The 55411-nt window shown below is 74.8% G+C and carries 51 protein-coding genes and 2 pseudogenes (2 of these 53 only partly in view); 24 read left to right on the forward strand and 29 right to left on the reverse strand.

All coding sequences use genetic code 11. The features are described 5' to 3' along the window. Together ACFXAE_RS13535 and ACFXAE_RS13540 are read left to right on the forward strand one after the other, a co-directional pair. Positions 1–432, forward strand: partial view of a phytoene/squalene synthase family protein gene (locus ACFXAE_RS13535; protein WP_384712763.1) — the 3' end only. Its footprint begins 570 nt before the window's first position; 432 of the gene's 1002 nt are visible here — the last part of the coding sequence; its start codon lies off the left edge, out of view; the stop codon is at positions 430–432. Further along, positions 429–1442 carry a DUF5914 domain-containing protein gene (locus ACFXAE_RS13540; RefSeq protein ID WP_384712765.1) on the forward strand — a complete coding sequence of 338 codons (1014 nt, stop codon included), beginning with the start codon at positions 429–431 and terminating at the stop codon, positions 1440–1442. Before ACFXAE_RS13535 ends, ACFXAE_RS13540 begins: the two co-directional genes overlap by 4 nt. A gap of 13 nt (positions 1443–1455) precedes the next feature. Here the strand turns inward: ACFXAE_RS13540 and ACFXAE_RS13545 are convergent, their stop codons facing one another. From ACFXAE_RS13545 to ACFXAE_RS13575, 7 genes are all read right to left on the reverse strand, one after another. Further along, positions 1456–2331, reverse strand: a complete 876-nt coding sequence (locus tag ACFXAE_RS13545; protein ID WP_384712768.1) for an SDR family oxidoreductase — start codon at positions 2329–2331, stop codon at positions 1456–1458. Next, positions 2328–2801 (reverse strand): hypothetical protein, encoded by a 474-nt coding sequence (locus ACFXAE_RS13550; protein ID WP_384712771.1) that lies wholly within the window; start codon positions 2799–2801, stop codon positions 2328–2330. The genes ACFXAE_RS13545 and ACFXAE_RS13550 overlap by 4 nt, the downstream gene beginning before the upstream one ends. A gap of 45 nt (positions 2802–2846) precedes the next feature. Then, a complete protein-coding gene (locus tag ACFXAE_RS13555; protein ID WP_384712774.1) occupies positions 2847–4493 on the reverse strand; it encodes a phytoene desaturase family protein in 1647 nt (548 codons plus the stop codon). Continuing rightward, positions 4486–4992, reverse strand: coding sequence for an SRPBCC family protein (locus ACFXAE_RS13560; RefSeq protein ID WP_384712776.1), 507 nt, complete (start codon positions 4990–4992; stop codon positions 4486–4488). Before ACFXAE_RS13560 ends, ACFXAE_RS13555 begins: the two co-directional genes overlap by 8 nt. A gap of 308 nt (positions 4993–5300) precedes the next feature. After that, positions 5301–6176 (reverse strand): oxygenase MpaB family protein, encoded by an 876-nt coding sequence (locus ACFXAE_RS13565; RefSeq protein ID WP_384712779.1) that lies wholly within the window; start codon positions 6174–6176, stop codon positions 5301–5303. A 78-nt stretch (positions 6177–6254) separates the two neighbouring features. Further along, complete coding sequence (locus tag ACFXAE_RS13570) at positions 6255–6521, reverse strand: hypothetical protein (protein ID WP_384712782.1); 267 nt, start codon at positions 6519–6521, stop codon at positions 6255–6257. Between the two features lie 34 nt (positions 6522–6555). Next, positions 6556–7350, reverse strand: coding sequence for a restriction endonuclease (locus ACFXAE_RS13575; protein WP_384712785.1), 795 nt, complete (start codon positions 7348–7350; stop codon positions 6556–6558). Positions 7351–7544: 194 nt separating this feature from the next. Here ACFXAE_RS13575 and ACFXAE_RS13580 point away from each other — a divergent pair, with 194 nt between their 5' ends. Beyond that, entirely contained in the window at positions 7545–8210 is a 666-nt protein-coding gene (locus ACFXAE_RS13580) for a GAF and ANTAR domain-containing protein (RefSeq protein ID WP_384712955.1), read from the forward strand. Positions 8211–8228: 18 nt separating this feature from the next. Here ACFXAE_RS13580 and ACFXAE_RS13585 read toward each other — a convergent pair whose 3' ends face one another. Next, complete coding sequence (locus ACFXAE_RS13585; protein WP_384712788.1) at positions 8229–8810, reverse strand: hypothetical protein; 582 nt, start codon at positions 8808–8810, stop codon at positions 8229–8231. 153 nt (positions 8811–8963) lie between these two features. On the opposite strand from ACFXAE_RS13585, the gene ACFXAE_RS13590 reads away from it, so the two are divergent. Further along, the gene (locus tag ACFXAE_RS13590; RefSeq protein ID WP_384712791.1) at positions 8964–11558 is read left to right on the forward strand and encodes a SpoIIE family protein phosphatase; all 2595 of its coding nucleotides are present in this window, start codon (positions 8964–8966) and stop codon (positions 11556–11558) included. A gap of 27 nt (positions 11559–11585) precedes the next feature. Here the strand turns inward: ACFXAE_RS13590 and ACFXAE_RS13595 are convergent, their stop codons facing one another. Together ACFXAE_RS13595 and ACFXAE_RS13600 are read right to left on the reverse strand one after the other, a co-directional pair. Beyond that, entirely contained in the window at positions 11586–13715 is a 2130-nt protein-coding gene (locus ACFXAE_RS13595) for a SpoIIE family protein phosphatase (RefSeq protein WP_384712794.1), read from the reverse strand. Positions 13716–13892: 177 nt separating this feature from the next. Beyond that, on the reverse strand, positions 13893–14081 hold the full coding sequence (locus ACFXAE_RS13600) for a hypothetical protein (protein WP_384712797.1): 189 nt from the start codon (positions 14079–14081) through the stop codon (positions 13893–13895). A 286-nt stretch (positions 14082–14367) separates the two neighbouring features. On the opposite strand from ACFXAE_RS13600, the gene ACFXAE_RS13605 reads away from it, so the two are divergent. Then, positions 14368–14568: a hypothetical protein gene (locus ACFXAE_RS13605; protein ID WP_384712800.1), complete on the forward strand. Its 201-nt coding sequence runs from the start codon at positions 14368–14370 to the stop codon at positions 14566–14568. Between the two features lie 98 nt (positions 14569–14666). Then, complete coding sequence (locus ACFXAE_RS13610) at positions 14667–15635, forward strand: DMT family transporter (protein WP_384712803.1); 969 nt, start codon at positions 14667–14669, stop codon at positions 15633–15635. A gap of 105 nt (positions 15636–15740) precedes the next feature. On the opposite strand, the gene ACFXAE_RS13615 is transcribed toward ACFXAE_RS13610, so the two are convergent. The 3 genes from ACFXAE_RS13615 to ACFXAE_RS13625 all read right to left on the reverse strand — a co-directional run bounded on the left by ACFXAE_RS13615 (position 15741) and on the right by ACFXAE_RS13625 (position 19506). Then, a complete protein-coding gene (locus tag ACFXAE_RS13615; protein WP_384712958.1) occupies positions 15741–17738 on the reverse strand; it encodes a DUF1996 domain-containing protein in 1998 nt (665 codons plus the stop codon). 279 nt (positions 17739–18017) lie between these two features. Then, positions 18018–18668, reverse strand: coding sequence for a lytic polysaccharide monooxygenase (locus ACFXAE_RS13620; protein ID WP_384712806.1), 651 nt, complete (start codon positions 18666–18668; stop codon positions 18018–18020). Between the two features lie 205 nt (positions 18669–18873). Continuing rightward, positions 18874–19506 (reverse strand): GNAT family N-acetyltransferase, encoded by a 633-nt coding sequence (locus tag ACFXAE_RS13625; protein ID WP_384712809.1) that lies wholly within the window; start codon positions 19504–19506, stop codon positions 18874–18876. 104 nt (positions 19507–19610) lie between these two features. Here ACFXAE_RS13625 and ACFXAE_RS13630 point away from each other — a divergent pair, with 104 nt between their 5' ends. After that, a complete protein-coding gene (locus ACFXAE_RS13630) occupies positions 19611–20693 on the forward strand; it encodes a YihY/virulence factor BrkB family protein (protein ID WP_384712812.1) in 1083 nt (360 codons plus the stop codon). An 18-nt stretch (positions 20694–20711) separates the two neighbouring features. On the opposite strand, the gene ACFXAE_RS13635 is transcribed toward ACFXAE_RS13630, so the two are convergent. After that, positions 20712–21164 carry a flavodoxin family protein gene (locus ACFXAE_RS13635; RefSeq protein ID WP_384712815.1) on the reverse strand — a complete coding sequence of 151 codons (453 nt, stop codon included), beginning with the start codon at positions 21162–21164 and terminating at the stop codon, positions 20712–20714. A 119-nt stretch (positions 21165–21283) separates the two neighbouring features. Between ACFXAE_RS13635 and ACFXAE_RS13640 the strand changes: the two genes are divergently transcribed. Both ACFXAE_RS13640 and ACFXAE_RS13645 read left to right on the forward strand, forming a co-directional pair. Further along, positions 21284–21925 carry a class I SAM-dependent methyltransferase gene (locus tag ACFXAE_RS13640; protein WP_384712818.1) on the forward strand — a complete coding sequence of 214 codons (642 nt, stop codon included), beginning with the start codon at positions 21284–21286 and terminating at the stop codon, positions 21923–21925. Between the two features lie 98 nt (positions 21926–22023). Beyond that, a complete protein-coding gene (locus ACFXAE_RS13645; RefSeq protein ID WP_384712821.1) occupies positions 22024–22473 on the forward strand; it encodes an SRPBCC family protein in 450 nt (149 codons plus the stop codon). 109 nt (positions 22474–22582) lie between these two features. Here the strand turns inward: ACFXAE_RS13645 and ACFXAE_RS13650 are convergent, their stop codons facing one another. From ACFXAE_RS13650 to ACFXAE_RS13680, 7 genes and pseudogenes are all read right to left on the reverse strand, one after another. Then, positions 22583–22933 (reverse strand): ArsR/SmtB family transcription factor, encoded by a 351-nt coding sequence (locus tag ACFXAE_RS13650; RefSeq protein WP_384712824.1) that lies wholly within the window; start codon positions 22931–22933, stop codon positions 22583–22585. 149 nt (positions 22934–23082) lie between these two features. Then, positions 23083–23507 (reverse strand): annotated as a pseudogene (locus tag ACFXAE_RS13655) (ATP-binding protein). Beyond that, positions 23504–23725 (reverse strand): annotated as a pseudogene (locus tag ACFXAE_RS13660) (sodium-independent anion transporter); the annotation flags it as partial. The pseudogenes ACFXAE_RS13655 and ACFXAE_RS13660, both read right to left, overlap by 4 nt. 4 nt (positions 23726–23729) lie before the next feature. Beyond that, entirely contained in the window at positions 23730–24326 is a 597-nt protein-coding gene (locus ACFXAE_RS13665) for a hypothetical protein (protein ID WP_384712828.1), read from the reverse strand. Positions 24327–24432: 106 nt separating this feature from the next. Further along, a complete protein-coding gene (locus ACFXAE_RS13670; protein ID WP_384712831.1) occupies positions 24433–25506 on the reverse strand; it encodes a zinc-binding dehydrogenase in 1074 nt (357 codons plus the stop codon). 152 nt (positions 25507–25658) lie between these two features. Continuing rightward, positions 25659–29987: an HAD-IC family P-type ATPase gene (locus tag ACFXAE_RS13675; RefSeq protein WP_384712834.1), complete on the reverse strand. Its 4329-nt coding sequence runs from the start codon at positions 29985–29987 to the stop codon at positions 25659–25661. 24 nt (positions 29988–30011) lie between these two features. Beyond that, positions 30012–30614 (reverse strand): hypothetical protein, encoded by a 603-nt coding sequence (locus ACFXAE_RS13680; RefSeq protein ID WP_384712837.1) that lies wholly within the window; start codon positions 30612–30614, stop codon positions 30012–30014. Between the two features lie 239 nt (positions 30615–30853). On the opposite strand from ACFXAE_RS13680, the gene ACFXAE_RS13685 reads away from it, so the two are divergent. From ACFXAE_RS13685 to ACFXAE_RS13705, 5 genes are all read left to right on the forward strand, one after another. After that, positions 30854–31543 (forward strand): nucleotidyltransferase family protein, encoded by a 690-nt coding sequence (locus ACFXAE_RS13685; protein WP_384712840.1) that lies wholly within the window; start codon positions 30854–30856, stop codon positions 31541–31543. 21 nt (positions 31544–31564) lie between these two features. Continuing rightward, entirely contained in the window at positions 31565–31852 is a 288-nt protein-coding gene (locus ACFXAE_RS13690; protein ID WP_384712843.1) for a BON domain-containing protein, read from the forward strand. Next, positions 31849–32610: a metallophosphoesterase gene (locus ACFXAE_RS13695; protein WP_384712846.1), complete on the forward strand. Its 762-nt coding sequence runs from the start codon at positions 31849–31851 to the stop codon at positions 32608–32610. The genes ACFXAE_RS13690 and ACFXAE_RS13695 overlap by 4 nt, the downstream gene beginning before the upstream one ends. A gap of 255 nt (positions 32611–32865) precedes the next feature. Next, positions 32866–34530, forward strand: coding sequence for an alkaline phosphatase D family protein (locus ACFXAE_RS13700; protein WP_384712961.1), 1665 nt, complete (start codon positions 32866–32868; stop codon positions 34528–34530). 182 nt (positions 34531–34712) lie between these two features. Next, complete coding sequence (locus ACFXAE_RS13705; RefSeq protein ID WP_384712849.1) at positions 34713–36083, forward strand: alpha-lytic protease prodomain-containing protein; 1371 nt, start codon at positions 34713–34715, stop codon at positions 36081–36083. A 293-nt stretch (positions 36084–36376) separates the two neighbouring features. Here the strand turns inward: ACFXAE_RS13705 and ACFXAE_RS13710 are convergent, their stop codons facing one another. Continuing rightward, a complete protein-coding gene (locus tag ACFXAE_RS13710) occupies positions 36377–37630 on the reverse strand; it encodes a cytochrome P450 (RefSeq protein ID WP_384712852.1) in 1254 nt (417 codons plus the stop codon). 172 nt (positions 37631–37802) lie between these two features. Here ACFXAE_RS13710 and ACFXAE_RS13715 point away from each other — a divergent pair, with 172 nt between their 5' ends. The 7 genes from ACFXAE_RS13715 (at position 37803) to rfaE2 (ending at position 45946) form a co-directional block, all read left to right on the forward strand. Continuing rightward, positions 37803–38312, forward strand: a complete 510-nt coding sequence (locus tag ACFXAE_RS13715; protein WP_384712855.1) for a hypothetical protein — start codon at positions 37803–37805, stop codon at positions 38310–38312. A gap of 237 nt (positions 38313–38549) precedes the next feature. Continuing rightward, positions 38550–39512 (forward strand): NAD-dependent epimerase/dehydratase family protein, encoded by a 963-nt coding sequence (locus ACFXAE_RS13720; RefSeq protein ID WP_384712858.1) that lies wholly within the window; start codon positions 38550–38552, stop codon positions 39510–39512. Positions 39513–39588: 76 nt separating this feature from the next. Continuing rightward, complete coding sequence (locus ACFXAE_RS13725) at positions 39589–41262, forward strand: carbamoyltransferase (RefSeq protein ID WP_384712861.1); 1674 nt, start codon at positions 39589–39591, stop codon at positions 41260–41262. Next, positions 41259–42323, forward strand: coding sequence for a glycosyltransferase family 2 protein (locus tag ACFXAE_RS13730; RefSeq protein ID WP_384712864.1), 1065 nt, complete (start codon positions 41259–41261; stop codon positions 42321–42323). Before ACFXAE_RS13725 ends, ACFXAE_RS13730 begins: the two co-directional genes overlap by 4 nt. A 262-nt stretch (positions 42324–42585) precedes the next feature. After that, positions 42586–43833, forward strand: coding sequence for a glycosyltransferase (locus ACFXAE_RS13735; protein WP_384712867.1), 1248 nt, complete (start codon positions 42586–42588; stop codon positions 43831–43833). A gap of 74 nt (positions 43834–43907) precedes the next feature. Then, positions 43908–44534 carry an SIS domain-containing protein gene (locus ACFXAE_RS13740; RefSeq protein ID WP_384712870.1) on the forward strand — a complete coding sequence of 209 codons (627 nt, stop codon included), beginning with the start codon at positions 43908–43910 and terminating at the stop codon, positions 44532–44534. Continuing rightward, positions 44531–45946, forward strand: a complete 1416-nt coding sequence (rfaE2, locus tag ACFXAE_RS13745) for a D-glycero-beta-D-manno-heptose 1-phosphate adenylyltransferase (RefSeq protein WP_384712873.1) — start codon at positions 44531–44533, stop codon at positions 45944–45946. The genes ACFXAE_RS13740 and rfaE2 overlap by 4 nt, the downstream gene beginning before the upstream one ends. A 124-nt stretch (positions 45947–46070) precedes the next feature. Here rfaE2 and ACFXAE_RS13750 read toward each other — a convergent pair whose 3' ends face one another. From ACFXAE_RS13750 to ACFXAE_RS13765, 4 genes are all read right to left on the reverse strand, one after another. Next, positions 46071–47288 carry an MFS transporter gene (locus ACFXAE_RS13750; RefSeq protein ID WP_384712964.1) on the reverse strand — a complete coding sequence of 406 codons (1218 nt, stop codon included), beginning with the start codon at positions 47286–47288 and terminating at the stop codon, positions 46071–46073. A gap of 383 nt (positions 47289–47671) precedes the next feature. After that, the gene (locus tag ACFXAE_RS13755; RefSeq protein WP_384712876.1) at positions 47672–48235 is read right to left on the reverse strand and encodes a hemerythrin domain-containing protein; all 564 of its coding nucleotides are present in this window, start codon (positions 48233–48235) and stop codon (positions 47672–47674) included. A gap of 90 nt (positions 48236–48325) precedes the next feature. After that, positions 48326–48859, reverse strand: a complete 534-nt coding sequence (locus ACFXAE_RS13760; protein WP_384712879.1) for a DoxX family protein — start codon at positions 48857–48859, stop codon at positions 48326–48328. Positions 48860–48931: 72 nt separating this feature from the next. Further along, positions 48932–49255, reverse strand: coding sequence for a hypothetical protein (locus ACFXAE_RS13765; RefSeq protein ID WP_361744937.1), 324 nt, complete (start codon positions 49253–49255; stop codon positions 48932–48934). A gap of 155 nt (positions 49256–49410) precedes the next feature. Between ACFXAE_RS13765 and ACFXAE_RS13770 the strand changes: the two genes are divergently transcribed. After that, positions 49411–50292 (forward strand): fructosamine kinase family protein, encoded by an 882-nt coding sequence (locus tag ACFXAE_RS13770; protein WP_384712882.1) that lies wholly within the window; start codon positions 49411–49413, stop codon positions 50290–50292. A 1-nt stretch (position 50293) separates the two neighbouring features. On the opposite strand, the gene ACFXAE_RS13775 is transcribed toward ACFXAE_RS13770, so the two are convergent. The 3 genes from ACFXAE_RS13775 to ACFXAE_RS13785 all read right to left on the reverse strand — a co-directional run bounded on the left by ACFXAE_RS13775 (position 50294) and on the right by ACFXAE_RS13785 (position 54094). Beyond that, positions 50294–51952 carry a catalase gene (locus tag ACFXAE_RS13775; protein ID WP_384712885.1) on the reverse strand — a complete coding sequence of 553 codons (1659 nt, stop codon included), beginning with the start codon at positions 51950–51952 and terminating at the stop codon, positions 50294–50296. 205 nt (positions 51953–52157) lie between these two features. Beyond that, positions 52158–52394 carry a hypothetical protein gene (locus tag ACFXAE_RS13780; RefSeq protein WP_030869562.1) on the reverse strand — a complete coding sequence of 79 codons (237 nt, stop codon included), beginning with the start codon at positions 52392–52394 and terminating at the stop codon, positions 52158–52160. A 209-nt stretch (positions 52395–52603) separates the two neighbouring features. Beyond that, positions 52604–54094 carry a helix-turn-helix domain-containing protein gene (locus ACFXAE_RS13785; RefSeq protein ID WP_384712888.1) on the reverse strand — a complete coding sequence of 497 codons (1491 nt, stop codon included), beginning with the start codon at positions 54092–54094 and terminating at the stop codon, positions 52604–52606. A 148-nt stretch (positions 54095–54242) separates the two neighbouring features. Here ACFXAE_RS13785 and ACFXAE_RS13790 point away from each other — a divergent pair, with 148 nt between their 5' ends. Both ACFXAE_RS13790 and ACFXAE_RS13795 read left to right on the forward strand, forming a co-directional pair. Continuing rightward, complete coding sequence (locus ACFXAE_RS13790; protein WP_384712891.1) at positions 54243–54863, forward strand: L-threonylcarbamoyladenylate synthase; 621 nt, start codon at positions 54243–54245, stop codon at positions 54861–54863. A 78-nt stretch (positions 54864–54941) separates the two neighbouring features. Beyond that, positions 54942–55411: the 5' portion of a dienelactone hydrolase family protein gene (locus ACFXAE_RS13795; protein ID WP_384712894.1), read on the forward strand. It continues 286 nt past the right edge of the window; only the first 470 of its 756 coding nucleotides appear in the window; its start codon is at positions 54942–54944; the stop codon falls past the right edge of the window.

The raw sequence follows: 55411 nt of genomic DNA on the forward strand, positions 1-55411 counted from the left end.
CTCGACCGGGGGCGGGTGTACCTGCCCGCGGACCTGCTCGCCGCGCACGGCGCCCACCGGGCGCTGCTGCGGTGGAGCCGGGACACCGGGCGCCGCGACCGGCGGGTCACCGCCGCGCTGAGGGAGTTCGGGGCGCTGACGCGGGGCGTGTACCGGGAGGCGGCACCGGGGCTCGCGATGCTGGAACCGGTGTCCCGGCCGTGCGTCCGGGCGGCGTTCGTGCTGTACGGCGGGATCCTGGACGCGGTGGCGCGGGACGGCTGGTCGGTGCTGCACCGGCGGGCGGTGGTCCCCCGGCGGCGGCGTGCCGTGGTCGCCGCCGACGGGCTCGCCCGGGTGGCCGCCGCCCGGCTGCGGGCCCGCGCGGGCGGCCGGCGCCCGGACGTCCGTCCGCTCGTCCCGTGCCCGCCGGTTCCCGGGGAGGTCGCATGAGCACCGGATCCGGCAGCGGGCGCCGGCGTCTGCCGCTGTCCCTGCGCCGGCACCCGGTGCCGTGGGAGCGGCAGCGCCCCACCTGGCGCGAGGCCCGGCCCGCCGTCATCGCCGGGGCGCTGAAGCGGGCGCAGGCGCGTCCGTCCGGCAACTGGTACGTCGTCGGCGCCTCCCGCGAGGCGGGCGGTGACCGTCCGCTGGCCCGGACCGTGGCGGGGCAGGAGGTGGTGCTGTGGCGGGACGCGGCCGGCCGGCCGGTCGCCGGACCCGGGATCTGCCCGCATCTGGGCGCTCCGCTGCGGGACAGTCCGGTGCGCTGCGGCACGCTGGTGTGCCACTGGCACGGACTCGCCCTGGACGGCGGGTCCTTCGCGGGCTGGGAGCCGTTCCCTGCGTACGACGACGGCGTCCTGCTGTGGGTCCGGCTGGACGCGGTGGGCGGCGAGGCGCCGCTGGACGCGCCGGTGCTGCCGCGGCGGCCGTCCCCGGCGCGCGCCCTGACCGCCGTGTACACCGGCGTGGGGCTCTGCGAGCCCGAGGACGTCGTGGCCAACCGTCTGGACCCCTGGCACGGGGCCTGGTTCCACCCCTACTCGTTCGTCGACCTGACCGTGGCCGGCGCACCGGACGGCTCGGACGGGGGCGAGGACGGCTTCACCGTGGACGTGTCCTTCAAGGTGGCGGGACGGCTGGTGGTGCCGGTGCGGGCGGTGTTCACCGCGCCCGAGCCGCGCACGGTCGTCATGCACATCACCGAGGGCGAGGGGGCGGGGTCCGTGGTGGAGACGCACGCCACCCCCCTGGGGCCCGACGGCAGCGGGCGGCCCCGTACGGCGGTCGTCGAGGCGGTGGTGGCGGCGTCCGACCGTCCGGGGTTCGCCCTGGCGCGCGGTGCGGCGCCGCTGCTGCGTCCGCTCGTACGGGCCGCCGCCGGACGGCTGTGGCGCGACGACCTGGCCTACGCGGAGCGCCGCTGGTCGCTGCGTTCCACGGGGCGTTTCCCGGGCTGAGCGGCCGGCCCGGTCAGGGACGCGTCCGGGCCCGGTCGGCCTCGCCGCCGGCGCCGAGGAGCCCGGTGTGCCGCAGCGGGTCCTCGGCCTCCAGCCGGGCCAGTTCCCGGCGGGCCACCCGCAGCACGACCGGGGGCAGCGCGGCACGCGCCGCCTGTGCCAGACGCAGCCAACGGGGCACGTAGACGGCCGTGCTGCGGTGTTCCACCGCGGCCGCGAGCCGGGCGGCGACCTGGTCGGCCGGGTACAGGCGCCGGGCCGGCGGCGGCATGTGGCCGCGCAGCTCCCGCAGCACGGGATGGCGGTCCGCGTCGCGGATCATGTCCGTGTCGGTCCAGTTCACGTAGCCGATGCCGACGGCGACACCGTGGTGCGCCACTTCGGCGCGCAGGGAGTGGGCGAAGGCCTCCACACCCGCCTTGGAGGCGCAGTAGGCGCTCATCATCGGGGCGGCGCCGATCGAGGCCAGCGAGGCGACCTGGAGGTAGTAGCCCTGCGTCGCCAGCAGATCCGGCAGGAAGGCACGGGCCGTGGCCGCGCTGCCCGTCAGGTTGACGTCGATCACGCGGCGCCACAGGGCCGGGTCCGAGGTGACGAACGGGCCGCCCTCCGCGACACCGGCGTTGGCCACCACGGCGGAGGGGGTGCCGAGGCGTGGCCCGACCTGTTCCGCGGCCCGCTCCAGGGCTGCCTCGTCGGTGATGTCGAGCTCGCACACCCAGGTCCGCGTGGGCAGGCTCTCCGCCACCGCTTCCAGCCCGGCCCTCTCATGGCCGAGCAGCGCGATCCGGGCGCCGCGCCCGGCGAGATCACGGGCCAGGGCCGCGCCGATCCCGCGTGCGGCGCCCGTGACCACGACGGTACGGTCACGCAGCGGGCCGCCGCTCATCGTCCGCCCCCTTCGCGGGGCGGCGGGCCGGTGTCGGGGCGGGCGGTGTGGTCGGGGTGGCCGGCGGTCCGGCGGGCCTCCTTCATCTCGGCCTCGTAGAGGTGGTCCCGGCCCTCGGCCAGTTCCTCGACGGCGGCCTGTCCGATCTCCTTGAACGGGCGGTAGTACGTGGCGTCGTAGGCCTCGACGATCTGGAACGTCCAGTGCCCGGGGATCACGTTGCGGCCCAGCACCTGGGTCCGCACCGTGTCCGCCCAGTCCGGGAGACCGGCCTTGCGCAGCAGTTCGACCGTCCGGTCGAGTTCGAGGTCGGCGGTGCCGGTGAGCTGGTGGAAGCTGTAGAGGTGGCCGCGGGCCCGCTCGGTCGTCTCCAGCGCCTTCGAGAGCGAGCCGAGCGCCTCCACCGTCTCGTCGCTCACGCCTTCGGGACGCCGGTGGGCGAGGTCGGGGCCCTCGTCGTGTCGGGTCATCGTCCCGCCTCCTTCGGTCGTGGTCGATGGGGTCGTGCGCACCGGTCAGCCACCGCCGTTCCCTCCCCTGTCGGGCTGCCGGCGGCCGGTGCGGTCGCGGCGGGCCAGCAGCCGCTGCGCCCCGGTCAGTCCCGGCGCGAAGGACCGGCGCAGCGCGGCGCGTGCGGCGTTGGCACCCGGCGCGCCGTGCACGCCGCCGCCCGGGTGGGCGCCGGCGGACGCCAGGTACAGGCCCTTGACGTGCGTCTCGGGGCGCCCGGTGCCGGGGACCGGGCGGAAGAACAGCTGCTGGTGCATGGCCGTGGTGCCGCCGTTGATGGCGCCGCCGTGCAGGTTCCGGTCGAGGGACTGGAGGGCGGGCGGGGCGAGGACGCGCCGGGCCCGGATCCTGTCCCGGAAGCCGGGCGCGAAGCGTTCCACCTGGCGCTCCACGCGGTCGGCCATGAGTTCCTGCTCCTTGGCGTCCCAGGCACCGGTGAGCGCGTCCTCGCCCGCGTCGCCGGTGACGTCGTGGGGCACGTGGGTGTAGGCCCACGCGGACTCGGTGCCCTGCGGGGAGCGGGACGGGTCGGCGGTCGTCATCTGGCCGAACAGGCAGAAGGGGCGGTCCGGGACGCTGCCGGTGGCGAGCTGGGCGGCGAAGCGGGTGAGTTCGTCGATGCCGTCCGCGAGGTGGACGGTGCCGGCGCCCGCGGCCTGCTCGCAGCTCCAGGGCACCGGGCCGTCCAGCGCCCAGTCGACCTTGAAGGTGGCGAAGTCCCACTGGAAACGCCGCAGGTCGGACAGCAGCTGGGCGGGAACGTCCTCGGGGCCGAGGAGTTCGCGGTACAGGGCGGGCACGGCGACGTCCGCGAGGACGGCGCGGCCGGCCGCGAACGTCTCGCCGTCGGCCGTGCGCACCCCCGCCGCCCGGCCGTCGCGTACAAGGATCCGGTCGACGCGCCTGCCGCAGCGCAGTACCCCGCCGAGCGTCTCCAGGCGGCGTGCCAGGGCCTCGGTGAGGGCTCCGGCGCCGCCGGCCGGCACGGGGAAGCCGTACGTCTGTCCGAGCATCGACATCAGCCAGCCGAAGCCGCCGCTGCCCGCGGCCTCCGGTGCCAGGTCGGCGTGGAGGGCGTTCCCGGCCAGCAGCAGTCCTCCGCCCTCGCCCCGGAACTCCTCCTCCGCCATACGGCGCACCGGCAGGACCAGGGTGCGCGCCATGCGCAGCCCGCCCGTGCCGCGCAGCCTGACGGCCAGCCGGATCCCGGAACGGACGGGCGGGAAGGGAGTGAACAGGGCGTCCAGGAGATCCGGCCGGAGGTCCTCCCACATGTCGTGCAGGCGGCGCCAGGCGGCCCCGTCGCCCGGCGCGAAGGCCTCCAGCGAGTCGGCGGTGACGTCGACACGACGGTCGAGAACCGCGCACCGGCCGTCGCTCAGGGGATGCGCGACCACGTGCGGGGCATGGCTCCAGCGCAGCCCGTGACGCTCCAGGCGCAGCCCGGCGACGACCGGGGAGGCGGCGGCGAGGGGGTAGAAGGAGCTGCAGAGATCGCTGACGAACTCGGGGTGGGCGCCCCGGTCGTGGCGGACGGCGCCGCCGGGCTCCGGCTGCTCCTCCAGCACCTCGACGCTCCAGCCGGCGTCGGCGAGCAGGTTGGCCGCGACCAGCCCGTTGGGGCCGGCCCCGATCACCACGGCGTCAGGCACGGGCGCCTCCCTCGTCGGGGGCCGGTGACACCACCTGGCCGAGGGACCGGTGCCGCTCCGCCTCGGCCGCGTCGGTCTCGCAGATCTTCGCCAGCCTGGCGAGCATCGTGCGGTGACGGATCTGGATCAGGGCCTCCACGGCCACGTTGTGCACCGTGCCGCCGGCCCCCCGCAGAGGGTGCTCGTCCACGATGACCAGGCAGTGGTCGCCCCAGGGCCGCAGCTCGATGGCGATGCGGGCCGTGCCGAGGGGGCCGGCCTTGGCCTCCAGCTCCAGCGCCTCGCCCGGCACACGGCGCCGGACGACGGTCTCGTTGGTCAGGCTCAGGGGTCCGAACCTCACCTCGTAGCCGATCGCCGAGCCGACCTGCGGCCAGTGTCCGCGCACCGGTTTCGACGAGGAGGTGCCCACCACCCAGTCCGCGTACCGGGTGCCGTCCTCCAGGACGGCCCAGACGGACTGCGGGCTCGTGCTGATCAGATGATGGCGAACCGCCACTTCGGCCTCCCGTGTCCGTACGTGACGTCAGTCAGCACTGAGTGCCCCTTCTGACCGGGGTCAACCGGCGGGCCTGCGCCGGTGCGGAGGTGGGGGTCCGCGCAGCCCGGCGCCGTACGGGGTGCGCCGCGTCGGTGTGGGCCGGGGGTGGACCGCGCGGCCCGGCGCTTGCGGGCACCTCCCCCGCTCCCGGCTTCGCTCGAGCGGGGGAACCCCCTGAACGGGAGGCGCCCCCACCGCCCTGGGGCACATCCCGGGCCTTGAGGCACGGGGGGAGGTACGACTGCCCGCGGTGAACGCACTCGGTGTCAGGCCGTCGTGTCGCGGGTGGGGGCCAGGGCCCAGCGGATGACCGCGGTGACGGCGGTGCCCAGGGGGCGTACGCAGACGCCCTCGGCCGGGGGTATGCGGGGCAGCCACAGGGCGCGGGAGGCCCAGCCGGGCAGCAGGGACACGGCGTTGGCCGCGAGGACGCCGTACGGCAGCCGGGCGAGCAGCGGGACGGGCGGGTTGAGCAGCAGGAAGCGGGCGGTGGAGCGGGCCTCGGGGGTGGTGCGCAGCTCGCCGCGGTAGGCGGCCAGCCGCTCGGCGAGTCCGGCGCGGTCGACCGGCGGGTCGGGCACGCCGAGCGCGGTGGCGACGCGCGCCATGTCGGCGACGTATCCGTCGCAGCCCTCGTCGTCCAGCGGACGGGCGCCGTAACGCTGGTGGGCGCGCAGGAACATGTCGACCTCGGCGATGTGCACCCAGCACAGCAGACGGGGGTCGGACGCCCGGTACTCCTTGCCGTCGGCGGTGGTGCCGCGCACCGTCTCGTGGACGGCCCGCACCCGGTCGACGGCCCGCTGGGCGCTGTCGGCGGTGCCGTACGTGGTGACGGCGAGGAAGGTGCTGGTCCGCTGCAGGCGCCCCCAGGGATCGCCGCGGAACCCGGAGTGTCCGGCGACGGCGGCCATGGCCAGCGGGTGGAGCGACTGCAGCAGCAGGGCCGACAGTCCGCCGATGAACATCGACGCGTCCCCGTGCACCCTCCTGACCGGCCGGTCGGGGCCGTACCAGCGCGGGCCGGGCGTGCCGTGGATGCGTGCGCTGTTGTCCGGGCCGTCCGGTCCGGCGACCCGGGAGAAGATCGCCCGGCCGACCCGGTCGCGCAGCATCGAGCCGCCTTCCGTCAGCACTCCCATGGCTCGCTCCACTTCCTCGCGCGCCCCGACGGCCCGTCGGCGTCCACGGTCACACCTGCCCGGTACCCGGCCGGACGGCTAGGGAACGTCACCCCGCCAGTCGTACACCCGGGCGCCGGTGCCGCGAGGCACGTACACCGCGCGGCCGCCCGCGCCGTAGCGGCCCATCTCGGTGGGCAGGCCGACGCCGTGCCTCAGTTCCGTCTCGCCTCGGCCGGTGACGTCCAGCAGCAGTCCGTCCAGCGGGCCCCCGGCCAGCTCCACGTACGCCCGTCCCTCGCGCGGGCCCGGATCGTCGTGGTCCGCCCCGTAGACCCTGCCGCGCATGAACTCCAGTTCGTCCATACCGGCAGGGTGGCATCCGGCACTGACAACCGGCCTACTCCTCGCCCGCGCCCGCCGCCCAGGGTTCCGGCACCCGTCCCTCGCTCCAGGCGAGCAGGGCGTCGCGGTTCACGCACACGATGCCGCACTGCTCGGCGTACTCGACGGCCGGCGCGGTGAAGTCGCTGGTGGTGACCACGAGGGCGACGTCCGCCCCGTGGACGGTGAAGCAGGTGCCGCCGAAGCGCTGGAGGTCCTGCGAGCCCACCTTGTTGTCGTCGCCGTAGCGCTTGCACTGGACGACGAGGCGGCGGCCGTCGGGGGTCAGGGCCGTCACGTCGGCGCCCAGGTCCCCCGCTCCCCCGACGACCTCCACCCGCGCGCAGCCGTCCCGCACGCACAGGTCGGCTATCGCCGCCTCGAACTCCTCGGGGGTCAGGGCGTCGTGGTCGATGCCCGGGGCGACGGGCACGACGGCCGTGGGGAGGACGTCGTCGCAGGGCCCGGCCGGTGCGGGGATCACGGGCGGGAACGGGGACGGGACGGGGTCGTCCAGGGCGTCGAGCGCCGTCGACGTGGCCTGTTCCAGGGCCTCGCCCGCCCGGCGGGCGATCCTCGCCGCGGACGGCCGCCGCCGTCTGCGTCCGTGGGCCAGCAGGACCGCGACGGCCACACACAGCAGGACGACGACCCACACCGGGCGCCGCTGCACGACTGGGGCCAGCGCGCGCACCGCGAAGCCGGCGACGATCAGGGCCGTGGCGAGCAGGCCGAAGAACATGGCCGTCGCCCGCAGGTCGAAGCGCCGCCCGCGGGGCAGCGGACGCGTACGGCTCCGGTGCGTGGTCACCCTGGTGGTTCCTCTCTCGCGGCCGGCAGGACGTGCACCCGGGGCCCGGAGGGCTCCCGAAGATCACTTACGCCGTCTGCCCCGGATCGGGCCGTTCACCGGCGTGCCGCACATCGGTGCGGGGTAGAGGCGGTGTGTGCTGACTGCGGCAACCCGGGAGGCGGACGGTGGACTGGCGGAACTTCGCGCGGCAGATGGCTTCCATGGCGCGTGACCTCCTGGCCGAGCACACCCTCGACTCGACCCTGGAGCAGATCACGCACAAGGCGGTGGAACTCGTCGACGGCTGCGACGCCTCCGGGATCCTCGTCCTGCGGGGGGACCGGGTGAGTTCGCTGGCGCCGACCGCGCAGTTCGTGGCCGACAGCGACCACCTCCAGGGGCGCCTGCGCGAAGGGCCCTGCTTCGACGCGGCCCGGCCCGACCGGGCCGAGCGCGTCTTCCGCATCCCCGACTTCACCGCGGACCCCGAACGCTGGACGTCCTTCGTGCCGCGCTGCCGGGAGCTCGGGGTGGGCAGCATGATGGGCTTCCTGCTGTACACGCGGGAGGAGGAGCTGGGAGCCCTCAACATGTACTCCCACAAGCCGGGCATGTTCACCGAGGACAGCGAGACGGCCGGCTGGCTGCTGGCCTCCCACGCGGCGGTCGCCTTCTCCACCGCCAAGTCCGACGCCCAGCTGCAGGACGCCATCGCCACGCGGCATCTGATCGGCGAGGCGATGGGCATCCTGATGGGCCGCCACCACGTGACGGAGGACCAGGCCTTCGACCTCCTGCGCACCCGGTCCCAGCGCACCAACACCAAACTGCGCGAGGTGGCGCGCCAGGTCTGCGAGACGGGCGCCCTGGAGCGGTGACCGCCCGGCGGCAGGCGCTCAGCGGCCGGCGGTCCAGGTGTGGGCGACGTCGATCACGAGGTGGCCGTCGAGCCGCAGCACCCGGAACGGCAGCCGCGCCCGCACGCCGAGCCCGATCCGGGTCTCGCCCTCGAAACTGCCCGCGAACCGCGCGTCCCTGAACGTCCGGTGCCCGGTGAGGTCCACGCCCGGCAGGGGGCGTCCGGCGCGCGCGGGATAGGTGGGCTCGCCGGTCTCGGGGGCGTACGAGGGCGCGGCCACCCGCACCTCGAGGACGGCGCCGCCGGAGACGGGAATGTGCCGGCCCGATCCGTCCTGGTGGAGGCGGTCGACGTACCGGACGGAGTAGCCGAGGCCGCCACGCGCGGCGCCGGGCAGATCGACGACCATACGGTCGTGGCAGGCGTGCCGCCCGGTCCTGATGTCCCGTACCGGCGTGGCCGTGCTGTCGGAGTCGGACTTGGGCAGGCTGCCCCAGCCGGTCGGGCACGCCGCGGCCCGGGCCGCCGCCGCCGGGGTGGCGACGGCCGGGACGGCCGCCGTCGCCAGCGTGGCGCCCACGAGCACGAGGGTCGCGCAGATCATTCTCTTTTGTAGCATTTTCAGCCCCCTGGGCTCGCATCCTTCTGGTATCGGGTGAGACGACCGGGATGACCCAAAGGTTGCGGCTCCGTCGCGCCGGACCGTCCGGCATGGCACATCCTGGTGGAAAGCGAACGGATGTCCCGTGCGTCCGCACCGGGAGGGTGCGACATGGATGATGCAGCCGCCGCACCGCGCGCGGAGCGGCCGGCGGGCGGGCCCGGCCGCGGCACCGGGGAGAGGCCGGGCGCGGAAGAACTCCGGACCGCGAATCCGGCGGCCCGGATCGAGGACGCGCTCGCGGAGCCCGCGGTGGCGGCGGTCCAGGGCATCGGCGGATACGGCGGACTGGTGTACCTGCGCTCGCGGGACCGGCGCTCGCTGGTGCTGTGCGTGGTGGCCGGCGTCCCGCGCTCCCTGCTGATGACCTGGTGGCGGGTTCCCGTGGGCGGCGCGCTGCCCATGTCCGAGGCGTACCGCAGGAGCGAGAGCCTGTGGCTGCCGGACGAGCGGGCCATGATGCTGCGCTTCCCGCAGTTCACCGCCGCGCTGCCGTACTCGTTCGGTTCCGCCTTCCACCCGGTGCACGTCGGCGGCGAGCCCGTGGGCGTCCTGGCCGTTCTGCGGTCGGCCGCCCGGGAGCCGATGGACGAGCAGACGGTGCGGGCGGCGCTGCGCGACGCGGGGCGGGACATGGAGGAGCGCCTCACCGGGTTCGCCCGCCGGGTGCCCGGCCGGGAGGGCGCGGACGCCGTCGCGTACGGCATCGACTACGACGACCAGCCGGTCAGCGTGCGGCTGCCCACGCCGCCCGTCCGGGCCGTGTCGGTCGGCATGGTCGAGTGGGACCTGGACAGCGACCGGTGGTCCGGGGACGAGGACGCGCTGTCCCTGCTGGGTGTCGCCCGGGGGGAGTTCGGCGGCACCATGGCGGAGGTCGAGGACCGGGTGTCCCCCGACGACCTGTACGAACTGCGGGCGGGCCGGCGGGAGGCGACGGACACCGGGCAGATCAGGGGCCGGCAATTCAGAGTGCTGGACGAGGCCGGGGACGACGGGCGAATCCGCTACCGGCCGGTCGAACTGTGGGGGCACGTCGTACGGGCGGAGGGGGCCGCCCGGCTCCTGGTGGGCGCCCTCGTCGACGCGGCCGGCGGGGCCACCGCGGCGGAGGCCGCCGAGCGGCTGCCCGACGGGGTGTTCTCCCTGGACCAGGACGGCCGGGTCGTCTACGCCAACCGCCGCTGCCAGGAACTGCTGGGCTGCGATCTGGAGGACATGCTGGGCCACTACCCGTGGGACGTGCTCCCATGGCTGCGCGATCCGGCGTACGAGGACCGCTACCGGGCGGCGATGCTGTCGCAGGAGCCGGTGTCGTACCTGGTGCACGACCCGGACGGCGTCTGGCTGGGGTTCGTGCTCCATCCCGGCGTGCACGGGCTGACCGGCCGCGTCTTCCGCACCGGCGCCCCCGCCGGTGCCGAGCCGGGCCGGTCCCTGGCCCCGGCCGGCGAGGAGACCGCGGCGGCGGCGCCTGAACTGGTCGCGACGGCGCGCGCGGGAGCCCTCTACCACGTCGTGCAGATGGCCAGTGTGCTGACCGAGGCCGTCACCGTCCGGGACGTCTGCCTGGCCGTCGCCGAGCAGCTGCTGCCCGCGTTCGGCGCGCAGGAGATCGCCCTGTACACGATCCGTGACGACCGGATGTACCTGCTGTGGGAGTCCGGCTATCCGGAGCATTTCCTCGACGGTTTCGACGGTGTGCCGCTCAACGCGAACCTGCCCGGTGTGCACGCCCTGACCACCCGGCTCCCGCTCTTCTTCGAGTCACCGGAAGCGCTGGTCAACGCCTACCCCCAGCTCCTCCTGGACCCGATGAACGCCTGGGCGTTCCTGCCGCTGATCGCCTCCGGCCATCCGGTCGGCTCCTGCATCCTCGGCTGGAACGCGCCGCACCGGTTCGCCCCCGAGGAGCGCACCGCGCTGACCGCGCTGGGCGGTCTGACCGCGCAGGCGATGGAGCGGGCCCGGCTCTACGACGCGGAGTCCGCCGTCGCCCGGGGGCTGCAGGAGGGACTGCTGCCGCACCGGCTGCCCGTCATCGACCGGATGCTCACCACCGGCCGCTACCTGCCCGGCACCCAGGGCATGGCCATCGGGGGCGACTGGTACGACGTGATCAGGACGGGGCGGGGGGTGGCGCTGGTCATCGGCGACGTCGAGGGGCACAGCGTCGGGGCCGCCGCCGTCATGGGGCAGCTGCGCAGCGCGGTGCACGCCTTCGCCGCCAGCGGCCGGCCGCCGCAGGAGGTCATCACCCACACCAACCGGCTGCTGGCGGAGCTGGAGACGGACGTCTTCGCCACCTGCTGCTACATCGAGCTCGACCCGGCCACCGGCCGCGCCCTGGCCGTCCGGGCGGGTCATCCGCCGCCCCTGCTGCGTCATCCCGACGGGCACACCGAGAGCCTGGACCTGCCCGGTGGCGTGCTGCTCGGGGTGCAGCCGGAGGCCGTCTACCCGGTCACGGCGCTCACCCTGGCCCCCGGCAGCGTTCTCGCGCTGTACACGGACGGGCTCGTCGAGACGCCCGGCGGTGACATCGAGACGGGCATCGAGGTGGTCCGGCGCTGTCTGGCGCGCAGCCGCACCGACTCGGTCGAGGAACTCGCCGACCGGCTGGTCGGAACGGCCCGCCGGGCCGAGGACCGCCCGGACGACGTGGCGCTGCTGCTGACGGCGTACGACTGGCGGCCCGGCCGCTGACCGCCGCCCGGCCGCCACCGCCGGTGGTCAGACGGGCGGGGTGCGGGTGGCGCGGAGCAGGAGGACGGTGATGTCGTCGGCCTGCTGCGCCTGGCGGCGGGCCGGGTGCAGCAGCCGGTCGGCGAGCCGCTGCGGGTCGGGGTCGTCGGCGGCGGCCAGGGACTCGGCGAGGCCGCGGGTGGTCCGGGTGGCGTCGGTGCCGGGGGCCTCCACCAGGCCGTCCGTGTAGAGGGCGAGGACGGCGCCGGGGGGCAGGTCGACGGTGGTGACCGGGTAGCGGGCGCCGAGGTCGATGCCGAACAGCGGTCCCGGCTCGACGTCCAGCACCCCGGCCCGGCCGGGCGCGTGCCGCAGCAGCGGGGGCACATGGCCGGCGCTGGACAGGGTCACCTGGTGGCGGGCCAGGTCGATGTGGGCGTAGAGGCAGGACACCAGCAGGTCGGAGTCCAGGTCCGACAGCAGCCGGTTGGTGCGGGCGAGCACCTCGTCGGGCGCCGCGCCGGCGGTGGCGTGGGCGTGCAGGGCGGTGCGGACCTGGCCCGTGAACGCGGCGGCGGTGACGCTGTGGCCCTCGACGTCCCCGATGACGGCGGCGGCGGTCGTGTCGTCGAGGCGCAGGACGTCGTAGAAGTCGCCGCCGACGTCGAGGCCGTGTCCGGCGGGCAGATAGCGGGCGGCGACGTCGAGGCCGGGGAGAGCGGGCAGCGCGCGGGGCAGCAGGGCCCGCTGCAGTTCGCCGACCAGACGGTGCTGGGTGTCGTACAGGCGGGCGCGGTCCAGGGCCTGGGCGATCAGTCCGGCCAGGGAGGTGAGGACGGCGCGCTCGTCGGCGCCGAAGGTGTGCGGCCGGTCGTACGACAGGACGCAGCAGCCCACCGGCCGGCCCGAGATGACCAGCGGCAGGAAGGCCCAGGCCTCCTTGTCGCTGAGCAGGGGCGCCTTGGGGTAGCGGGCGGCGATCTCGGCCCGGTCGGCGAAGAAGGCGGGGGCGCCGGCGGCCAGGGTGTCACCGGCGGGGGTGAGATCGGTGTCCAGGCTCAGGGCGTCCAGGCGTTCCACGACGTCGGGGTCGTAACCGTGATGGCCGGTGATCGTCAGCCGGCCGGCGTCGGCGGCGGACAGCACCAGGCCCTGGGCCTGGAAGGCGGGCAGGATCTGGTGGGCGATCAGCTCGACGAGGTCCCGCACGGTGACCGTCTCGGTGAGCGCGGCGGCCAGGTGGACCAGTTGGTAGAGGCGTCCGGTGGGTGCCGGTGCGGGGCGCCGCGCGGTGCCGGGTGCCGGGTCGTCCATGGGGTGCCCGGCGCGCGGGGCGACCCGGACACTGATGCCGCTGGTGTCGGGGTAGAGCTCGAAGACCAGCCACTGGCCGGGCGGGCGGCGGGCGGTGAAGGCGACGGGCGAGCGGCTGACCAGGGCGGTGCGGTAGTGGTCCTCGTAGACCGGGTCGTCCAGCCAGCGCAGGGCCTCCCACGGGCGGGTGCCGAGGAGCCGTTCCGCGCCCCGGCCGAGCAGCCGGGCGGCGGCGGTGCTGAGGAAGGTGATCCGTCCCTCCAGGTCGAGGGAGACGGCGCCCTCGGGCAGGCGTTCCACGTAGTCGGAGGCGGCCAGGTCGGTCTGCGCGGGCCGGGTCACGGCGTTCGGCGGGACGATCCGCGTCCGGTCGGACAGGGTGGGCGGCTCGTCGGAGTCGTCCAGGATCCGCGCGAAGCGGCGGGCGCCGGTGGTGATGTTGTGCCGTTCCCTGGCCGTGAGCCGTCTCGGCCGGTCGGCGGGCCACATCAGCACCAGGCCGCCCCAGGGGCGCCGCATCCCGGTCACCGGCAGCGCGGCCAGAGCGAACGGGTAGGGCAGGACGGCGGCGGCGCGGGGATAGTGGCGGGCCATCTCGTCGTGGCCGCCGATCCAGACGAGCCGGCCGCCGCGGACGGCGTCGGCGACCGGCAGCGGACTGGCCGGGGCCAGCCGCTGCCAGGGCTCGAAGAACTCGGCCGGCAGGCCGCACAGCCACACCAGGCGCAGGAAACCGGTCGTCCCCTCGGACAGGTAGAGCCCTCCGGCCGAGGCACCGGTGCCGCGCACCGTGTCGGCCAGCGCCGCCCCCAGGGCGTCGTCCAGCGATCCGCGGCTCAGGAGCGGCTCGTCGATCCCGGACATGCTGTCCTCCGGTCCGGTGACGGGAAGGCCGGCCGCCCGTCAGGGGGTACGTGCACGCCTCCCGTACCGGCGGAGGCGTACGGCGGTCCTACCCCGCACACCACTCCTGACGCGCGCAGGGGGCACATTCCCCCGTACGAGGACGTGGCGGCGGGCCCGCACCCCTCCGCGGCGCTCTCACAGGCAGTAGCGCACCAGCCACTCGTCCGGGTCATAGGCGTCGCGGGCCGGGTCCGGCGCGGCGGCCGGGCGCTCCTCGACCATGTCCTCCGCCCGGACCGGTTCCGGAAGGTGCCCGAAGCGGGCGTGCCGCGCGGTCGCCGCCGCGTCCGTGTCCTCGTGTGTGCGCACCGTTCCCTCGTCCACGACGACTCCCCTCTCGCGGCCGGTCGACGCTCCCCCCTCGGACAGCACCGCGGCCCTGACGCCAAGTGTCACACACCGGTGGCCGAAGGCATGGCTTCCGTCACAGCCGACTGCGGCCGGTACTGATCGACTCCTCGTATGCGCACCGGCTCCCTCTCCCTTGCCGTCGTCCTCGCCGGCGCCCTGTCGGTCACCGCTCGCTGCACGGCTGTCCCGGCGTCCACGTGCTGCGCGACGGCGGTTCCGTCGCGGGCGGCACGGGGCGGACGGCCCGGCCCTGCCGCTCGTGCTGAAGCCGGGCGAGGGCGCCTGGGCCGGCCTGGTGTGGCGCAGCACGGTCGAGGCGGGCGCGGCGGTCGACGTCCCCCATGTCCAGGTGCGGGCGGAGTCCGGCGCGGACCCGGTGACGGTCGTCCCCGAACTCGACCTCGGGACGACGGGGAAGCCGGGCGTCGGCCCCTGGAAGAAGAAGAAGAAGAAGGAGTAGCTTCTCCCGGAGGAACGGCCTCCCGGCCGGATCGGTCCCCGATGGCGGGGCGGAAGTGGACCTCCTGGCGGGCCGCCGTCCTTTCTAGCGTCGGTGTCATGAACGCCGTCACCACGCGCGGGGCCCTGCTCGCCGCGCTCGCCTGTGTCCTCGTCGGAGGCTCCTTCACCGCCAACAGCGTCCTCGGCGACTACCCGTACGCGGGCGGTCAGTTCCTGCGGTACGCACTGGCCTGTCTGCTGCTGATCCCCTTGGCCGGCCGGGGCGCCGCCGCGAGGCTGCGGTCGCTCCCGCCCCGCCTGTGGGCCCGGCTGGCGCTGCTCGCCGCGGTCGGCATGGTCGGGTTCAACCTGGCCGTCCTGGCCGCGGAGCGGACCGCGGAACCGGCGGTGCCCGGCGTCTTCGTGGGCTGCGCGCCCGTGGTCGTCGCCGTCCTCGTCCCCCTGCTGGACGGCCGACGGCCGAGGCGGGCGGTGCTGTACGGGGCGTCGGCGGTGGCCGTCGGCGCCTTCACCGTGCAGGGCTGGGGGCGTACGGACGGGGCGGGCCTCGCCTTCTCGCTGTGCGCGCTCGTCGGGGAGGTCGGGTTCGCCGTACTGGCCGTGCCCGTGCTGCGGCCCCTGGGCCCCCGTCTGCTGTCCGCCACGGTGTGCTGCGTCGCCGCGGTCGAGTCGGCGGCGGCCGGATTGCTGCTCGACGGGTCCGCGTGGCTGCGCCGCCCGGACGTGGTCGAGGCGACGGCGCTGCTGTGGCAGGCGGTGGTGGTCACCGTCATCGGCTTCGTGTGCTGGTACATGGGCATGCAGCGGATCGGTGCCGAGCGGGCCACCCTGTTCTCCGGCCTGATCCCGGTGGCGGCCGCGTGCACCGCGCCGCTCGTCGGCACCGGCTCCTACGGTGCGGCCCAGGCGGTGGGCAGCGTCCTGGTCGGCGCCGGGGTCGCCCTGGGGTCGGGCGCGCTGGGTGTGCCGGCGGGCCTGCGCCGGTTCCGTGCCGCCCGGTCCGGACGAGGCGGCTCCTCCACGGCCGGTGAACCGGACGCCTTGGCCGACGCCTCGAACCGGTGAGCCCACGACCTCCCGCTCCTGCACCGCATCGGTGCGAGGGGGGAGGGAAACGCGAGGCGGCAGGACCCGTCACGGGTCCTGCCGCCGTTCACGCGGTGCGGTGGATCAGGCCGCGCGCCTCACGCTCCGCAGGACGAAGAACCCGAAGATCACCAGCATTCCGCCCAGCGCGGCCGGCCAGAGCTGGGTGCCGGTCTCGGCGAGGCTGCCGGTCTCGCCCTGTGCCTGGGACCGGTTCTCGGTGCCGAGTTCGGGGAGGCTGCCGGGCACCTCGGCGGCCTGGGCCGCCTGGCCGCCGTCGTCCTCGCCGCCCTTGTCGCCGCCGTCCTGGTCTCCGGCGCCGGCGTCCTCGGCCGGGGTGGACGCCTTGACGTCGGGCTGCTCGGGCCGGTCGGTGCCGTCGCCCTCCGCGGGCTCCTCGGCGGCCGGGGTCTCCGACGGCTGCTCCTGTCCGTCGTCGCCCTGACTGCCGTCGTCGCCGGGCTTGTCGGCGCCGTCGCCCTGGTTGCCGTCGCCGTCGCCGCCCTGGCCCGGGTCGTCGGGCGTGGCCGTGGGCTCCTCCGGCTGCTGGGGCTCTTCCGGCTGCTGGGGCTCCTCACCCGGTTCGCCGTCGTTGCCGTTGCCGCCGCCGTCACCGCCGTTGCCGCCGTCACCGGCACCGCAGGTGCGGCCCTCGTTGATGCAGTCGACGACCTCGTTCATCAGGTCCTCGTCGAAGACGTTGATGAAGTCACCGTGGTCCGTGATCGGCTTGTGCAGCTGCTCCGGGAAGGAGTCCACCGCGAACAGCGGGGTCGTCTCGCCGCCGTCCTCGAGGCTCGGCGCGTCGACGTCGTAGACGATCCGCTGCACCAGCTGCGGCACGGGCTTGAAGCCGGTCGGGCAGTTGCCGGCCTCGTCCGCGAACGCCATGTGCGTACGGTGGTTGGCGCTGTCGATGTTGCGGCCGTCCCAGCAGCTCTGGAAGTCGAAGCTGCGCACCACGTCACTGCCCTGCGGGCACAGCGGGTACTTGTCGGTCAGCTGGCGGTCCTCGAAGCCGGTGCAGCTCCAGGACGCGTTGGCGTTGGCGGGGCCGTTGACGAACGACTTGGCGTCGCCGGTGATGATGCGCAGCAGCCGCGGCATGGCGGTGACCTCGCCCCGCGGGTTGCCGACGAAGGTCAGGGTGACCTCCTTGGGCGTGACGATCTCACCGGCGTTGCCCTCGATGCCGCCGCCCGGGGACTGGGCGTCCTGCTCCTGGGTCCCGTTCTGCAGCCGCAGCACCGGCCAGTAGTACGACGACTTGTCGCCCTGGTCCGCGCAACTGGTGTCCGCCTGCGCCAGGTCCTCGTCGCTGGAGAAGGCGTTGGTGGCCTGGTTGCCGATGTAGTCGTGGAAGTGGTGGGCGCCGTTGGCGACACCCGGAGCGGCGATCACGTTGTCCGAGTTGAACAGGCCGTTCTCGTTGACGCCGCACTCGCTGGTGAAGGTGCCGCGAGAGGCGCTCTCCGTCTGCTCCGGCTCGGAGACGTTCGGCTGGACGCTCTCGATGTCGACGTAGTCGCCGGCGACGGGCCCGTTGCCGGCCTGACCGCCGTTTCCGCCCTGGCCCTCGCCCTGACCCTGGCCCTGCTGGTCCTGGCCGTCGCCTCCGCCGCCCGCCTGCTCGCCCTCGTTGCCGGCGTCCTCGTTGCCGGCGTCCCCGGCGCCCTCACCCTCCTGCCCGGCGTCCGGCTGTGTGGCGTTGCCGGATTCACGCACGGCGCAGGCGGCGAGTTCCTCGAGGCCCGCGGGCCGGTCTCCGACCCGGTCGATGGCGGTCGCGATGCGCGCGAGGGTCGCGGAACGCTTCTCCTCGAGTGGCCCGGCGATCGCGTTGTCCGCGAAGCCCGGATCCTGCCGGAGAGCCTCGGCCGACTCCCCGAGCCGCTTGTAGGCATCGGCGATCTGCGCGTCGAGCGCGGCGAGTTCCCTGTCGACCTCCGCCCGCGCCTCCTGCGGCACCGACGTCAGTTCGGTGGCCACGTCCGGGCAGTCGATCGTGGCGCCCGAGAGGACCTGGCCGTTGCCCGGCGCGCCCTCCTCCGTCGCGGAAGCGTAGACGTTGGCCGCCATCATCCCGCCTCCGCCCAGGATCAGGGCGAAGGCGGCGAGCGTCGCGCGCTGTTTGGGGCGTCTGCGTGTGTTGCGTGCCAAGGCGGTACTCCTACGCTTCTGTCGCGGGGGGTGGGCAGGGGATTCCCACGCCCCATACGCGGGCGGGCCGCCGTGTGTTCAAAGGCCTCACGGATTCTTCGGGAAATCTCAGAAGGCCCCGGTCCCGTACACACCGGATCCCCGCCGAACTCGTACGGCCCGGCGGGGACCTGGGGACGGGAGCGGTGAAGTGCCGACGGTTCAGCCGAAGTTCACGTCACTGCACAGGAAGTACGTCTGGTCCATGTGCGAGGCCTGCCAGATCGTGTAGACGACGTGGCGGCCACTGAGGCCGGAGGTGCTCACCGGGATCGAGTAGTTCTGGCTGGGCGCGTACGAGCCGGTGCGGGCCACCTGCTGGAGATCGTCCCAGCCCAGCTGCTCGGTGGTGGGGTCGAAGCCCTGCCGGGTGACGTAGACGAGGAAGTAGTCCGCGCCGTGGCTGGCCTGGTCGTACAGCTTGACGGTGAAGTTGTCGTTCACGTCCGTCGTCTTCCAGGCGCCCACCGTGTCGAGGGAGTTGTAGCGCCCGCCCTCGGCGTGCCCGCCGCTGCACAGTTGGCCGTCGGGGACCACGGCCTGGAAGTTGCCGGCGGAGCCGTTGCGGTAGAGGCCGTTCCAGTTCCACATGGCGTTGGGGTCGTCCTGCCACGCCTGCCAGCACATCGGGTCTTCCTGCGCCATCGCCGGGTTCTGGAAGTCGCTCCCCCAGCGCTGCCAGCATCCGTAGTTGCGGGACGCGGGGTCGACCACCGAGCCGTGGGCGACGGCGGTACCGCTCCAGGGGATCAGACAGAGCAGCGCGGCGACGGCCACGGTCAGGGCGAGCGACAGACGGGACCGGAACGACAATAAGTCATGACCATGCCAAGTCACGGGTTCCTTCTTTCCGCTGTGGGGGTCGTGGGGATGCGGGTGCGCGCCCCCACGGCAACAATGGGAGCGCTCCCAGTGCACAGGCTGCGCCCGTCGAAGCGGAGCGGCAATGCGCATTTGCGCCACTTCCGCACGGGCGGTGGCGCATTCGACGCGTTCGACGGAGACGGGCGCCGGTCCCTCAGAGCCCGTCGAGGTCGCGCGTCGTACGGCCGAGGCAGACGACCGAGTCGTCCATCGGCGCGTCGATCTCCTCGAAGCCCATACGGTCGTAGAAGGCCCGGGCGGACTTGTTGGCCGTCGCCATGACGAGGTGGACGGACGGCACTCCCCCGTCCCGCAGGGCCCCGAGGAAGGTCCGCATCAACTGCCTGCCGTAGCCGCGCCCCTGCCAGTCGGGCAGCAGGTCGATGTGCAGGTGGGCCGGCCAGGCGGCCAGTTCCGGGACGATCATCCGCTCGGGGTGGTGCAGGAGCCGGGCGATCGTCTCGTCCGGGGTGGCCGGCGGGCCGGACGGCTCGGGATGGCGGCCGGCGACCAGGGGCAGCCACACGGCGCGGAAGGCTCTGGCGAAGCGGACGGTGTCGGCGGTGCCGACGATGTAGCCGACCGCCCGGCCCCGGCCGTCGTCCAGCACGAACGCCAGCTCCGGCTCCAGATGGACGTAGGGCGCCGCGAAGGTGTCGGGGAAGACGCCGGGATCGGTGTAGTGAGGGCGGCTGTCCTGGCCGTTGTGCGCGGTGCGGATACAGATGTCGTCGAGGGCCTGCCGGTCCTCGCGGCGGTACGGGCGGATCCTGGGGGACTCGGTCATGCCTGGCATCCTGCATCCCTGGGAGCGCTCCAACAACCCTTTCCCGGCAGGTCGAGACCCGGATCCACGGCTTAGCCCGCCGGTACCTGGTTACCCAGGAGGGCATGAAGCTGCATATCCCGGGGCGGAACGGCCGGCAGGCCGACGAGAACACGACGGACGAGCCCCGTCCGGGTCACGGAAGCGACGCGGCGGCGGACGATCCCGGGCCCAGTGACGCGGTGGAGCGGGCGGCGCCGGACACACCGGGCAAACTCCCGAAGGGGGCGTGGGGCGCGGCGTTCAAAGGCAGTCTGCGCGAGTTCAAGGACGACGAGCTCACCGACCGGGCCGCGGCCCTGACGTACTACGGCGTGCTGGCGCTGTTCCCGGCGCTGCTGGCCCTGGTGTCGATCCTGGGCCTCACCGGTAGGTCCACCACGGACAAGGTGCTGGAGAACCTCCAGGAGCTCACCGCCCCCGGCGCGGCCCGCGACATCATCACCCGGGCGGTCCAGCAGCTGCAGGGCAACGCGGGCATCGGGTCGATCGTGGCGATCGCCGGTCTGGTGCTGGCCATCTGGTCGGCGTCGGGCTACGTGGCGGCGTTCATGCGCGCGGCGAACGCGGTCTACGACATGCCCGAGGGGCGCCCGGTGTGGAAGGTGCTGCCGGTACGGCTCGGGGTGACGGTCGTCCTGATGACAATGGCCGTGATCAGTGCGCTGATCGTGGTCTTCACCGGCGGGCTGGCCCGTCAGGCGGGCGACCTGCTCGGCCTGGGCGACACCGCGCTGACCGTGTGGTCGATCGCCAAGTGGCCGGTGCTGGTCGTCCTGGTCGTCATCATGATCGCGCTGCTGTACTGGGCGGCTCCGAACGCCAAGGTCAAGGGGTTCCGATGGATCACTCCGGGTAGTTTCCTGGCGCTGGTGATCTGGCTGGTCGCGTCCGCCGGATTCGCCCTCTACGTCGCCAACTTCGGGTCGTACAACAAGACGTACGGCACGATGGCCGGCGTCATCGTGTTCCTGATCTGGCTGTGGATCACCAATCTGGCCATTCTGCTGGGGCTGGAGTTCGACGCGGAGATCGCCCGGCAGCGGGCCATCGCCGGGGGCCATCCGCCTCAGGCGGAGCCGTACATGCAGCCGCGCGACACCCGGGCCTGGGACGAGCAGGACCGACGGCGCATGGACGAGACCTGACGCCGCCCGCGGCGGGGCTCAGTACATCAGGCCCGCGGCGACCGTGGCGCCCAGCTCCCAGCACCGCCCGACGGCGGCCCGGTCCGGCTCGCCGGTGACGGTCACGCCGTCGGCCGCGGGACGCCAGCCGAGGCCCGTCGTGATCGACTCGATGCCCCGCACCGCGCCGGTGACGTCGTTCCCGCCGTGCACGTAGTAACCGAAGGGCCGGCCCCGGGTGGTGTCCAGGCACGGGTAGTAGACCTGGTCGAAGAAGTGCTTGAGCGCACCCGACATGTAGCCGAGGTTCGCCGGGGTGCCGAGGAGGTAGCCGTCGGCGTCCAGGACGTCGGCGGCGGTGGCGGACAGCGCCGCCCGCCGCACCACCCGGACGCCCTCGATCTCCTCGGCGGTGGCACCCGAGAGGACGGCCTCGAACATCGCCTGGCAGTTCGGCGAGGGCGTGTGGTGGACGATCAGCAGAGTCGGCACACCCCGACCCTGCCGCGCCGGGCCCCGTGCCCGCAAGCCGCCACGGGCGGTGTCCCGTTGTGACGGCGGGACGGGGATGGCACGATGCCCCGCATCGGTACGCGGAGACGGGGTGCGTCTTGGTCGACGAGGATCACGGGTCACCGGCGGCGGCGGTGTTCGACGCGCTGGGCGGCGAGTACGAGAAGGCGTTCGCCTCCTCGTCGGCGCACCGGGCGTCGCTGGACCGGCTGCTCGAAGGGCTGGCGCCGGGCAGCAGGGTGCTGGACGTGGGCAGCGGGACGGGCCGTCCCACGGCCGCCGCGCTCGCCGGGGCCGGTCACCGGGTGCTGGGTGTCGACGTGTCCCCGGTGATGGTGGAGATCGCCTCCCGGCAGGTGCCCGGGGCCGAGTTCCGGTGCGCCGACATCCGCCGGATGCCGCTCGAGGACGGTTCGTTCGACGCGGTCTGCGTGTACTTCGCGCTGCTGCAGATGTCCCGTGCGGAGCAGTCGCAGCTGGTGCGCCGGCTGGCGCGGGCGCTGCGGCCGGGCGGCCTGTTCGCGCTGGCCACCGTGCCGCTGGACGTGGAGGAGTTCGACGGCGTCTTCATGGGACAGGACGTGCGCGTCACCAGTTTCGCGGCCGAGGACGTCGTCGCCCTCGTGCGTGGGGCGGGCCTGACGGTGGAGTCGCAGGAGAGCGTGATGTTCACCCCGACCCATCCCGACGCCCGGCCGGAACCGCAGTTCTTCCTGCACTGCCGCCGCGTGGAGGCGTGACCCCTCGGCCGGCCGGCGCGACGGGATCACCATGACTGACCGGCGCAGAATCAGGTACTCGCGTTCCGTTCCCCATCGGAAAGCGAGGTAGCCGACACATGTCGCAGGTAGAGGAATCGATCGAGGTCGACGTCCCGGTCCGCACCGCCTACAACCAGTGGACCCAGTTCGAGAGCTTCCCGGAGTTCATGGGCGGCGTGGAGCGCATCGAGCAGCGCAGCGACACGCTGACCCACTGGGTGACCAAGGTCGGGGGTGTGGAGCGGGAGTTCGACGCCCGGATCACCGAGCAGGTCCCGGACGAGCGTGTCGCCTGGACCACGGTCGACGGCGAGGCGAGGCAGGCCGGAGTCGTCACCTTCCACCGGGTGCGGGACACCACCACCAAGGTGATGCTGCAGATGGACTTCGACCCGCAGGGAGTGACCGAGAGCGTGGGTGACAAGCTCGGCTTCGTCAAGCGGCAGGTCGGTGGTGACCTGAAGCGGTTCAAGGAGTTCATCGAGCGGCGTGGCCTGGAGACGGGCGCCTGGCGCGGCGAGGTCTGACCGCCGCGGGACGGCGCCGTCCGGGCCTCGCCCCGCACCGCCGTCGTCCCGGGCCCGTCCGGCACGACGGCCCCCGCGGTCCCGGCCTTCGGGCCGGGACCGCGGCCGTCTACGGCAAGGGCTTCGGTTCGCCCTGTGCGGCCCGGAGGTCGGCGAGCAGTTCGGCCTGCCCCGCGAGTACGCCGGACAGGATGGTGCGTGCCACCCGCAGCAGCTCCGCCACGTGCGGGCTGGTCAACGAGTAGTACACGGTCGAGCCCTCCTTGCGGCCGACCACCAGGTTCGCCCGTCGCAGCACCGCCAGCTGCTGCGAGAGGTGGGCCGGCTCGATACCCACCTCGGGAAGCATCTCCCCCACCGCGTGCTCCCGCTCGCTGAGCAGTTCCAGCACGCCGATGCGGGCGGGGTGGCCCAGTGTTTTGAAGAACTCGGCCTTCATCCGGTACAGCGGCGTGGTCATCGTGCCGTCCCCTTTCCGGCGCGGCAGCACGGCCCGCACGGCCGGTCCCCGGTCCATCGCCGCATCTGTTCGTCGGCGTCCGCCCCGACGTTTTCCGACATGAGCAACTCGGTACATCCCCGCCGTCCGGTGGCCGTGGGCCGGTGAACTCACAGGGGGAGGGTGATCCGGACGCTCTTCCCCCGGCCGTCGGCGTCGCCCCGGACCACGGCGGTGCCGCCCAGGCCGTGAGTCAGTTCGACGACCGTGGCCAGGCCGCCCGTCCCGGCGCCCACCGGCCCGGACAGCCGCGGCCGGTGGGGGTGACGGTCGTGCACGGCGAAGACCAGGCACCCGGGACCCGCCACGTAGATCACCGTCGTCTGCGGGGAGACCCGGCCGCGTGCCGGACGCTGTTGGCCACCAGTTCGCTCAGGATCAGCAGCGCCGGTCCCACTGCCGGGTGGTGCTCGCCGATGCCCCACTCCGCCAGGGCCTGCTCGGCCGTTTCCCGGGCGAGGCGCACGGCGCCGGGCCCCGTGGGCAGGGTGAGCACGTGACGGTACGGCAGGGCGTTCGGCGCGGAGGTCGTCACGGCGCCTCCCGGGTGGGCGCGGGCACCGGGGCCGGCTGCCCCGCCGCCCGCAGGACGCCGTCGCGTTCCAGGTGGTCACGGGCGGCGCGGATCGCCCCGGGGGTCGTGGCGTACTCCCGGCCCTCGTGCCGCAGCAGCTCCAGGACGCCCACGGAGGCGAGGACCCGGCGGTGCTCCGGACGGACACCGGACGCCATGACGACGATGCCGCGCCGCCTCGTCTCAGCCCGTCATGCGCTTGCGCCACGACGGCTCGACCCGGCGCCACTCGGTCTCCCACTCGGCCAGGCGCCGCAGTTGCAGCCGGGCGCGGACGAGCCGGCCGCCGAGCAGGACCAGTCCTCCGGCGGCGACGGCGACCGTGGCACCGGCCATGACGGTCTGGAACCGGGCTTCCGCGCCGTCGGGCGGTGCGGAGACCAGCCGGCCCGCGGGGTCCGTCCACACGGTGACCCCGGTGCCCTCCGGACTCCCCGGGTCGACCTCGGCCCGGCCCGTGCGGCCGGTGCCGTCGGGGGCGGTCCACCGCACCTTGGCCCATACGCCGCCGTCCCCGTTCTCCGTCACCGGCACGGACAGCCCGGCGGCGTCCTCGGCCAGTACGGCGGGGACGGGGGTGGCCCGCTCCCGGCGCTCGGCGAGCGACCCGTCCACGGCCCCGGCCGCCGTCAGACCGGAGAACGCCCCGAGCAGCAGGGCGAGGACGAGTGTGGCAAGCACCAGCCAGGCCTCGGCCAGATCGCTGCGGCGGCGCAGCGGGTTCCTCCGCCACCGCCACAGCCGCACCCTCCGGGGCCTCGCACCCTGCGTCCTCGCCATCGGAGGTCACCTCCTCACGCGGGTGGCGAACGGCGCCTCACTCCAGGGTGGACCCGGCCGGCCCGCTCCGGCATGGGCCGAACGGCCCGATCCGCCGGCGCGCCCGTCAGACCGTCGGGTGCACGGGCACCACCTCGTGCTGCGGAACGCCGAGGACGACCTTGAGCGCCCCGGTCTCGGCGGCGTTGCCGAAGACGTCGTAGGCCTCCTGCATGTGGTCGAGCGGGAACGTGTGGGTGACCAGTCGGCGGGTGGGCAGCCGGCCGGCGGCCGCCATCCGCAGCAGGGTGGGGGTGGAGCGGGTGTCGACGAGTCCGGTGGTGATGGTGATGTTTTTGGTCCACAGGTCCTCGAGGTGCAGCGTGGCGGGCGCGCCGTGCACGCCGACGTTGGCCAGGTGCCCGCCGGGCCGCACCACGCGGGTACACAGTTCGAAGGTCTCCGGGAGCCCCACCGCCTCGATGACCACGTCCGCGCCGAGCCCGCCGGTGAGGTCCGCGATCAGCTGCCCGGGGTCCTCGTCCGCGTCGGCGACGGCCTCGGCTCCGAACTCCTTCGCGGCCTGCAGCCGGGAGGCGGCCACGTCCACGGCGACGACGCGTTCGGGCCCGAACAGCCGGGCGGTGGCGATCGCGGCGAGCCCGACGGGCCCGGCGCCGACCACGACGACCGTGTCACCGGGACGCACCCGCCCGTTGAGCACGCCCACCTCGTAGGCGGTGGGGAAGATGTCGGCCAGCAGCACGGCGTCCTCGCTCGCGACCGCGCCGGGCAGCGGGTGCACCGACAGGTCGGCGTGCGGGACGCGTACGTATTCGGCCTGGGTGCCGTCGACGAGGTGGCCGAGGATCCAGCCCCCGCCGCCCCGGCACTGGCCGTACACGCTCTCGCGGCAGTAGCCGCAGCGCCCGCAGGCGGAGATGCAGGAGACCAGGACGCGGTCCCCGGGGCGCACGGTGCGGACGTCGCCGCCGGTCTCGACAATCTCGCCGACCGCCTCGTGGCCCAGGACGGTGCCCGGACGGACCTCGGGCACGTCGCCCTTGAGGATGTGCAGGTCCGTGCCGCAGACGGTGACGGCGTCGACGCGGACGATGACGTCGCCGGGTTCCTCGACGGCCGGGTCGGGGACCTCCTCCCAGGCGGACTGCCCGGGGCCGTGGAAGACGTAGCCCTTCATGCCGATCCTCACCCTTCTCGCTCGGCGGCGGGCCGCGGCGCCGGGCGCGCCCGCGCCCGCCTGCGTCGGCGGAGCCCCGGCTGGGTTCCGGGACCGCCCTGCACTTCCAGTCTGGGCGCACGGGCGTGAATCCGCCGGTGCGGGACCCGTCGTCAGGCCACCGGGCGGGCGATGCCGGTGTGCAGGAGGCGGCGGGTCCGGCCGGCGGAGTCGCCGAGGCGCAGGGCGAGGCGGGACGCGGCGTCGTACAGGTGCCGTACCGCTTCGAGGCGTTCCAGGCGCGGGGCGAGGGCCGACAGGGTGATGGCCAGGGCGACGCCCGCCCAGGCGACGGGGCCGAGCGGGGCGCAGCCGAAGAAGTGGCTGACGCCCGGGGTCTGGACGAGAGCGGCGAGCACGGCCGCGGAGCCCAGGGCCGTCGCCCACACCAGAGGGCTGTGGCGGCGCCCGGAGAGGGTCTGCACCAGCTGGGCGCCGACCACCCCGCACAGGGCCATCGTGGTGGAGCGGCGTTCGGTGCCGGGGGTGAGGAGGCCGATCAGATAGGCGGTGACCGCGCCGAGGCAGGTGGTGACGCCCCGGCGCCGGATGGAGCGCAGCAGGGGCGCGCCCAGGACGTCGAGGCCCATCGGGCCGCTCGCGGCGTGCGCCGCCGTCGACGGGTCGTCGCTCGGTGTCACCGCCACCGCCATGGCGGGGAACATGTCGGTGAGCAGGTTGACCAGGAGCAGCTGACGGGTCGACAGCGGCGAGGACCCGGCGAGCAGGGTGCCCAGCACGCTGAAGCCGACCTCGCCCGCGTTGCCGCCGATGAGGATGCTGACCGCGTCGGCGACGCTGCGCCACAGCGCGCGGCCCTCGCCGACGGCGTCCACCAGGACGGACAGGTCGCCGGTGGTGAGCACCAGGTCGGCGGCGTTGCGGGCGGCGGCGGAGCCGCGGGCCTCGATGCCGACGCCCACGTCGGCGGCGCGGATGGCGGCGGCGTCGTTGGCGCCGTCGCCCGCCATCGCCACCACCCGGCCGGCCTGTTGCAGGGCCTCCACGACGTGCAGTTTCTGCTCGGGGGCGACCCGGGCGACGACTCCGGCGCCGTGCAGCGCCCGCACCCGCTCCGAGCGTCCCATGGCGACCAGGTCGTCCCCGGTGACCACCTCCGTCTCCTCGGGCCAGCCCAGCTGCAGGGCGATGGCGCGGGCGGTCTCCGGGTGGTCGCCGGTGAGCATGACGGGCAGGATGCCGGCCCGGCGCAGTTCGGTGAGCAGCTCCCGGGAGGTGTCGCGCGGCACGTCGGCGAGGGCGATCAGTCCGGCGAACTCCAGGTCCGCCAGGTCGGCGTCGAGTTCGGCGTCCGCGTCGGATCCCCGGCACGGGCGCCGGGCGACGGCGAGGACGCGCAGCCCCTGGCCCGCCAGGGTGTGGGCGGTGCCGGCCGCCTCCTCGGGGAGGTCCCGGCAGGCGGGGAGCACCGTCTCGGGGGCGCCCTTGACGACGAGGAGTGCGGCGTCGCCGTCCCGGCCGGCGGCCGCCGCGTAGCCGCGGCTGGCCTCGAAGGCCAGCTCGCCGTCGGCACTCCAGCCGGCGTCGGGCGGGGCGACGTCGAGGACGGCCTCGTCGGTGGCGTGGGCGACCCGGCGCCCCTCACCGGTCTCCTCCTGCGGACAGGCCCGCGCGGCGAGCCGTACGACCGGTACGGCGTCCTCGGCGTCCGGGGCGAGGACGGTGCCGTCGGCGGTGGCCACCCGGACCAGTCGGAGCCGGTTCTCGGTGAGGGTGCCGGTCTTGTCGAAGCAGACGGTGTCGACCCGGCCGAGCGCCTCCAGGGTGCGCGGGGTGCGGACCAGCACGCCCCGCCGGGAGAGCCGGCGGGCGGCGGCCATCTGGGCGACGGTCGCGACCAGCGGCAGCCCTTCGGGGACGGCGGCGACGGCCACGGCGACACCGCCGCTGACGGCACGCCGTACCGGGCTGCCGCGCAGCAGGGACAGGCCGGTCACCAGCGCACCGCCGGTGAGGGTCACCGGAAGGGCCTTGCGGGTCAGTTCCTGCAGGCGCGCCTGGACCCCGGCGGGCGGCGGGACACGGGCGGCCAGGGCGACGGCGCGGCCCGCCTCGGTGCGGTCGCCGGTGTCCACGACGAGCGCGTCGGCGCGGCCGGCCACGACGGTGGTGCCCTCGAAGACCATGCAGGTCCGCTGGGCGACCGGCGCGCCCGGGGTCGCTTCCACGGCCTTGGTCACGGGCAGCGACTCGCCGGTGAGCGACGACTCGTCGACCTCCAGCCCGTCCGCCTCCAGCAGCCGCGCGTCCGCCGGTACGACGTCGCCGGCGCCGATGCTGATCCGGTCCCCCGGCCGCAGCCGGGCGGCGTCGACGGTGACCGTGCGGCCGCGGGTGTCCTGCCGGCGGGCCTTGGGCTGCTGGCGGGCGGCGAGCCGGGCGAGCGCCCGTTCGGCGCGCAGCCGCTGGAGGCCGCCCGCCACCGCGTTGATGTCCATGGCCCCGACGACGAGCAGCGCGTCGACGAGCGAGCCGAGCAGCGCCGAGGCGACCGCCCCGGTGGCCAGGACCGGCGTGAGCGGGTCGTCGAGCTCGCGGCGGACGGCGCCGGCCGCCTGCCAGGTCCAGCGGGCGGGGACGGCCACGGGCGTGCGAGTGAGCCACGCGGCCCGCTGCCGGGAGCGTTCGGCGAGCAGGGCGAGTCCGCCGGGTTCGGCGTCGGTGTCGGTGCGGGTGTCGCGCAGCAGCTCGCTCGCCTCGTGCGGTTCCAGGGCGTGCCAGGGCACGTGCAGCCGGGGCTCGGGCGGCGTGGCGCGGGCCACGCGCAGGCCTTCCGTCCAGCCGGTGAGCAGGGCGCCCGCCGCCGCGATGTTCACCGGGGCGTGCCGGGTGAGCCGCTGCCACAGCCGACCGCCGGGGGGGCCGCCGCGGGCCACCATCAGCCCGGACAGGGCGGCGCCGGCCCGGGCCAGGGTCTGCGAGCGGCGGCCGACCCGGCGGGCCGCCGGGACGGCCGTCAGCAGGCGCAAGACGTCGGCCAGTCCGTTCGGGGCGAGCGCGTCGGCGCCCCAGGCGAGCGCCGAGCGCGCGTCCGTGAGGGCGATCGCCACATCGCCGGCGGGCAGTCCGTCCGCCACGTCGCCGTCGCCGTGCGCGGCCACCCGGGCGACGCTCACCACGATGTGCCCGTCGTTCTGCAGCGCCCGTACGACGTCGCCGAACGGCAGGTCGGCGGGGGCCACCTCGTCGGCGAGGCGGGTGATGTCCTTCAGGTCGGAGCCGCCGGTGACCACGACGTGCAGCCCGGCCCGGCGGGCCGCGTCGAGGACCGCTTCGGCGTAGGGGTCGACGGGGTCCTCGAACACCGCGGGCGCGCCGTCGGCGGGCCGCGCCCGGCCGCGCAGGACGTCGGCGTGCAGGACCAGGGAGTCGGCGATCTCCAGCTGCCGCAGCCGGCCGGCGCCGCGGACCAGGACGCCGGACCGGGCGAGGTGGGTGCCGAGGACCGCGTCGAAGGCGGCGGGGCCGTAGCGCGCCGCCTTGGGGGATCCGGCGAGGACGGCCTCGGCCGCCTCCCGGGCGTCGTGGGTGACGAGGAGGGTGGCGGCGGCGCCCGCGACGCTGCCGGTGCCGGCGTGCGCCGCGTACGCCTGGGCGGGCGTCACCCGCAAGGGCGGGCGGGTGCCGGCGGGACAGGGGATGCTGGTGCGCCGTTCGAGGCAGACGTCGTCGTGCAGGGCCTCGAAGGCGGCGGCCCGGGCGGTCGCCTCGGTGAGCTGGCCGGTGCGCAGCAGTCCGTCGAGCACCAGGGCCACGGGGGACTGTCCGGCGCCGTGCGCGGCGGCGTTGGCGGCGGCGAGGAGGAGTTCCATGCCGCTGCGGCCGAACCGCTGCCGCAGCAGGGCGCGGAAGCGGGGGTTCTCGCGCAGCAGGGTGACGGCGGCGGTGACCGCCTTGGGACTGGGCGGCAGGCGCAGCGACCGGCCCGCCAGGGCGCCGGCCGCGCCGGCCGCGTCCAGCAGCAGCGCGGTGGCGGCGACCCGTACCTCGCGGGGGTCACCGGGATGGGCCGTGCCGTCCTCGTCCTCGGGGCCGGTGTCCTCGGTCAGTCCGAGGCGGGCGGCGAGCGCGACGGCACGCTCGGTCACGCGGTCGCCGGCCGCGTCCGTCACGGCGGTCACCACGAGCCGGGACAGTCCCTCGTCCCAGTACGCCGTCAGCACGTCGGGGTGGTCGAGCAGTTCGGCGGCGACCTTGCGGGCGAGCGGGGCGACGGCGCCGCCCGGGTGCCGCAGGGCCAGATGGACGCGGTGTCCGGCCCGCCAGTGCCGGCCACCGCCGAGGGCGTTGCGGGCGACGTGGCCGAGGCGGCGCGTCGTGCCGTGGACGGACGTCATGCCCTGTGCGGTGCCGCGGGCGGCGCCTGCGGCGGCTCCCGCCACGGCCCCGGCGAGGGGGGCGACGTCAAAGCGTGTGAGCATCTGTGGAGTCCCGTCGATCGTGGCTCAGCCGGTGTGGCGGGAGTCGCGCGGCCGGCCGGGGGCGGTGTCCGGGTCCGGGTGGAGGGCGGAGTGCGCGCCGTGCTGCCGGGTGGCATCGGCGACCTGTTTCAGGGCCGAGGCGGTGGCGGTGTCACCCACCTTGGCGGGCTGTTCGCGCACGGGGTGCTCCGCATGGCCGGCGCGGTCGCGGGAGGGGGCGAGCCGGTCGCCGGGCCCCGCGGGCGGCCGGTCGCCGGAGGTGCCGCTCCCGGCCGGCGTCCGGTGGTGCCCGTCCGCGCCGGCCGGTGACTCCGTGCCCGGCGCGCCGTCGGGCCGCTGTGCGGGGCGCGGCTGGGTGAGCCAGGCGACGGCCGCGCCGGTCAGCGCCACCGGCCACTCGACGACGCCTGCCACACCGAGCGCCCCGGCTCCGGCGTAGACGGCCATCCGGCGCCCGCGCGGGGAGACCGTGCCGATCGCGTCCAGGGCGCCACCGGCCACCCGCCCCGCCTGCTCCGCGCCCGGCAGGTGCCGCAGGCCCGAGACGACGGCCCGCAGGGGCCCCGGAAGATCGGACGGACGAGACGTGTGCTGCTCCATGCCGGCCTCCACGAGCGAGTCCCTCACGGGCACTCATCACCTTCCCTGCCTTTTGCCCCATATTCAGCTGTAACCGGCAAAAGCGCCTTTTCTGTACGCCCGCGGCGGCGAGGACGCCGCACGGCACCCCGCTCCGGGCCGCCGCCCTCCATCCCCGGTCCGGGCCGCCGCCTTTCGCCCGCGCCCGTGTCGGAACCGGCACGCCGGGTACTAGGTGCAGGCACACAGCGGCCGTGCGGACCGCCCGGGCGGCGAAGGGAGTGGTCATGACGGAGAACGGCGAGGACGCCACGCTCGCCCGGCCCCCGGGGACCCGGGAGCTCCGTCTGGCCACGGACGCCCCGGGACCGGTACCGGGGCACGCCGCGCGGAGCGGCACACGGGCCCAGGAGGAGGACCCGGAGCTGCCCCGCGACCGCAACCAGGCGATCCTGGAGGCGGCCAAGCAGGTCGGCGCGGTGCTCAAGCGGGGCGGGCACCTGTTCGCGCTGGCCGGCAGCGTCGCCGTCCACGCCCACGGCGGCAGCGGGAACCTCCAGCACGACGTCGACTTCTGCGTCCGGCCCGAGGACGCCGAGTCGGTGGCCGCCACGCTCCGCGAGGCCGGGCTGACGGTGTACACCCCGCCCGAGGACTGGCTGATCAAGGCCACCTGCTTCGGCCAGGACGTCGACCTCATCTTCGAGCTGGCGCACCGGCCCGTCTCCACCGAGATGCTCCGGCGGGCGCAGGAGCTCCCGGTGGAGTCGGTGCGCATGCCGGTCCTGGCGTCCACCGATCTGCTGACCGGCCTGCTGGCCGCCTTCTCGGAGCACCACTGCGACTTCGGGGCCGTCCTGCCCATCGCCCGCGCCCTGCGCGAGAAGGTCGACTGGGAGCGGGTACGGCGCGACTGCGGGGACGAGCCCATGCCGGCCGCCTTCTTCTTCCTCCTGGAGCGCCTGAACGTCATCTGAACGTCCGCGGAAGGAACGCCCATGAACACCCACGACGCCGGATCCGCAGGCGGCACACCGGCGGCGGCGAGCCCGGAGTACCGCATCGCCCACCTCCAGGACCGTCTCGCCTCGGGCGAGCTCGGCGAACTGGGTGTGCGGGTCGAGGTCCGCGGCGGGTCCGTACTGGTCACCGGGACCGTACCCTCGGCCCACTGCCGCGAGGACGTCCTGAGCACGGTGCGCGAGGAGCTCACCGGGCTCGAGGTGCACTGCGACATCGTGGTCAGCGAGACCTCGTCGCCCGATCACGCGGAGGAGCTGTCATGATCCGGATCGCCGCCGTCGGTGACATCCACATGGGGCCCGACACCCGGGGCACGCTCCGCCCCGCGTTCGACACCCTGCCCGAGTGCGCCGACCTCCTGCTGCTGGCCGGGGACCTCACCCGGCACGGCACCGTCGAGGAGGCCCGCGTGGTGGCCGACGAGATCCGGGACCTGGGCGTCCCCGTGGCCGCCGTGCTCGGCAACCACGACCACCACGACGACCGGCAGGACGAGGTCACGGCCGTCCTGCGGGACGCCGGAGCCCATGTCCTGGAGGGGGAGTCGGCGGTCGTACGGGCCGGCGACGCACGCGTCGGGGTGGCCGGCACCAAGGGGTTCGGCGGCGGGTTCGTCGGGGCGAGCGCCGGGGAGTTCGGCGAGCCGGTGATGAAGGAGTTCGTGCGCCTCTCCCGCCGGTGCGCCGACGGCCTGCGGACCTCGCTGGAGAAGCTGGACCAGGAGGGCTGCGACGTCCGGATCGCCCTCACCCACTACTCCCCCGTGCCGGAGACCCTGGCCGGGGAGCCGCTGGAGATCTATCCGTTCCTGGGCAGCTATCTGCTGGCCGAGGCGATCGACATGGCCGGCGCCGATCTCGCCGTGCACGGGCACGCGCACGCCGGCAGCGAGCACGGCATGACGACGGGAGGCGTGAAGGTGCGCAACGTCGCCCAGCCGGTCATCGGCCGCGCCTTCCACGTCTACCACCTGCCGGTCCATGACCGCGTGGGCGCCGGCACGGGGGCGGCGACCGCCTGAGCCCGCCGCCCCAGCGCCGCCGGTCGCACCGGCGGCGCTTTTCTCTGCCCCGAGACCGGGTCCGCACAGGGCCTCCCGTGTGAACGCCCCGCAAGGCGCGCACACTGTGCGCATTTTGTCCGCTTAGCATGCAGCTCCGTGCCCCGTGGTCACGTCGCCGCGCACGCGCCCGGGGCACGGCCGCGCTCGCCCGGCCGCGTCGCCGCCGGCCTGCGCCCTTCGTCCATCCGCCCGACCCGTACGAGAGGACACCAGATGGCGCCGCCGGGCCGTACCGGACCGTCGTCCGAGCCCGCCCTCACCCCGCACGACGCCGAACTGCGCACCGCCGCACGGCACCTGGCCCGCCGCCGCTTCCTCACCGTCACCGCGGCGGCCGCCGCCCTCGCCTTCACCACCGGCCTCCCCGCGCGCGGCGCCTTCGCCGCGCCCCGGCTCGACGCGGCCCGGATCGCCGAGGACCCGTTCACGCTCGGTGTCGCCTCCGGCGACCCGCTGCCCGATTCGGTGCTCATCTGGACCCGGCTGGCCCCGGTCCCCTTCGAACCCGACGGGGGCCTCGGACAGCAGCAGGTGGAGGTCGCCTGGGAAGTCGCCGCCGACGAGTCCTTCGCCCTGGTCGTACGGCGGGGCACCGTCCTCGCCCACCCCGAGTACGGGCACAGCGTGCGCGTCGACGTGCAGGGCCTGGAGCCGGGCGGCCACTACTACTACCGGTTCCGCACGGGCGCCTGGATCAGTCCCACCGGCCGCACCCGTACCGCTCCCCCGGCCGGCGCCGGCACCGCGAGCCTGAGACTGGCGGCGGTCGCCTGCCAGGCGTACCACGACGGCTACTACACGGCGCACCGGCACCTCGCGCAGGAGGACGTCGACGTGGTGTTCCACCTCGGGGACTACCTCTACGAGTACGCCGTCGACTCCGCGGGCGGCGCCCGCCGCTACACCGACGTCGCGCTGCCGGCCGTGTTCAACCGCGAGACGACGACGCTGGCGGACTACCGGATGCGCTATGCGCTCTACAAGAGCGACCCCGACCTGCGGGCCGCGCACGCCGCGCACCCGTTCGTCGTCACCTGGGACGACCACGAGACCGAGAACAACTACGCGGGCGCGCTCGACGAGAACGGCAGTGACCCGGCGCTGTTCCTGCCCCGCCGCGCCGCCGCCTACCGCGCCTACTGGGAGAACCAGCCACTGCGCGCCGACCGGCTCCCCGAGGGCCCCGACGCCCGGCTGTTCCGCCGGCTGCACTGGGGTGACCTCGCCCAGTTCGACATCCTCGACACCCGTCAGTACCGCTCCGACCAGGCCTACGGCGACACCCCGCACGTTCCCGGGCCCGAGTCGGACGACCCGGCGCGCACCATCACCGGGGACGCCCAGGAGCGCTGGCTGCTCGACGGCTGGGGCACGTCGACGGCGCTGTGGAACGTGATGCCCCAGCAGGTGTGCTTCTCGCAGCGCAAGCTGGACCTGAACGCCGGGGCGAAGGTCTCCATGGACGCCTGGGACGGCTACCGTGCCAGCCGCGGCCGGCTGGTCGCGGGCGCGAAGGCGGCCGGTGTCGCCAACTGGCTGGTCCTCACCGGTGACGTCCATGTCGCGTACGCCTTCGACATCAAGGACGACTTCGACGACCCCGACTCCGCCGTCCTGGGCACGGAGCTGACCTGCACCTCCGTCGCCAGCGGCCGCGACGGCGCGGAGCACCCGGCCAACTGGGACACCTACCTGCGGGCCAACCCCCACCTGCGGTTCTACGACGGCCGGCGCGGCTATGTGCGCGTCGAGCTGGGCCGGGAGAGCGCCCGGGCCGACTACCGGATCGTCCCGGCCGTGACGACGCCCGGCGCCCCCGTCTCCACGGCCGCCTCCTTCGTCACCGAGGTGGGCTCGCCCGGTCTGACGCCGGTCTGACGCCGGCCTGACGCCGGCCCCACCCGTCCGGGTGTCCGGAGTCGTACGCGTGTACTGCACTTGGCGTCCGCACGTGTCACGAACGCGGTAATCACGGCGTGTCCTGACATCGTGCCGGGTGTCACGGGCAAGGACTGAGTCTCTTCCGCAGCTTCGCACCGCGTACGAAGGAGACCTACCGAATGGTCCTCAGACACGCCCGGGCCGCCCGCCGGTCGGCGTTCACGGCGCTCGGCGCCCTCGTCCTCGCCGGACTCCCCTGCGCCGCGGCGGCCGACCCCACGCCCGTGGCGGGGCCTGCGCCCGGCGCGGCCCAGACCCTCGGCGCCGACCGGCCGTCGCCCCATCTGCTCGCCGCCCTCCGGCGTGATCTGCGACTGGACGAGGCCCAGGCCTCCGAGCGGCTGGTCAACGAGGCCGAGGCGGGCACCCGGGCGGGCCGGCTGCGCAACGCGCTCGGCGACCGGTTCGCCGGTGCCTGGGTGCGCGGCAGGACGGCCGAGGAGCTCACGGTCGCGACCACCGACGCCAAGGACGCCCCGGCCATCGAGGCCGAGGGCGCCACGGCCAAGGTGGTCGGGCGGACGCTGGCCGCACTGGAGGCGGCCAAGGCGAAGCTGGACGCGGCGGCCGGGCGGGTCGAGACCCTCGACACGCCCGTCTGGTACGTCGACGTACCGGAGAACCGGGTCATGGTGCAGGCGACCAGCCAGGAGGCCGGCACCGCCTTCGTCAAGGCCGCGGGGCTCGAGGGCGAGGACGTCGGCATCCGGATGACGACGGTACGGCCGCGCCTGCTGCAGGACATCACCGGCGGCGACGCCTTCTACATCGACGGCTCCGCACGGTGCTCCGTCGGGTTCTCCGTCACCAGGGGTGAGCAGGCGGGCTTCGCCACCGCCGGTCACTGCGGCAGGCCCGGCGCGACCACGACCGGATACGACCGCACCGCGCAGGGCACCTTCCGGGCCTCCACGTTCCCCGGCGAGGACATGGCGTGGGTGGCCACCGGCGACCAGTGGACGCCCACGCCCGACGTCAGGGCGCAGGAGGGCCAGGAGGTGCAGGTCACCGGTTCGGCGCAGGCTCTCGTCGGGGCGTCGGTGTGCCGTTCCGGTTCGACCACCGGATGGCACTGCGGCACCATCGAGCAGCACGACACCAGCGTCAGATACGCCGAGGGCAGGGTCGACGGGCTGACCCGGACGACGGTGTGCGCCGAGCCGGGCGACTCCGGCGGGCCGTATGTCGCGGGCGCGCAGGCGCAGGGTGTCACCTCCGGTGGTTCCGGTGACTGCACCAGCGGCGGTACGACGTTCTACCAGCCGGTCAATCCGATCCTCGGTGACTTCGGGCTCACCCTGACCACCGCCACCGCGCAGACCACGCCGGGCCGGCAGGACGACGGCGCCGAGGCATGGACCGCGGGCCGGGTCTACGAGGTGGGCACCACGGTGACCCGTGACGGTGTGCGCTACCAGTGCCTGCAGACCCACCAGGCGCAGGGCGCGTGGGCGCCCGCCGGTACTCCGGCCCTGTGGCAGCGGCTGTGACGGCATGACCGTACGGCGTCGGCGCCGGCCCTGTGCCGGCGCCGGCGCCGTTTCCGGGGGTGGCCCCGCCGTGGCCGGTCCCGGGCGGGTCGAGTGCCGCCTCGGTACCGCCTCGGTGCCGGCGCTCCGGATCCCGGTGAGTTCCCCGGTGGCCTTCTCGTCGGGACGCAGGACACCATCCCCCGAGGCGGAGCGAGTGCCCTCCCCTCCGGATGCGCTGATGTCGAACACATCGCTTCGCCTTTCCCCGACGTGCCTTCGTCACTTCTTCGACGGGCCGGGGACGTACGGCATCACGAGGAGACGGCGGGCGGGCGTACGCCGGACAGGAGCACGCCACTGTGCGGGCGGGTGGGGACCCGGTGCAGCGGGATCGTGAGATTCTGCTCCGGCACCGTGTACTCCATTCGGGCGAGCCGCACCGCGAGCGCCTCCAGCACGCCGACGGTGACGCCCTCGCCGGGGCAGCGGTGCCCGGCGGCCGGATCGCCGCCGCCCTGCGGGATCAGTTCGTCGCGCTCCACCGGCCGTTCGAGGAAGCGCCGCGGGCGGAAGGCGTACGGATCGCCCCACAGCGACTCGTCGTGGTTCTGGCCGTACACGTCGAGCACCACCAGCCCCCCGGCCGGGACCCACTCGCCCCGCCAGTACAGGTCCCGGGCGGCCAGACCGCCGAGGAACGGCACGAACGGGTAGAAGCGGCGCACCTCGTGGGTGAACGCGGCGGTGAACGGGATGTCCCCGTCCGCGAGGGGCGCGCGGTGCTCGGGCCACTTGTGCAGGGCGTGCGCGGTGAAGGCGACGAACCAGGCGAGGGCGGTCGTCGGGCGGACGACGTTGAGCAGTTCCACCGCGGCCGTCTTCTCGTCGAGCGGCTCACCGTCCGCGTCGCGGTGCCGGCACACCAGGTCGAGGACCGAGTCCACGGGGGCGGTGACCGCGCCGGACCGTACGTCCCGCACCAGCCGGCCCAGCCGGTCCTCCTGCCGGACGCGGGCGCGCCGGGCCCGCAGGTGGCGCGGTCCGGCGGTGGCGAAGCCGTCGATCATGGCGATCATGTCGCGGGCCGTCGCCTCGGCATCGGCGTCGTCCAGCGGTATGCCGGCCCATCGGTGGACCCCGGTGGCGAGCACCGTGCCCGCCTCGTCGAACAGCACGACCGAGCCGCGCCGGCCCCAGGCGGGTACGGCCTCGTCCCAGGCGGCGGCGGTGTGGTCGACGAGGCCGGCGATCCGGCCCGGCTCGAGCAGCGGCAGGAACAGGGACTTGCGGGCGCGGTGGGCGACGCCGTCGAGGGTGTGCACCGCTTCGTGGCCGAACAGGGTGGCGAGTACGGGTTCGGGGATGGCGCGGTGCCGGTGCACGTTCTGTTCGTCGTAGAAGAACCGCACCGCTTCGGGGCCGCGCAGGGCGAGTGCGGGCCGGCCCAGGATCCGGGTGCGGACCACGGGGCCGGGGGTGTCGCGCATCCGGTTGGGCAACCAGGCGTAGCCCTCGGCCAGCAGCGGCAGGGTGCGGTCGATCAGGGGGCGGCTGAGTACGTCCATGGCCGCCGGGTGCCCCAGGGGGTGCCGCGACACTCCGGGTGGGGGCGGGACCACCCGTTCGGATGTGGCCGAGGCCACGTGCCGAAGGAGGCCGGAGTCATATCGGGGCGGGCGGGGCGGCGGCTAGCGTTCCGTGCGGTTCTCTCACCCCAGCAGCTCGGACGGCCCGGCAGTGCAAGCAGATCTCTCCCCGGTCATCGCGGCGACCGCGCAGTGGCTGACTCGTTCCTTTCCCGCGCCCGGCGGGGCGCTGGCGGCCGCCCTGTGCGAGGCGCAGGCACGGCAGGCGGTGACCGTCGCCGCGCGGCTGCGGTATCCGACGGAGATGGATGTCGCCCTGGTCGGGCTGACGGGGCCGGGGGGTTCGGGGCGGCTCGACTGGGTGACCGGGGCGGATGCAGAGGGCTCGGGCGAGGGGGATGCCTGGCGTACGTGGGTCGACGAGGTCGTGGCGAGCTGGGCGGCGTGTCTGCTGGCCGATCCCGAGGTGGCCGGTCTCGCGGTGACCGCGCTCACGGGGGGCGCCGTGCCTGCCGAGTTCCGTCGGCTGGTCGCGCCCGATGAGACGGACCGCCGGGCGGCGGCGTTGCTGCGGCATCCGGATCTGCTGCTTCCGGTGGCGGGCCTGCACCGTTCGGCGCTGCTGAGCCGGCTGGATCCGGACGTCACCCTGGTGGGCTGAGGTCCGCGTCGGGCCCTGGGTGTGCTCGCCGGGGTGCGCAGCCCGGCGCTTGCGGGTGTCTCCCCCACCGCCCACCCGTGCCGCTGGGGGCGCCTCCCGGACCTTCAAGACGCTGGGGAGGCACGACTGCACGCGGAGTGCGGGAGGTGCCCGTGGGGCGGGGGTCACGTTGCGTCATTCACCGGAACGCAGTAGGCGGCCGTGCCGGGTGCGGGGGCGGGGTTCAGGCTGGGCGGCATGAGCACCGTCATATCGCGGAAGTGGGAGCACGCCGTCGTCACCGGTGGCGCGGGATTCGTCGGCTCCCATCTGTGTGCCGCCCTGCTCGACGCGGGCGCCGCCGTCACGTGCGTGGACGACCTCAGCACCGGCCGGCCGGAGAACATCGCCCCGCTGCTCGAACGGCCCGGGTTCACGCTCGTACGGGCCGACGTGGCGCAGGAGCTGCCGGTCGGCCGGCCGCCCGACCTGGTGCTGCACTTCGCCTCCCCCGCCTCCCCGGCGGACTATCTGCGGCTGCCGCTGCACACCATGGAGACGGGCAGCCTCGGCACCCGCAACGCCCTGAGGCTCGCCCAGGACGCCGGGGCCCGCTTCGTCCTCGCCTCCACCTCGGAGGTCTACGGCGACCCGCAGCAGAATCCGCAGGACGAGCGGTACTGGGGCCACGTCAACCCGGTCGGCCCGCGCAGTGTCTACGACGAGGCCAAGCGCTTCGGCGAGGCGCTGACCACCGCCCACGCGGAGACCCGCGGCACGGACACCTGCATCGTGCGGCTGTTCAACACCTACGGCCCGCGGATGCGCGGCCACGACGGCCGCGCCGTACCGACCTTCGTCCGGCAGGCCCTGGCCGGCGAACCCCTCACCGTGACCGGTGACGGCCTGCAGACCCGCTCGCTGTGCTACGTCGACGACACGGTGGCCGGCGTCCTCGCGGCGGCCGGCCACGGCATGCGCGGCCCCGTCAACATCGGCAGCCCCGGTGAGATCACCATGCTCGCCCTGGCCCGTCTCGTCGTCGCACTCGCCGGTTCCCGTTCGGAGATCCGCTACATCGAACGCCCGGTGGACGACCCGGCCGTGCGCTGCCCGGACATCACGCTGGCCCGCGACAAGCTCGGCTGGGAGCCCCTGGTCGGCACCGAGGAAGGACTGCGCCGCACGATCGACTGGTTCCGCGCCGAAGCACGCCGCTGAGCGCGGCCGTCCCCCGCCGGTCCGGGACACCGCGGCCCACCCCCGGCCGCCCGATCCGCGAAAGGCCCGCCCGCCCATGCGCATCCTCGGTATCAACGCCCTCTTCCACGACCCCGCGGCCGCCCTGGTGATCGACGGGCGGACCGTCGCCGCCGCGGAGGAGGAGAGGTTCTCCCGGCGCAAGCACGGCAAGCGCCCGCTGCCGTTCTCCGCCTGGGAACTGCCCGAACAGGCCGCCGCCTGGTGTCTGAAGCGGGCCGGACTGCGTCCGCAGGACCTCGACGCGGTCGCCTACTCCTTCGACCCGGCGCTGGCCCGCCCCGCCGACGCCATGGGCCTGGACGACCCGTGGGACCACCTGCGGCTCACCTACGCGCGGGAGGCCCCCGGCTTCCTGCGGACCGCGCTGCCCGGGCTCGACCCCGGCATCGTCCGCTTCGTACCGCACCACATGGCGCACGCCGCCTCCGGCGCCTTCGCCGCACCCGACGCCGGGGACTGCTCCGTCCTCGTGCTGGACGGCCGCGGCGAACGCGCCTCGCACCTCGCCGCCCGCCGGGTGGACGACCGGCTCGAATCCCTGCGCGCGCAGGACCTCCCCCACTCGCTCGGCCTGGTCTACGAGGAACTCACCGAACACCTCGGCTTCCTGCGCTCCTGTGACGAGTTCAAGGTGATGGCCCTCGCCTCCCACGGCACCCCGCGCATGCTGCCCGAACTGCGCCGGTACGTGTATCCGACCGGCGACGGCGGCTTCCACGCCACCGGCGTGCCCTGGCACGGACTGTGCGCGCCGCGCGGCCCGGACGAGCCGTGGACCCGGGACCACGCCGATGCCGCCGCGAGCGCGCAGGCGGTGCTGGAGGAGACCCTGCTGGACCTGGTGCGCTGGCTGCACGGCCGTACCCACCACCGCGTGCTCACCCTCGCCGGGGGCGTCGCCCTGAACTGCGTCGCCAACTCCCGCATCGCCCGCGAGGGTCCGTTCTCCCGGGTGTGGGTGCAGCCCGCGGCCGGGGACGCGGGGACCGCGCTCGGCGGCGCCCTGCTGCTGTCCGCCGGCGCCGGTGACGGGCCCGAGCCCATGACCGGCGCCGACCTCGGCCGGGACTGGTCCGACGCGGAACTGGGAGCCTGGCTGAAGACGGCCGCCGTACCCTTCGAACGGCCACCCGACATCGCCGCCACCGTGGCCCGGACGCTGGCCGGCAACGGCATCGTCGCCTGGTTCCAGGGGCGCGGCGAGTACGGCCCCCGGGCGCTCGGCCACCGCTCGCTGCTGGCCCACCCCGGGCACGCGGGCAATCTGGAGCGGCTCAACGACGTCAAGGGGCGCGAGCAGTTCCGGCCGGTCGCGCCGATGGTGCTCGCCGAGCGGGCCGCCGGGATCTTCGACGGGCCGCTGCCCAGCCCGTACATGCTGTTCGTGCACGACGTGGCGCCCGCCTGGCGGGACCGCATCCCGGCCGTGGTGCACGTCGACGGCACCGCCCGCATCCAGACGGTCGATCCGGCGCGCGAGCCCCTGGTGGCGCGGATGCTGGGCGAGTTCGAGCGGCTGACCGGGCTGCCCGTGGTCGTCAACACCAGCCTCAACACGGCGGGCCGGCCGATGGTGGACGACCCGCGCGACGCCCTGGAGTGCTTCGGCTCCTCCCCCGTCGACCTCCTGGCCATCGGCCCGTACGCGATCCGGCGCGGCGGTCTGTTCCGCTCCGGCGACGACGGCGACGGCGAGGACGTGCGGTGACCGGGCCGGCCGCCCCGGACGGGGAGTACGCGGTGGTGGTGCCGACGCTCGGCCGGCCCTGCCTCGGCAGGTGTCTGCGGGCGCTGGCCGAGGCGGACGGGCCCGGCCCGGTACGGGTCGTGGTGGTCGACGACCGCCCGGATGCGGCCGGCGCGCCGCTGACCGCCGCCGTTCCGCCGTCGCTGCGCACGCGCACCCTCGTCGTGCCCGGCGGGGCACGGGGTCCGGCCGCCGCCCGCAACACCGGATGGCGGGCCGCCGGGGACGCGCCGTGGATCGTCTTCCTCGACGACGACGTGGTGCCCGGCCCCACCTGGGCCGACGACCTCGCGCTCGACCTCGCCGGGGCGAGTGTCGCGACCGCCGGTATCGCCGCCCGGATCGAGGTGCCCCTGCCGCCGGACCGGCCGCCCACCGACTGGGAGCGGGGCACCGCCGGGCTCGCCCGGGCCCGCTGGATCACCGCCGACATGGCGTACCGCCGCCGGGCGCTGGAGGCCGTCGGCGGTTTCGACGAACGGTTCCGCAGGGCCTTCCGGGAGGACGCGGACCTGGCGCTGCGGGTGCTCGACGCCGGCTGGACGCTGTCCGAGGGCCGCCGCGTCACCACTCATCCGGTGCGGCCCGCCGGGCGCTGGATCTCCGTACGGCTCCAGGCGGGCAACGCCGACGACGTGCTGATGACCCGGCTGCACGGGCGCGGCTGGTGGCAGCGGGCGGAGGCACCACGGGGCCGGCTGCCCGCGCACCTGGCGCTGACCGCGGCGGGCCTGACGGCAGCGGGCTGTGTGCTGTCCGGTCGGCCGCGCGCGGCGGTGGCGTGTGCCACCGGGTGGCTGGCGGGAACCGCCGAGTTCGCCCTCGCCCGGATCCTGCCGGGTCCGCGCACCTTCGAGGAGATCGTCACCATGGCCCTCACCAGCGTGCTCGTCCCGCCCGCCGCGACCTGGCACTGGCTGCGCGGCCACGTCCTGCACCACACGGCACCGCCCCACCCGCACCGGGCCGGGACCCCCACGTCCGCGCACTCCCCGTCGGCCGGCGAACGGCTCCCCTCTTGACCCGCCCGGCCCGCCGGCGCCGCGTCCCGGCCGGCGCGACGCGTGGCCTCCACCGTGGCGGGCGTCCGCACCCGGGCCGTACGGCCACGCGGGGCGGAGCCGCCCGGTCGGTCCGCCACGCGACCGGTGTACCCGCTGTACCCGTCCGGGCCGGCGGACGACCGCGGGCGGGACGGCCCGCGTCCGGCCGCGACGGTGGGGCCGGGGCGCACCTGGACATTCCGCTGCGGCCTGTACCGCGACCGATCACGGAGGTGCGCCCATGACCCCCGCTTCCGGCCCGCTCGCCCCGGGCGTGCTGTCCATCGCCCTGGTCTCGGAGCACGCGAGCCCGCTCGCCGCCCTCGGCGGGGTGGACGCCGGCGGGCAGAACGTCCATGTCGCCGCCCTGGCCGGGGCGCTCGCCGACCGCGGCCACCGCGTCACCGTGCACACCCGCCGCGACGCGCCCGGTCTGCCCGGCCGGGTGACGCTGCGCGAGGGGGTCGAGGTGCACCACGTCCCGGCGGGCCCCGCGGAGCCGGTCCCCAAGGACCGGCTGCTGCCGTACATGGACGAGTTCGGGCGCCTGCTGGCCCGGGTGTGGCGGGCGCGCACCCCGGACGTGGCGCACTCGCACTACTGGATGTCGGGGCTGGCCTCGCTGGGGGCGGCCCGGGAGCTGGGGCTGCCGCTGCTGCACACGTACCACGCGCTGGGCACGGTGAAGCGCCGGCACCAGCGGCTCGCCGACACCAGTCCGCCGGAGCGGATCGGCTGCGAGATCGAGGTGGGGCTGGGCTGCGACCGGATCGTCGCCACCTGCCGGGACGAGGTCGCCGAGCTGATCCGGATGGGGGTGCCGGCGTACCGGATCGGCGTCGTGCCGTGCGGCGTCGACACCGACCGGTTCACGCCGGTGGGCCCTCTCGCGCCGCGCGGCCCGTTCCGGTACCGGCTGGTGCAGCTGGGGCGGCTGGTGCCGCGCAAGGGCGCCGCGGTGTCGCTGGCCGCGCTGGCCCGGCTGCCCGACACCGAGCTGCTGGTGGTCGGCGGTCCCCCCGCGGACCGCCTCGACGACGACCCGGAGGTGCGCCGGCTGCGCGGCGTCGCGCGGGACGCCGGGGTCGCCGACCGGGTCCGGTTCACCGGCGGGGTGGACGCCGGGCGGGTGCCGGCGCTGCTGCGCTCCGCCGACGTGGTGCTGTGCCCCGCCGACTACGAGCCCTTCGGGATCGTCCCGCTGGAGGCCATGGCCTGCGGCCGTCCGGTGGTGGCCACCGCGGTCGGCGGTCAGCTCGACACGGTCGCCGATCCCGGCACCGGCCGGCTGGTGCCGCCCGGCGACCCCGAGGCACTGGCCCGGGCCGTGGCCGGCCTGCTCGCCGATCCGGCGGCCCGGAAGGCGTGCGGGGTGGCCGGCCGCCGCCGGGTGCTCAGCCGCTACGGCTGGGCGCGGATCGCCGCGGCCACCGAGGCGGCGTACTGCGAGGTCCTCGACGCCGAGCCCGCCGCGACCGGAACCGGCTGACCCGCCGGTGCCCGACCCTGGAAGGAGGTGCGGGTCCCGCCGCCGTCCCCCCGAGGCGGCACGCCCGAAGCACCATGACCGAACACCCCGCGCTCGACGCCGCCCGGCTGCACTGCCGGTCGCTCCAGGAGGCCCTCGACGGCTTCCGCCGAAGCGGCCTGCCCCGGATCGCCGACTGGGGCGGACGCCTCGCCGCCGTCCTCACCGACGGCGGACGGCTGCTGGCCGCCGGCAACGGCGGCAGCGCCGCCCAGGCCCAGCACCTGACCGCCGAACTGGTCGGCCGCTACCGCCGGGAGCGGCGCGCCTATTCGGCGCTCGCCCTGCACGCGGAGACCTCCAGCGTCACCGCCATCGGCAACGACTACGGCTTCGACCACGTCTACGCCCGCCAGGTGACCGCCCACGGGCGCCCCGGCGACGTGCTGATGCTGCTGTCCACCTCGGGACGCAGCGCCAATCTGATCGCGGCGGCGGTGACGGCCCGGCGGGCCGGGCTGCGGGTCTGGGCGCTCACCGGGCCCGGCCCGAACCCGCTGGCGGAGGCCGCGGACGAGGCGCTGTGCGTGGCGGCGGGCAGCACCGCGACCGTCCAGGAGACGCATCTGGTCGCCGTGCACCTGCTCTGCGAGTGTTTCGACGCCGCCGTGGCCGCGCCCCTCTCGCGGAACACGGCGGCCGTTCCCGGGAGGATGCCATGACCGGTCCGAAGCCGCTGGTGGTGGTGGGGGACGTCCTGCTCGACGAGGACATCGAGGGGGTGGCGACCCGGCTGGCCCCGGACGCGCCCGCCCCGGTCGTCGACGTCACCGGTGACCGGCGGCATCCGGGCGGAGCCGGGCTGGCCGCCGCGCTCGCGGCCCGCGGCGGCCGGGACGTGGTGCTGGTGACCGCGCTCGGCGACGACCCGGCCAGCGAGGCCGTGCGCCGGGAGCTCGGTGGCCGGGTCCGGCTCCTCGAGCTGCCGCTGCACGGCACGCTGCCGGTGAAGACGCGGGTGCTGGCGGGCGGACGGCCCGTGGTACGCATCGACCGGGGCGGCGGGACGCCGGGCGAGCCGGACGAGGCGGTGCGCGAGGCGCTCGCGGGCGCGCACGCCGTCCTCGTCGCGGACTACGGACGGCACACCGCGGGGGCCGTCCGTCCGCAGCTGGAGGACGCGGCCCGGCACACGCCCCTGGTGTGGGACCCGCATCCCGAGGGGGACCCTCCGGTGCCGGGGGCGCGCCTGGTCACACCCAACGCGGCGGAGGCGGTCGCCCTGTGCGCGGGTGCGCCGGGGGTGTCCGGGGCGTCGCTGGGCACCTTCGCCGAGCGCGGGACGGAACTGGCGGAGCGCTGGCGGGCGGCGGGGGTCGCGGTGACGCTCGGGGACCGCGGGGTGCTGCTGACCCGGCCCGGCGGGGGTACGCCGATGCTGATCCCGGCGCCGTTCCGGGCGGACGGGGATCCGTGCGGCGCGGGTGACTGCTTCGCGGCGACGACGGTCGCGGCGCTGGCCGACGGGCTGCTGCCGGAGGAGGCGCTGCAGCGGGCGGTCGCCGAGGCGGCGGCGTTCGTCGCGGCGGGCGGGGCGGGGAATCCGGATCTGTGGCACGCGCCGGCCGTGCCCGGCCCCGCGCACGATCCGGCCGCCGACGCGTTCGGGCTGGCGGAGGGGGTGCGGGCGCGCGGGGGGACGGTGGTCGCCACGGGGGGCTGCTTCGATCTGGTGCACGCGGGGCACGTCGGGCTGCTGGAGAGTGCGCGGCGGATCGGTGACTGTCTGATCGTGTGCCTGAACTCCGATGCGTCGGTCACGCGCCGGAAGGGGGCGGGGCGGCCGCTGACGCCGGTGGCGGACCGGGCGAGGGTGCTGGCGGCGCTGGGGAGTGTGGACGCGGTGGTGGTCTTCGAGGAGGACACGCCCGAGGTGGTGCTGGGGCGGTTGCGGCCCGATGTGTGGGTGAAGGGCGGGGACTACTCCGTGCAGGAGCTGCCGGAGGCGGAGGTGTTGCGGAGGTGGGGTGGGCAGGCGGTGGTGCTGCCGTATCTGGACGGGCGGTCCACGACGCTGCTGGCCCGGCGGGCGGCGCGGGCGGCGACGGTTGCCCTTCGGGCGCCGGACGGGTGAGTGGGGTGGGGCGGGGAGGTTCTTTCGCCCCCGCCGCCCCGTCCCGTCCCGTCTTCGGGGGCTGCGTCCCCGGGCCCCCTTCGGCCCTTCGGGCCTCGTCCTCGAGCGCCGGACGGGCCGGCCGTCACGCGGCTGTTCCCAGGGCCTCGGCACGGAGAACGGCCGGGGTCGTGGCGCGGCGGGTGTGGAGGAGGTGGCCCGCCGCGATCGACGTGGCGATGACCAGGCCGCCGGTGATCAGGGCGCCGCGCGGGCCGGCCAGTTCCATGAGGAGACCCAGGGCGGGCGGGCCGCCCAGGCTCCACACGGTGCCGACGCTGCCCCAGACACCGAGCACGCGTCCGCGCAGACGGGCGGGCGGGTCGGTCTGCAGGACGGCCGTTCCGGCGGTGTCGGAGACGGACTCGACGACCGCCATGGGCAGGACCAGCACCAGCAGCACGGCCAGCGACGGTGACATCCCCGCCACCACCTGCAGCAGCGCGCCCGTCGCCGCAAGGGCGCCGACCAGCCGCACGGACGGCCTGCGCAGCCGCGCGCCGAGCACCGCGCCGAGGATGCCGCCGACCGCGAGGACCGTGGACACCGTGCCGAAGGCACCCGCGTCGCCCGCGAGCGGCCCGGTGACCAGGACGGCGAGCGTGAGCCCGTAGTTGCGGCCGAAGACCGCGCTGATGCCGGTCACCCCGGCGAGCGCCATCAGCCGTGGCCGGCGGGCGAAGAAGGTGAGCCCCTCGCGGACGGTCATGGCGGCCTGCGGGCGCCCGCCCTTCTCGGCGACGTGCCGGACCGCTCCCGCCGCCGGGCGCAGGAACGGGATGACCGCGGTCACGAAGAGGAAGGAGAATCCGTTGGCGAAGTAGGCGGCGGCGGTGCCGAGGAACCCGACCGTCACCCCGGCGAGCGCGGCGCCCGCGAGCCGGCCCGCGTTGAACACCAGCGCGCCCACGCCGATGGCGGAGGGCACGTCCTCGGCGGGGACGAGGTCGTTGCCCAGCAGGGCGCACGCCGGGTTGTCGACGGTGGCGACGACACCGGTGACGGCGGCCAGCACCATCAGGGACGTCATGTCGAGCCGGTCCAGCGCCACCAGGGTGGCCGTGGTGAACGCGATCACGGCCAGCAGCGCCTGGCTGACGGCGGCCGTCACCTTCCGCGGCCAGCGGTCGACCGCCGCGCCGCCGAGGACGCTCATGAGCAGGGCCGGGGCGGCCTGCACGGACATGGAAAGACCCGTGGCGGCGGCGGACCCGGTGATCTGCAGGACCAGCAGGTTCTGCACCGTGAGCTGCATCCACGTACCGGCGTTGGACACGAAGTTCGCGACGGACCACCAGCGCATGCTGCGGTGCCGCAGGGAGCGCCAGGGCGCGCGGGACTCGGGCTGGGCAGGGGTGGGCGGGGAAGACACAGTGGCGCCACTCGGGAGGACGAGTCGGAGGACTCAGCGGAGGGGGCGCGGGAAGCGGAACGCCGGCTGCGCTGCGCGGCGGCTCCCGTCACCCGGACAGGGCGCGGACCATCGTGGCAGAAGGGACCGCCGAGTCGTTTCCGAGTGGTCGGGGATCATGAGGGCGCGGGCGTCAAAGGGACGGTGGGGACGGGGACTTGGGGCGTGAGTGTGGTTGCTCACAGCGACCGGGGACGGGCGCGGGCACGGGGAGGGGCCCGCGCCGGAACGCCGGACCCCTCCCCGTGCCCCGTATGCCCTTGTACGCCCCCGCGTCAGCCGAGCTTTCCGCGTCCGCTCAGCGCGTCCCGGACCCGGTCCACCATGCCGGCGCCCGGTGCCAGCAGCTTGTTCGCCGGGGGCTTGTCCGGGGCGGCCGGGTGCGGCCGGGTCGGGGCCGTCTTCTTCGCCTGCCGGACCTTGTCACCGAGCTGGTCGAGTGCCTCCGGGGAGCAGGAGGCGCGCAGCATCGGGAACAGGTTCTGCTCCTCGTCGGCGATGTGCTCGCGGATCTCGCTCATCAGCGCGCCGACGAGCCGGTCGAACTCGGCGTCGCCCGCGTCGCAGCCCTCCAGGTCCTTCATGGTCCGCTCGGCCGTGGCGTGGTCCTCGAGCTCACGGTCGGCCAGCGCGTCCCCGTTCTCCACGTGCTCGCGCACGGCCGGGTAGAGGTACGCCTCCTCGGCCACCGAGTGCCGGACCAGCTCGATGGTGACCTGGTCGGCGTACACCTTGCGGTCCTTGTGGCCCGGCGGCAGTGCCTCGATCTTGCCGAAGAGCTCCTCGACCTCCCGGTGATCGGTCACCAGTTCGTCGATGACGTTGCCTCCGTGTCCCATGTCCTTCACCTCCGGTTCGTGGTGGCACCCGGCCGGGCCCACCGGCCGACGGGTCCCCCTGCCCTCGGGGAGCTAACGCGGTCCGGCGGGTCAGCAGGACAGCTTGGCCCGGACCCGGCCGGCCGCCGCGGCGGGGCCGGCCCCGGCCCGGACGGACCGGCGGACGAGGTGGGCGTCGCGGCGCAGGTCGTGGGCGGCGTGCCGGCTCCGCCAGAGCAGCGAGGGGGCGGCGCCGGTGTCGTCGGCGGCGATCAGCAGACCGCCGAGCATGGACAGGTTCTTCAGGAAGTGGATGCGCTGCTGCATGCGCTGACCGGGGTCCTCCTCCTCCCAGAAACGGTGGGCGGCCAGTGTCGTGGGCACGAGTGTGGCGGCGACGGCGAGCGCCGCCGGACGGGACAGGCGTCCCGTGGCCAGCAGCAGCCCGCCCACGACCTGGACCGCGCCGTTGAGGCGCACGGCGTCCTCGGTGCGGTCCGGCAGCACCGCGACGCGGTCGGTGACGGGCTTGACGACGGACTCGGCCATCGGGGCGACGTTCTGGGGGTTGCGGACGGAATCCAGCCCGCCCGCGACGAACATCGACGCCAGCATCGGCCGGCCGAGGACGCGCAACAGACTCATGCCTTCTCCTGGAGGTGTGGGTGGCGGAGGTGCGCCGGGTTCCCCGCCGGGCGGGGACCATGCGGCGCGCCCTCACCAGAAGCGGGTGGTGAGCGCGGGCCGGTGGACGGCCTGGACGGCGTCGCGCAGGCACAGGGCGACACCGATGGTGGTGCGCAGGGCCGAGGGCCGTACGGTCTGGGCGGTCTCCGTGGCCAGGACCAGCAGGCAGCCCGCCGCCTGCTCCACCACGGACACCGGGAGGGTGTAGTCGCTGTCGGCGGCCGCGCGGAACGCCTTCAGCGGGATCCCGGCGCCGTCGACGGTCCGCCGGGCGGCCTGCTCCAGATGCTGTGCGGCCTGTTCGCACAGCGCGGCGGGCAGGGTGAGGGTGCGCTGGAACGATGAACTCGTCATGCTCCGAGTGCTCCCCCGGCACGGTTCCCTTCGATCGGCGGCGGCCGGGATTTCACCGTCCCGCGTGACCGGCCGGCGGCGGACGCGGGCGTAGGAGGAGCCCTTACCCTGGGCACGACCGCCCGCCCGTGCACCCGTACGTGAGGAGTCCGCCCATGAGTTCCGCTCCCGGTCCGGCCGCCCGTGACGGTGACGGGCCCGGGGCCGTGGCGGCCCGGTTCACCGGGCGGTCGGTGACCGGTGTGCGTACGCTGTCCGGCTCACTCGCCGAGGTCACTCTCGACGACGGCCGGGTGGTGGTCGTCAAGAGCGCCGCCGGAGCGCAGGCCGCGCGCGCCGAGGCGGCGGGGCTGCGCTGGCTGGCCGGGACCGGGACGGTGCGGGTGCCGGTGGTGCACGGTCACGACGCGCACCGGCTGGTCGTCGACCGGGTGGCGCAGGGCCCGCCCGGGCGGGAGGCGGCGCTGCGGTTCGGCCGGGAGCTGGCCGCGCTGCACGCCGCCGGCGCGCCGGCCTTCGGGGCGCCGCCGCCCGGCGGCCCGGTGGAGGCGTTCATCGGGCTCGCCCCGATGCGCAACGTCACCGGCGACGACTGGCCCGGCTGGTACGCCGGGCACCGGGTGCTGCCGTATCTGCGCCGGGCGGTCGACGACGGCACCGTCACCGCCGGTGAGGCGGGCGTCGTCGAACGGGTCTGTGAGCGGCTGCCGGAGCTCGCCGGGCCCGCCGAGCCGCCCGCGCGGCTGCACGGCGACCTGTGGAACGGCAATGTGCTCTGGGGCGCCGACGGACACGTCCGGCTGATCGACCCGGCCGCCCACGGCGGGCACCGGGAGACCGACCTCGCGATGCTCGCCCTGTTCGGCTGCCCCCATCTGGAGGCGGTGCTGGACGGCTACCAGGAGGCGGCGCCGCTCGCCGACGGGTGGCGGACGCGCGTCGGCGTGCACCAGCTGTTCCCGCTGCTGGTGCACGCCGTGCTGTTCGGGCGCGGTTACGCCGGGCAGGCGCTCGCGGTGGCGCGGTCGGCCGGGTGACTCACCGGGTCACCACGTGCCGTTCGTCGGGGACGCAGTGGGTCATGGTGAGTCCCTCGACGTCGCGGGGCGGGTTGTCGCCGAGGTTGGCCAGCCGCTTGCGGTCCTCGTCGGTGAGGTCCTGGCTCGCCAGGGGTTCCAGGTGGGCGACGTCCTCCGGCATGATCCCGAGTCCCTCACCGACCCTGCGGCCGAGGTCGTTCTCGACCAGCAGGAAGTGCCACACCATGCGCTCCTGCACCTCCCGGTCGCACTGGGAGATCAGGTCGACGAAGTTCTTCACCAGGTCGTCGCGCTCCCAGTCCTCCATCAGGCAGTACCGCTGGCCCGCCTGGAGGTAGTCGTTGGTGCGCTCGATGCGCTTGCGGGTGAGCCGGCCCCGGATCTCCGGCCCCTGGTCGTCGTGCGTCGGGTACTGGCCCTCGCGCAGTCCGCCGGTGATCGACGGCTCGTAGTTCACGCTCGGGTTCTCGCCGGCACCGTCCTGGCGGTACGTCATCTGCCCGTCGCGCTGGTTGGTGCGCACATCCGCGTGCTTGGCCTGGTTGACCGGCAGCTGGAGGTAGTTGGGGCCGACCCGGTGGCGCTGGGTGTCGCTGTAGGAGAAGGTCCGGCCGACGAGCATCTTGTCGTCGGAGAAGTCCAGTCCGTCGACGAGGACGCCGGTGCCGAAGGAGATCTGCTCGTTCTCGGCGAAGAAGTTGTCCGGCATCCGGTTCAGCACCATACGGCCCACCGGCTTGGGCGGGAAGTCCTGCTCGGGCCAGGTCTTGGTGTCGTCCAGCGGGTCGAAGTCCAGCTCCGGGTGGTCGTGGTCGTCCATCATCTGGACCAGCAGTTCCCACTCGGGGTACTCGCCGCGTTCCACCGCCTCGTACAGGTCCTTGGTGGCGTGGCCGAGGCCGTCCGCCTGGACGTTCGCCGCGTCCTCCGCGGTCATGCTGCGCACGCCCTGCTTGGGCATCCAGTGGTACTTGACCAGCTTGGTGTTGCCCTCGGCGTCGACCCACTTGTAGGTGTTCACACCGAAGCCCTGCATGTGGCGGTAGTCCGCCGGGATGCCGCGCGGGCTGAACAGGTTGACCAGCATGTGCATCGACTCGGGGGTCTGCGACATGAAGTCGAAGATGCGGCGCGGCTGCTGCTCGAAGGTGACCGGGTCGGGCTTGAGGGCGTGGATGACGTCCGGGAACTTGATGGCGTCCCGGATGAAGAAGACGCCCAGGTTGTTGCCGACGAGGTCCCAGTTGCCGTCCTCGGTGTAGAACTTCACCGCGAAGCCTCGGGGGTCGCGGGCGGCCTCGGAGGAGTCGCGTCCGCCGATGACGGTGGAGAAGCGGACGGCCAGGTCCGTGCGTTTGCCCTGCTCCTGGAAGAGCTTGGCCCGGGTGTAGCGGGAGACCGGCTCGTCGCCCCACTTCCCGTACGCCTCGAAGTAGCCGTACGCGGTGACGCCGCGGGCGTGCACCACGCGTTCGGGGATGCGCTCCCGGTCGAAGTGGCTGATCTTCTCCAGGAACTGGTAGTTCTCCAGCGTGGCCGGGCCGCGGGAGCCGACGGTGCGCTGGTTCTGGTTGTCATAGACCGGGTGGCCCTGCCGGTTGGTGAGTACCTTGCGGTCGTCGCCCGGAGCGGGGCCCCGGCTCGAAACGTCCGTCATGATCGTGGGCTCCTTGAACTGCTCGACCCCCCCGCGGTGGCGCGTACGAGGGCCATGCTGCCGCGCATCACCGCGGTCGGCGACTCGGGGAGCCGCCGGTTGCGTCAGGCCGGTTGCGTCAGGCCGTGCGCGGGAGGCGGCCCGCGCCGGCACGGGCCCGGCCGCCGCGGTCGTGCGCGGCGGCCGGGCCTCGCGAAGCGCGTGTTCAGCCGCCGTTCAGGCGTGCGCGCAGCAGCCCCTTGCCGAGTTCCGCGCCCTTGCGGCTGTCCGCCTGGGCCTTGCGGAACAGGTCGGCGACCTCGGTGTCCTTGGCGCGCTCGGCGTCCTGGATGTAGCTCTCCAGGCGCAGTGCGTTGCTCAGGCACGCCTCGACGTACCAGATCAGGTTGTAGTCCTTGTCCTGCGTGCCGGTGACGCCGCCGGTCTCCGTCTCGCTGGTCATCCGGGCCTCCACAGCGGCGGTCGGGTACCCGTACCCGCCGGAGGCACACAGCGACAAAAAGCGGCGGGGCGCGACCGGTCCCCCGTTCCGGTCGTGCCCTCGCCGTGTGCCGAAACTATGCGCAACGGGGCGGTGCTGTGTATCGCACCGATGCCCGCTGCGGCCGCCGGAGGGCTCATCCGTGCACAACTGAGTCCGAAAGGCCCGGTTCACCCGTCCGTGAGCACCGGCTGTTCCAGGTCACCCGCCGCCAGATGGGCCAGCACGACCTCGTACAGGTCGGTCCCGGTGGCCAGCAACTGGCGTTCCAGGACCGGTTCGGCGCTGCGCACGTGCTCGCGCACGGTCTGGGCGTGCACGCCCAGGCTCTGCGCGGCCCGCTCGGCGTTGCCCCCGGCCGCGATCCAGGTGCGCAGGGTGCGGCGCACGTTCCGGGCGTCCCCCTCCAGCCTCCCCAGCAGCTCCCGCGCCCAGCCTCCGACGGCGGGGCCGGCCAGCAGGCCGGCGAGGCCCGGGGAGTGCGCCGCGGGGGCGCCGCCCGCCTGCCCGTCCAGGAGGTTGATCTGGGTGTGGAGCGCCAGGTGCACCACGGCGCGGGCGGTGACGTCGTCGAAGTCCACGCCGAGCATGGCCTCGACGCGTTCCATGCGGGCCCGCACGGTGTTGCGGCTGACGCCGAGGATCTTGGCGGTGTTGACGGCGGTGAACTCCAGGCCGAGGCGGGTGGTGGCGAGGAGTTCGGCGCGGGTGTGGTGCGGCAGCGCGTCGAGCGGGCGCAGCACCCGGGCCGCCCAGCCGCGCAGCGCGGCGGGGTCCATCAGCCGCTCCGGATGGGTGCGTTCGGCGTACACGGCCGTCTTGTCGGCGCGGAAGCGTGCCACCGCCAGGGCGCTGACGGCCTGCCCGTACGCGGTGGCGGTACGGGCGAGGCTCTGCCACACACTGCCGCCGAGGAAGGTGTCCGGATGCCGTTCGACCAGTGACCGCAGCTCGCCGGCGGTGGCCTCGCGGGGACTGACGACGATCACGTGCCCGTCCATCGCCGGGCAGCGCACGACCAGCGCCTGCTCGCGCGTGGTGTCCAGGCACTCCGCGGCGAGCCGGTCGCGCAGGGCGGGCGCGGACTCGACGACGTAGACGCAGGCCGTGTCGGCGTCGAGCAGGCCGGGCCAGAGTCCGGCGGCGACCCGGCGGGCGGCGACGGTGTCCTCGACCATCAGCAACTGCAGGATCGCGAGGCGCAGATCGGCGGTGGCCCGCCGCAGCCGGTGTCCGGCGGCGGTGGTCTCGTGGGCGGTCAGCAGGAGTTCGATCACCTGGGCGGTGTGCGTGACGACGTCGGAGGTGTGCCGGTCGAAGGGGGCCTCGCGGGAGACGGCCAGCACACAGGTCCCCGAGGGGTGCCCGATCCCCACCAGGCGCACATGGCGCCCCTCCCCCTCCCAGGCGGCGGAGGCGATCCGGCCGGAGCCGAGGTCGGCGACGAGGGAATCCTCCAGCGGCAGCCGGATACCGGCGAGCAGTGTGCCGGCGGCGTCCTGGAGGGACACCTCCGCGTGCGCGGTGGCGGCCAGCCAGTCGACGACCCTGCCGACGTCCCGTCCGGCCGGACGCAGATGTTCGAGCAGCTCCCGCGCCCACGCCGGATGCTCCCCGGCCGCCGCCGGCGTCCGCCGGATCCCGTCCCCACGACCTGCCACCCCGGCGCTCCCCTCCTCCACTCGTCGTCCCCGCCCAGGCCGGGGACGTTACCTCACCCGTGTGCGCGGCTCATCCCGGCGCAGCGGCCCACCACGCCTCCGGGACGGCGTGTGCGGTCCTCGCGCGCGGGCGGCATAAGCTCGGTGAATGGCGAAGTACTTCGACGTTCACCCCGACAACCCCCAGCCGCGCACCATCGCGCAGGTCGCCGACAGCATCCGCTCCGACGCCCTTGTCGCGTACCCCACGGACTCCTGCTACGCACTCGGCTGCCGTCTGGGCAGCCGGACCGGCATCGACCGGATCCGCACGATCCGCAAGCTGGACGACCGGCACCACTTCACCCTGATGTGCCGGGACTTCGCGCAGCTCGGCCAGTTCGTGCGGATCGACAACGACGTGTTCCGCGCGGTGAAGGCGTCGACCCCGGGCAGCTACACGTTCATCCTGCCCGCGACGAAGGAGGTGCCGCGGATGCTGATGCACCCCAAGAAGAAGACGGTCGGCGTGCGCATCCCGGACCACGTCGTCACCCAGGCCCTGCTGGCCGAACTCGGTGAGCCCCTGCTGTCCAGCACCCTGCTGCTGCCCGGCGAGGACGAGCCGCTGACCCAGGGCTGGGAGATCAAGGACCTGCTCGACCACCAGGTGGACGCGGTGCTCGACTCCGGCGACTGCGGCACCGAGCCGACCACGGTGATCGACTTCTCGGGCGGCGAGGCGGAGATCGTACGGCGGGGCGCGGGCGACGTCTCGCGGTTCGAGTGAGGGCGCCGCGCCGTCCGCCGCGCCCGGCCGGCGTGTCACGATGGGCGTGATCCACACCCTTCGAGAGGCAGCGCAGCGATGACCGCCGTACAGGGAACGACCGTCGGCGTCCCCACCGGGGACGGCACCGCGGACGCGTATCTGACGCATCCCGTCGACGGGGGACCCCGGCCGGGGGTGCTGCTGTACATGGACGCCTTCGGTGTGCGTCCGCGGCTGCGGGCCATGGCCGACCGGCTGGCGGAGGCCGGGTACACCGTCCTGGTGCCCAATGTGTTCTACCGGCGCGGGCCCGCGCCGGTGGCCGCGCTGCCCGAGTTCGTCGACGACGCGTCGCGGGGCCGGCTGCTGCGGCGCCTCATGCCGGTGATGCGGCAGCTCACGCCCGAGCGGGCGACGCGTGACGCGGGAGCGTATCTGCGGTGGCTCGCCGACTGCCCGGCGGCGGCCGACGGCCCGGTCGCGGTGACCGGCTACTGCATGGGCGCGGCGCTCGCCCTGCGCACCGCGGGAACCCACCCGGACCGGGTGGCCGCCGCGGCCGGGTT

The organism is Streptomyces sp. NPDC059454 (assembly GCF_042749965.1).
Lineage (GTDB): Bacteria > Actinomycetota > Actinomycetes > Streptomycetales > Streptomycetaceae > Streptomyces.

Excerpts from the sequence above, each read along its gene's own strand:
- ACFXAE_RS13665 (WP_384712828.1), bottom strand. The coding sequence starts at position 24,326 with ATGGCGAGGACGCAGGGTGCGAGGCCCCGGAGGGTGCGGCTGTGGCGG.
- ACFXAE_RS13570 (WP_384712782.1), bottom strand. The coding sequence starts at position 6,521 with ATGGACGAACTGGAGTTCATGCGCGGCAGGGTCTACGGGGCGGACCAC.
- ACFXAE_RS13760 (WP_384712879.1), bottom strand. The coding sequence starts at position 48,859 with ATGAGTCTGTTGCGCGTCCTCGGCCGGCCGATGCTGGCGTCGATGTTC.
- rfaE2 (WP_384712873.1), top strand. The coding sequence starts at position 44,531 with ATGACCGGTCCGAAGCCGCTGGTGGTGGTGGGGGACGTCCTGCTCGAC.
- ACFXAE_RS13790 (WP_384712891.1), top strand. The coding sequence starts at position 54,243 with ATGGCGAAGTACTTCGACGTTCACCCCGACAACCCCCAGCCGCGCACC.
- ACFXAE_RS13540 (WP_384712765.1), top strand. The coding sequence starts at position 429 with ATGAGCACCGGATCCGGCAGCGGGCGCCGGCGTCTGCCGCTGTCCCTG.
- ACFXAE_RS13735 (WP_384712867.1), top strand. The coding sequence starts at position 42,586 with ATGACCCCCGCTTCCGGCCCGCTCGCCCCGGGCGTGCTGTCCATCGCC.
- ACFXAE_RS13565 (WP_384712779.1), bottom strand. The coding sequence starts at position 6,176 with ATGGGAGTGCTGACGGAAGGCGGCTCGATGCTGCGCGACCGGGTCGGC.
- ACFXAE_RS13775 (WP_384712885.1), bottom strand. The coding sequence starts at position 51,952 with ATGACGGACGTTTCGAGCCGGGGCCCCGCTCCGGGCGACGACCGCAAG.
- ACFXAE_RS13690 (WP_384712843.1), top strand. The coding sequence starts at position 31,565 with ATGAACACCCACGACGCCGGATCCGCAGGCGGCACACCGGCGGCGGCG.
- ACFXAE_RS13580 (WP_384712955.1), top strand. The coding sequence starts at position 7,545 with ATGGCTTCCATGGCGCGTGACCTCCTGGCCGAGCACACCCTCGACTCG.
- ACFXAE_RS13610 (WP_384712803.1), top strand. The coding sequence starts at position 14,667 with ATGAACGCCGTCACCACGCGCGGGGCCCTGCTCGCCGCGCTCGCCTGT.
- ACFXAE_RS13590 (WP_384712791.1), top strand. The coding sequence starts at position 8,964 with ATGGATGATGCAGCCGCCGCACCGCGCGCGGAGCGGCCGGCGGGCGGG.
- ACFXAE_RS13650 (WP_384712824.1), bottom strand. The coding sequence starts at position 22,933 with ATGACCACGCCGCTGTACCGGATGAAGGCCGAGTTCTTCAAAACACTG.
- ACFXAE_RS13700 (WP_384712961.1), top strand. The coding sequence starts at position 32,866 with ATGGCGCCGCCGGGCCGTACCGGACCGTCGTCCGAGCCCGCCCTCACC.
- ACFXAE_RS13750 (WP_384712964.1), bottom strand. The coding sequence starts at position 47,288 with ATGCGCTGGTGGTCCGTCGCGAACTTCGTGTCCAACGCCGGTACGTGG.
- ACFXAE_RS13645 (WP_384712821.1), top strand. The coding sequence starts at position 22,024 with ATGTCGCAGGTAGAGGAATCGATCGAGGTCGACGTCCCGGTCCGCACC.
- ACFXAE_RS13765 (WP_361744937.1), bottom strand. The coding sequence starts at position 49,255 with ATGACGAGTTCATCGTTCCAGCGCACCCTCACCCTGCCCGCCGCGCTG.
- ACFXAE_RS13595 (WP_384712794.1), bottom strand. The coding sequence starts at position 13,715 with ATGTCCGGGATCGACGAGCCGCTCCTGAGCCGCGGATCGCTGGACGAC.
- ACFXAE_RS13725 (WP_384712861.1), top strand. The coding sequence starts at position 39,589 with ATGCGCATCCTCGGTATCAACGCCCTCTTCCACGACCCCGCGGCCGCC.
- ACFXAE_RS13545 (WP_384712768.1), bottom strand. The coding sequence starts at position 2,331 with ATGAGCGGCGGCCCGCTGCGTGACCGTACCGTCGTGGTCACGGGCGCC.
- ACFXAE_RS13630 (WP_384712812.1), top strand. The coding sequence starts at position 19,611 with ATGAAGCTGCATATCCCGGGGCGGAACGGCCGGCAGGCCGACGAGAAC.
- ACFXAE_RS13685 (WP_384712840.1), top strand. The coding sequence starts at position 30,854 with ATGACGGAGAACGGCGAGGACGCCACGCTCGCCCGGCCCCCGGGGACC.
- ACFXAE_RS13675 (WP_384712834.1), bottom strand. The coding sequence starts at position 29,987 with ATGCTCACACGCTTTGACGTCGCCCCCCTCGCCGGGGCCGTGGCGGGA.
- ACFXAE_RS13615 (WP_384712958.1), bottom strand. The coding sequence starts at position 17,738 with ATGATGGCGGCCAACGTCTACGCTTCCGCGACGGAGGAGGGCGCGCCG.
- ACFXAE_RS13670 (WP_384712831.1), bottom strand. The coding sequence starts at position 25,506 with ATGAAGGGCTACGTCTTCCACGGCCCCGGGCAGTCCGCCTGGGAGGAG.
- ACFXAE_RS13625 (WP_384712809.1), bottom strand. The coding sequence starts at position 19,506 with ATGACCGAGTCCCCCAGGATCCGCCCGTACCGCCGCGAGGACCGGCAG.
- ACFXAE_RS13770 (WP_384712882.1), top strand. The coding sequence starts at position 49,411 with ATGAGTTCCGCTCCCGGTCCGGCCGCCCGTGACGGTGACGGGCCCGGG.
- ACFXAE_RS13695 (WP_384712846.1), top strand. The coding sequence starts at position 31,849 with ATGATCCGGATCGCCGCCGTCGGTGACATCCACATGGGGCCCGACACC.
- ACFXAE_RS13740 (WP_384712870.1), top strand. The coding sequence starts at position 43,908 with ATGACCGAACACCCCGCGCTCGACGCCGCCCGGCTGCACTGCCGGTCG.
- ACFXAE_RS13710 (WP_384712852.1), bottom strand. The coding sequence starts at position 37,630 with ATGGACGTACTCAGCCGCCCCCTGATCGACCGCACCCTGCCGCTGCTG.
- ACFXAE_RS13720 (WP_384712858.1), top strand. The coding sequence starts at position 38,550 with ATGAGCACCGTCATATCGCGGAAGTGGGAGCACGCCGTCGTCACCGGT.
- ACFXAE_RS13705 (WP_384712849.1), top strand. The coding sequence starts at position 34,713 with ATGGTCCTCAGACACGCCCGGGCCGCCCGCCGGTCGGCGTTCACGGCG.
- ACFXAE_RS13755 (WP_384712876.1), bottom strand. The coding sequence starts at position 48,235 with ATGGGACACGGAGGCAACGTCATCGACGAACTGGTGACCGATCACCGG.
- ACFXAE_RS13585 (WP_384712788.1), bottom strand. The coding sequence starts at position 8,810 with ATGCTACAAAAGAGAATGATCTGCGCGACCCTCGTGCTCGTGGGCGCC.
- ACFXAE_RS13780 (WP_030869562.1), bottom strand. The coding sequence starts at position 52,394 with ATGACCAGCGAGACGGAGACCGGCGGCGTCACCGGCACGCAGGACAAG.
- ACFXAE_RS13550 (WP_384712771.1), bottom strand. The coding sequence starts at position 2,801 with ATGACCCGACACGACGAGGGCCCCGACCTCGCCCACCGGCGTCCCGAA.